General features: G+C 71.0%; 56 protein-coding genes (1 of these 56 cut by a window edge). 30 read left to right on the top strand and 26 right to left on the bottom strand.

Annotated features, from left to right (window positions below):
• The 3 genes from AB0O15_RS44425 to AB0O15_RS44415 all read right to left on the bottom strand — a co-directional run.
• Positions 1-104 carry the start of an LLM class flavin-dependent oxidoreductase gene (locus AB0O15_RS44425; protein ID WP_364332995.1) on the bottom strand. 676 nt of this gene lie to the left of the window's left edge, so only the first 104 of its 780 coding nucleotides appear in the window; it begins with the start codon at positions 102-104; the stop codon falls past the left edge of the window.
• Positions 105-113: 9 nt separating this feature from the next.
• The gene (locus AB0O15_RS44420; RefSeq protein WP_364332992.1) at positions 114-1,154 is read right to left on the bottom strand and encodes an amidohydrolase family protein; all 1,041 of its coding nucleotides are present in this window, start codon (positions 1,152-1,154) and stop codon (positions 114-116) included.
• Between the two features lie 84 nt (positions 1,155-1,238).
• Positions 1,239-2,198 carry a YafY family protein gene (locus AB0O15_RS44415; protein ID WP_364332989.1) on the bottom strand — a complete coding sequence of 320 codons (960 nt, stop codon included), beginning with the start codon at positions 2,196-2,198 and terminating at the stop codon, positions 1,239-1,241.
• Between the two features lie 611 nt (positions 2,199-2,809).
• Here AB0O15_RS44415 and AB0O15_RS44410 point away from each other — a divergent pair.
• From AB0O15_RS44410 to AB0O15_RS44390, 5 genes are all read left to right on the top strand, one after another.
• A complete protein-coding gene (locus tag AB0O15_RS44410; RefSeq protein WP_364332987.1) occupies positions 2,810-3,187 on the top strand; it encodes a DUF4162 domain-containing protein in 378 nt (125 codons plus the stop codon).
• A 3-nt stretch (positions 3,188-3,190) separates the two neighbouring features.
• The gene (locus tag AB0O15_RS44405) at positions 3,191-3,460 is read left to right on the top strand and encodes a hypothetical protein (protein ID WP_364332984.1); all 270 of its coding nucleotides are present in this window, start codon (positions 3,191-3,193) and stop codon (positions 3,458-3,460) included.
• Positions 3,379-3,909, top strand: a complete 531-nt coding sequence (locus tag AB0O15_RS44400; RefSeq protein WP_364332981.1) for an ABC transporter permease — start codon at positions 3,379-3,381, stop codon at positions 3,907-3,909. The genes AB0O15_RS44405 and AB0O15_RS44400 overlap by 82 nt, the downstream gene beginning before the upstream one ends.
• A gap of 26 nt (positions 3,910-3,935) precedes the next feature.
• Entirely contained in the window at positions 3,936-5,024 is a 1,089-nt protein-coding gene (locus tag AB0O15_RS44395; RefSeq protein ID WP_364333015.1) for a magnesium and cobalt transport protein CorA, read from the top strand.
• A gap of 241 nt (positions 5,025-5,265) precedes the next feature.
• A complete protein-coding gene (locus AB0O15_RS44390) occupies positions 5,266-7,863 on the top strand; it encodes a lipopolysaccharide biosynthesis protein (protein ID WP_364332978.1) in 2,598 nt (865 codons plus the stop codon).
• A gap of 67 nt (positions 7,864-7,930) precedes the next feature.
• Here AB0O15_RS44390 and AB0O15_RS44385 read toward each other — a convergent pair whose 3' ends face one another.
• The 3 genes from AB0O15_RS44385 to AB0O15_RS44375 form a co-directional block, all read right to left on the bottom strand.
• On the bottom strand, positions 7,931-8,398 hold the full coding sequence (locus tag AB0O15_RS44385; protein ID WP_364332975.1) for a hypothetical protein: 468 nt from the start codon (positions 8,396-8,398) through the stop codon (positions 7,931-7,933).
• Positions 8,399-8,494: 96 nt separating this feature from the next.
• The gene (locus tag AB0O15_RS44380; RefSeq protein ID WP_364332972.1) at positions 8,495-8,980 is read right to left on the bottom strand and encodes a GNAT family N-acetyltransferase; all 486 of its coding nucleotides are present in this window, start codon (positions 8,978-8,980) and stop codon (positions 8,495-8,497) included.
• A gap of 9 nt (positions 8,981-8,989) precedes the next feature.
• Positions 8,990-9,451, bottom strand: coding sequence for an Lrp/AsnC family transcriptional regulator (locus AB0O15_RS44375; RefSeq protein ID WP_364332969.1), 462 nt, complete (start codon positions 9,449-9,451; stop codon positions 8,990-8,992).
• 71 nt (positions 9,452-9,522) lie between these two features.
• Between AB0O15_RS44375 and AB0O15_RS44370 the strand changes: the two genes are divergently transcribed.
• The 11 genes from AB0O15_RS44370 to AB0O15_RS44320 all read left to right on the top strand — a co-directional run bounded on the left by AB0O15_RS44370 (position 9,523) and on the right by AB0O15_RS44320 (position 17,936).
• Positions 9,523-9,978, top strand: a complete 456-nt coding sequence (locus tag AB0O15_RS44370; RefSeq protein WP_364332966.1) for a DUF2000 domain-containing protein — start codon at positions 9,523-9,525, stop codon at positions 9,976-9,978.
• Between the two features lie 83 nt (positions 9,979-10,061).
• Positions 10,062-10,412, top strand: a complete 351-nt coding sequence (locus AB0O15_RS44365) for a DUF2750 domain-containing protein (RefSeq protein WP_364332963.1) — start codon at positions 10,062-10,064, stop codon at positions 10,410-10,412.
• Between the two features lie 102 nt (positions 10,413-10,514).
• Positions 10,515-10,724 carry a Flp family type IVb pilin gene (locus tag AB0O15_RS44360; RefSeq protein WP_364332960.1) on the top strand — a complete coding sequence of 70 codons (210 nt, stop codon included), beginning with the start codon at positions 10,515-10,517 and terminating at the stop codon, positions 10,722-10,724.
• Positions 10,721-11,110: a TadE/TadG family type IV pilus assembly protein gene (locus tag AB0O15_RS44355; RefSeq protein ID WP_364333013.1), complete on the top strand. Its 390-nt coding sequence runs from the start codon at positions 10,721-10,723 to the stop codon at positions 11,108-11,110. The genes AB0O15_RS44360 and AB0O15_RS44355 overlap by 4 nt, the downstream gene beginning before the upstream one ends.
• Positions 11,111-11,196: 86 nt before the next feature.
• Entirely contained in the window at positions 11,197-12,132 is a 936-nt protein-coding gene (locus AB0O15_RS44350) for a pilus assembly protein TadG-related protein (protein WP_364332957.1), read from the top strand.
• Positions 12,133-12,143: 11 nt separating this feature from the next.
• The gene (locus AB0O15_RS44345) at positions 12,144-12,914 is read left to right on the top strand and encodes an RcpC/CpaB family pilus assembly protein (protein ID WP_364332954.1); all 771 of its coding nucleotides are present in this window, start codon (positions 12,144-12,146) and stop codon (positions 12,912-12,914) included.
• A complete protein-coding gene (locus tag AB0O15_RS44340; protein ID WP_364332951.1) occupies positions 12,911-14,092 on the top strand; it encodes a P-loop NTPase in 1,182 nt (393 codons plus the stop codon). The genes AB0O15_RS44345 and AB0O15_RS44340 overlap by 4 nt, the downstream gene beginning before the upstream one ends.
• A complete protein-coding gene (locus AB0O15_RS44335; RefSeq protein WP_364332949.1) occupies positions 14,089-15,465 on the top strand; it encodes a CpaF family protein in 1,377 nt (458 codons plus the stop codon). Before AB0O15_RS44340 ends, AB0O15_RS44335 begins: the two co-directional genes overlap by 4 nt.
• Positions 15,462-16,409 (top strand): type II secretion system F family protein, encoded by a 948-nt coding sequence (locus AB0O15_RS44330; protein ID WP_364332941.1) that lies wholly within the window; start codon positions 15,462-15,464, stop codon positions 16,407-16,409. Before AB0O15_RS44335 ends, AB0O15_RS44330 begins: the two co-directional genes overlap by 4 nt.
• Position 16,410: 1 nt before the next feature.
• A complete protein-coding gene (locus AB0O15_RS44325; protein ID WP_364332938.1) occupies positions 16,411-17,334 on the top strand; it encodes a type II secretion system F family protein in 924 nt (307 codons plus the stop codon).
• Between the two features lie 170 nt (positions 17,335-17,504).
• Positions 17,505-17,936, top strand: coding sequence for a response regulator (locus tag AB0O15_RS44320; protein ID WP_364332935.1), 432 nt, complete (start codon positions 17,505-17,507; stop codon positions 17,934-17,936).
• A 1-nt stretch (position 17,937) separates the two neighbouring features.
• Here the strand turns inward: AB0O15_RS44320 and AB0O15_RS44315 are convergent, their stop codons facing one another.
• From AB0O15_RS44315 to AB0O15_RS44305, 3 genes are read right to left on the bottom strand one after another with little or no spacing between them, the layout of a single operon-like run.
• Positions 17,938-18,492 carry a hypothetical protein gene (locus AB0O15_RS44315; RefSeq protein WP_364332933.1) on the bottom strand — a complete coding sequence of 185 codons (555 nt, stop codon included), beginning with the start codon at positions 18,490-18,492 and terminating at the stop codon, positions 17,938-17,940.
• A gap of 26 nt (positions 18,493-18,518) precedes the next feature.
• Positions 18,519-19,061 (bottom strand): hypothetical protein, encoded by a 543-nt coding sequence (locus AB0O15_RS44310; protein ID WP_364332930.1) that lies wholly within the window; start codon positions 19,059-19,061, stop codon positions 18,519-18,521.
• Positions 19,061-20,101 (bottom strand): helix-turn-helix domain-containing protein, encoded by a 1,041-nt coding sequence (locus AB0O15_RS44305; protein ID WP_364332927.1) that lies wholly within the window; start codon positions 20,099-20,101, stop codon positions 19,061-19,063. Before AB0O15_RS44305 ends, AB0O15_RS44310 begins: the two co-directional genes overlap by 1 nt.
• Positions 20,102-20,241: 140 nt before the next feature.
• Here AB0O15_RS44305 and AB0O15_RS44300 point away from each other — a divergent pair, with 140 nt between their 5' ends.
• Positions 20,242-20,721 (top strand): hypothetical protein, encoded by a 480-nt coding sequence (locus AB0O15_RS44300; RefSeq protein ID WP_364332924.1) that lies wholly within the window; start codon positions 20,242-20,244, stop codon positions 20,719-20,721.
• Positions 20,722-20,787: 66 nt separating this feature from the next.
• Here the strand turns inward: AB0O15_RS44300 and AB0O15_RS44295 are convergent, their stop codons facing one another.
• Positions 20,788-21,780 (bottom strand): ketoacyl-ACP synthase III, encoded by a 993-nt coding sequence (locus tag AB0O15_RS44295; protein ID WP_364332921.1) that lies wholly within the window; start codon positions 21,778-21,780, stop codon positions 20,788-20,790.
• 215 nt (positions 21,781-21,995) lie between these two features.
• Positions 21,996-23,111 carry an MHYT domain-containing protein gene (locus tag AB0O15_RS44290; RefSeq protein ID WP_364332918.1) on the bottom strand — a complete coding sequence of 372 codons (1,116 nt, stop codon included), beginning with the start codon at positions 23,109-23,111 and terminating at the stop codon, positions 21,996-21,998.
• 205 nt (positions 23,112-23,316) lie between these two features.
• Here AB0O15_RS44290 and AB0O15_RS44285 point away from each other — a divergent pair, with 205 nt between their 5' ends.
• The 3 genes from AB0O15_RS44285 to AB0O15_RS44275 all read left to right on the top strand — a co-directional run bounded on the left by AB0O15_RS44285 (position 23,317) and on the right by AB0O15_RS44275 (position 24,890).
• The gene (locus AB0O15_RS44285; RefSeq protein ID WP_364332915.1) at positions 23,317-23,706 is read left to right on the top strand and encodes a metalloregulator ArsR/SmtB family transcription factor; all 390 of its coding nucleotides are present in this window, start codon (positions 23,317-23,319) and stop codon (positions 23,704-23,706) included.
• 62 nt (positions 23,707-23,768) lie between these two features.
• A complete protein-coding gene (locus tag AB0O15_RS44280; RefSeq protein ID WP_364332913.1) occupies positions 23,769-24,563 on the top strand; it encodes an alpha/beta hydrolase in 795 nt (264 codons plus the stop codon).
• A gap of 114 nt (positions 24,564-24,677) precedes the next feature.
• Entirely contained in the window at positions 24,678-24,890 is a 213-nt protein-coding gene (locus AB0O15_RS44275) for a hypothetical protein (RefSeq protein ID WP_364332910.1), read from the top strand.
• An 88-nt stretch (positions 24,891-24,978) separates the two neighbouring features.
• Here the strand turns inward: AB0O15_RS44275 and AB0O15_RS44270 are convergent, their stop codons facing one another.
• Positions 24,979-25,737 (bottom strand): hypothetical protein, encoded by a 759-nt coding sequence (locus AB0O15_RS44270; RefSeq protein WP_364332907.1) that lies wholly within the window; start codon positions 25,735-25,737, stop codon positions 24,979-24,981.
• 97 nt (positions 25,738-25,834) lie between these two features.
• Here AB0O15_RS44270 and AB0O15_RS44265 point away from each other — a divergent pair, with 97 nt between their 5' ends.
• The 3 genes from AB0O15_RS44265 (at position 25,835) to gcl (ending at position 29,288) form a co-directional block, all read left to right on the top strand.
• Positions 25,835-26,641, top strand: a complete 807-nt coding sequence (locus tag AB0O15_RS44265) for a TIM barrel protein (protein ID WP_364332904.1) — start codon at positions 25,835-25,837, stop codon at positions 26,639-26,641.
• The gene (locus tag AB0O15_RS44260; protein ID WP_364332901.1) at positions 26,638-27,513 is read left to right on the top strand and encodes a 2-hydroxy-3-oxopropionate reductase; all 876 of its coding nucleotides are present in this window, start codon (positions 26,638-26,640) and stop codon (positions 27,511-27,513) included. The genes AB0O15_RS44265 and AB0O15_RS44260 overlap by 4 nt, the downstream gene beginning before the upstream one ends.
• 86 nt (positions 27,514-27,599) lie before the next feature.
• A complete protein-coding gene (gene gcl, locus AB0O15_RS44255) occupies positions 27,600-29,288 on the top strand; it encodes a glyoxylate carboligase (RefSeq protein ID WP_364332898.1) in 1,689 nt (562 codons plus the stop codon).
• On the opposite strand, the gene AB0O15_RS44250 is transcribed toward gcl, so the two are convergent.
• Positions 29,272-29,874 (bottom strand): TetR/AcrR family transcriptional regulator, encoded by a 603-nt coding sequence (locus AB0O15_RS44250; RefSeq protein WP_364332895.1) that lies wholly within the window; start codon positions 29,872-29,874, stop codon positions 29,272-29,274. The genes gcl and AB0O15_RS44250 overlap by 17 nt on opposite strands.
• A gap of 60 nt (positions 29,875-29,934) precedes the next feature.
• On the opposite strand from AB0O15_RS44250, the gene AB0O15_RS44245 reads away from it, so the two are divergent.
• Positions 29,935-30,750, top strand: coding sequence for a siderophore-interacting protein (locus AB0O15_RS44245; protein ID WP_364332892.1), 816 nt, complete (start codon positions 29,935-29,937; stop codon positions 30,748-30,750).
• A gap of 53 nt (positions 30,751-30,803) precedes the next feature.
• On the opposite strand, the gene sucD is transcribed toward AB0O15_RS44245, so the two are convergent.
• Both sucD and sucC read right to left on the bottom strand, forming a co-directional pair.
• Positions 30,804-31,688, bottom strand: coding sequence for a succinate--CoA ligase subunit alpha (sucD, locus tag AB0O15_RS44240; RefSeq protein WP_364332889.1), 885 nt, complete (start codon positions 31,686-31,688; stop codon positions 30,804-30,806).
• A gap of 2 nt (positions 31,689-31,690) precedes the next feature.
• Positions 31,691-32,785, bottom strand: a complete 1,095-nt coding sequence (gene sucC, locus AB0O15_RS44235; protein ID WP_364332886.1) for an ADP-forming succinate--CoA ligase subunit beta — start codon at positions 32,783-32,785, stop codon at positions 31,691-31,693.
• 113 nt (positions 32,786-32,898) lie between these two features.
• Between sucC and AB0O15_RS44230 the strand changes: the two genes are divergently transcribed.
• Complete coding sequence (locus tag AB0O15_RS44230) at positions 32,899-34,608, top strand: thiamine pyrophosphate-binding protein (RefSeq protein ID WP_364332884.1); 1,710 nt, start codon at positions 32,899-32,901, stop codon at positions 34,606-34,608.
• Positions 34,609-34,630: 22 nt separating this feature from the next.
• Here the strand turns inward: AB0O15_RS44230 and AB0O15_RS44225 are convergent, their stop codons facing one another.
• From AB0O15_RS44225 to AB0O15_RS44175, 11 genes are all read right to left on the bottom strand, one after another.
• A complete protein-coding gene (locus AB0O15_RS44225; RefSeq protein WP_364332881.1) occupies positions 34,631-35,320 on the bottom strand; it encodes a GntR family transcriptional regulator in 690 nt (229 codons plus the stop codon).
• Positions 35,321-35,498: 178 nt separating this feature from the next.
• Positions 35,499-37,028, bottom strand: a complete 1,530-nt coding sequence (locus AB0O15_RS44220) for an aldehyde dehydrogenase family protein (RefSeq protein ID WP_364332878.1) — start codon at positions 37,026-37,028, stop codon at positions 35,499-35,501.
• Between the two features lie 86 nt (positions 37,029-37,114).
• Complete coding sequence (locus AB0O15_RS44215) at positions 37,115-37,324, bottom strand: formate dehydrogenase subunit delta (protein WP_364332875.1); 210 nt, start codon at positions 37,322-37,324, stop codon at positions 37,115-37,117.
• A gap of 1 nt (position 37,325) precedes the next feature.
• Positions 37,326-40,136 carry a formate dehydrogenase subunit alpha gene (gene fdhF / locus AB0O15_RS44210; RefSeq protein WP_364332872.1) on the bottom strand — a complete coding sequence of 937 codons (2,811 nt, stop codon included), beginning with the start codon at positions 40,134-40,136 and terminating at the stop codon, positions 37,326-37,328.
• Entirely contained in the window at positions 40,133-41,614 is a 1,482-nt protein-coding gene (locus tag AB0O15_RS44205; RefSeq protein WP_364332869.1) for an NADH-ubiquinone oxidoreductase-F iron-sulfur binding region domain-containing protein, read from the bottom strand. Before AB0O15_RS44205 ends, fdhF begins: the two co-directional genes overlap by 4 nt.
• Complete coding sequence (locus AB0O15_RS44200; RefSeq protein ID WP_364332866.1) at positions 41,611-42,105, bottom strand: NAD(P)H-dependent oxidoreductase subunit E; 495 nt, start codon at positions 42,103-42,105, stop codon at positions 41,611-41,613. The genes AB0O15_RS44205 and AB0O15_RS44200 overlap by 4 nt, the downstream gene beginning before the upstream one ends.
• The gene (locus tag AB0O15_RS44195) at positions 42,102-43,097 is read right to left on the bottom strand and encodes a 2-dehydropantoate 2-reductase (protein ID WP_364332863.1); all 996 of its coding nucleotides are present in this window, start codon (positions 43,095-43,097) and stop codon (positions 42,102-42,104) included. Before AB0O15_RS44195 ends, AB0O15_RS44200 begins: the two co-directional genes overlap by 4 nt.
• Positions 43,098-43,204: 107 nt before the next feature.
• Positions 43,205-44,572 (bottom strand): OFA family MFS transporter, encoded by a 1,368-nt coding sequence (locus AB0O15_RS44190; RefSeq protein ID WP_364332860.1) that lies wholly within the window; start codon positions 44,570-44,572, stop codon positions 43,205-43,207.
• Between the two features lie 242 nt (positions 44,573-44,814).
• Positions 44,815-46,947 carry an acetate--CoA ligase family protein gene (locus AB0O15_RS44185; RefSeq protein ID WP_364332857.1) on the bottom strand — a complete coding sequence of 711 codons (2,133 nt, stop codon included), beginning with the start codon at positions 46,945-46,947 and terminating at the stop codon, positions 44,815-44,817.
• Between the two features lie 10 nt (positions 46,948-46,957).
• Positions 46,958-48,184, bottom strand: coding sequence for a formyl-CoA transferase (frc, locus tag AB0O15_RS44180; protein WP_364332854.1), 1,227 nt, complete (start codon positions 48,182-48,184; stop codon positions 46,958-46,960).
• A gap of 211 nt (positions 48,185-48,395) precedes the next feature.
• Entirely contained in the window at positions 48,396-49,658 is a 1,263-nt protein-coding gene (locus AB0O15_RS44175; protein ID WP_364332851.1) for an MFS transporter, read from the bottom strand.
• Positions 49,659-49,690: 32 nt separating this feature from the next.
• Between AB0O15_RS44175 and AB0O15_RS44170 the strand changes: the two genes are divergently transcribed.
• From AB0O15_RS44170 to AB0O15_RS44150, 5 genes are all read left to right on the top strand, one after another.
• Positions 49,691-50,629, top strand: a complete 939-nt coding sequence (locus tag AB0O15_RS44170; RefSeq protein WP_364332848.1) for a LysR family transcriptional regulator — start codon at positions 49,691-49,693, stop codon at positions 50,627-50,629.
• A gap of 114 nt (positions 50,630-50,743) precedes the next feature.
• Positions 50,744-51,859, top strand: a complete 1,116-nt coding sequence (locus AB0O15_RS44165) for an exo-alpha-sialidase (protein WP_364332845.1) — start codon at positions 50,744-50,746, stop codon at positions 51,857-51,859.
• Positions 51,856-52,152, top strand: a complete 297-nt coding sequence (locus AB0O15_RS44160) for a MoaD/ThiS family protein (protein WP_364332843.1) — start codon at positions 51,856-51,858, stop codon at positions 52,150-52,152. Before AB0O15_RS44165 ends, AB0O15_RS44160 begins: the two co-directional genes overlap by 4 nt.
• A gap of 99 nt (positions 52,153-52,251) precedes the next feature.
• A complete protein-coding gene (locus AB0O15_RS44155) occupies positions 52,252-53,100 on the top strand; it encodes a serine protease (protein ID WP_364332840.1) in 849 nt (282 codons plus the stop codon).
• A gap of 177 nt (positions 53,101-53,277) precedes the next feature.
• Positions 53,278-55,273, top strand: a 1,996-nt coding sequence (locus AB0O15_RS44150) for an alpha-L-arabinofuranosidase C-terminal domain-containing protein (RefSeq protein ID WP_364332837.1), incomplete at its 3' end; no start/stop codon positions are given.

Genomic DNA, 55,273 nt, shown 5'->3' with positions numbered 1-55,273 from the left:
CAGAGCCACAGCTCGTCGAGCCCCAGCTGGTCGGCGAGTTGCACGGCCGCGCGCAGGTTCTCGGGCGGGTTCTGGGGCCGATAGGTGACACCGATAACCGTCATGAGCCAAACCTAGATGAGAACGCCGCGAAGGATCACGGCCTGTGGATGGTCCAGCTCCTCCAGATGGGTACGCGGATCCCGCGCGTACACCACGGCGTCGGCCGGCGCCCCGTCGACCAGGCCGGGAAGGCCGAGGAAGTCCCGGGCCACCCACGAGGCGGCGCCCAGCGCGGTGTGCGCCGGCACGCCCGCCGCGGCCAGGGCACGCACCTCGGTCGCGATCCCGCCGTGCGGCCGGCTGTCGGTGCCGGCGAGCACGGTCACGCCGGCCTCGGCGGCGGCCGCCACGAGAGCCGGATGCGCCGAGGCGCCCCCGACGTACCAGGTGCGGGTCGGGCTCTCCGGTCGCGCCAGGGCCCGGGCCAGGCCGGTCTGCAGGACGGAGAGCGTCGGGGTGAACGCGACCCGGTTCGCCACCATGCGGTCGAGGGCGGCCGGGTCGAGGCCCATGCCGTGCTCGACCGAATCGACGCCGGCGTCCACTGCGGCCGTACCCCCGGCCAGGTGCTGGGAATGCACCGCCAGGCGGCCGCCGACGGCATGGACCCGCTCGACGACCGCGCGCAGGGTGGCGAAGGACAGCGGTTCGGACTCCAGCGTCCAGTCGGCGATGATCTTCGCCCAGCCCGTGCGCCCGGCCTGGGCGGCGGCCAGCTCGGGCAGCTCGGCGGGCTCGGCGCGGCGGCCCCAGCCGTCGAAGAAGGCGCCGTGCCGGGCCAGCCACGGCCCGGCGTGCACGGCCCGCGGCACGTCGGGGTCGCGGCCGAACCACTCCGGCGGTTCCCCGGCCAGCCCCGGCGAGCGGATCAGCGTGACACCGGTGGCCACCTGGAGCCGCAGATCGTCACGCAGCACCTTCTCGTCGAGCGGGTCGCCGGGCTTGGCCGCGCCCGGATGAGTGTGCACGTCGACCAGGCCGGGCAGGATCCAGCCGTCCGCGACCAGCTCGGCGCCGGGGGCCGGCTCGGTCGTCCAGCGGTCGCCGTCGGCGTAGAGGTCGATCGTCTCGCCGTCGGGCAGCCCGACACCACGGATCCGAAGCACTGTCATGGGCGGCACTCAACCAGAAAATGTCGTACCCCGCCGGTACCTTCGCCGTGCGGACGGGCGCCACGGGGGCGCCCGTCCGTCCATTCACGACGTCGCCGCGCCCCGCAACAGCGCCTCGCCGGCCCGCCGGACGGCCTCGGTGAGCTGCGGCGGCGACTCCACGGTGAACGGCGCCGCGATCGTGCCGAGCACCATGACCGGCCAGTTCAGGTCGTCCACACTCATCCGCAGCCGGCACGACTCCGGTCCGGCCTCCTCGACCGTGCCCCAGTACCCGACGACCGAGGTCACCCGGGACGCCGGCGTGGAGATCAGCACCGACACCTCGTGCCGGGTCTGCACCGAGGCGAGCCGCGAGCGCAGCCACGCCACCGGGTCGCCGCCCGGGATGTCCCGGGGCCGGAACCGGGCGCCGGTCAGCGTCGGCCCGCTCATCCGGTCGACCCGGAAGCTGCGCCAGTCGCCGCGCTCCAGGTCCCAGGCCATCAGGTACCAGCGCCGGCCGAGCGAGACCAGCCGGTGCGGCTCGACGTGCCGCCGGGTCACCTCGCCCTCGCGCGCGGTGTAGTCGAAGCGCATCCGCTCCTCGCCGCGGCAGCCCATGGCGATCGTGGTCAGCGCCCCCGCGTCCAGGGTGGGGCCGCCGCCGAAGACGCCCGGGCTGGTCATCGCCTGCAACGCGTCGATGCGCCGGCGCAGGCGGGGCGGCAGCAGCTGGATCACCTTGGCCAGCGCGCGCACGGAGATGTCCTCGAACCCGGACACCGCGCCGGCCGCGGCCGTCCGCAGCCCGATCGCGATGGCGACCGCCTCGTCGTCGTCGAGCAGCAGCGGCGGCACCGCCGCGCCGGCCTGGAGCTGATAGCCGCCCGCGACCCCACGCGCCGCGTCCACCGGATAGCCCAGCTCACGCAGCCGGTCGACGTCCCGCCGCAGCGTCCGCGGGCTGACCTCCAGCCGGCCCGCCAGCTCGCCCCCGGGCCAGTAGCGGTGCGTCTGCAGCAGGGACAGCAGCCGGAGCATCCGAGCACTGGTGTTCGCCATGACTCCAGATTGTCCCCCATTGCGGACAGAAACTGACCGCAAGCCCTCAAAGCTTGGGGAACATGATTGAGACGCCTTCTTCTTGGCGCCCAACTTCAAGATCAAGGGCCTTATGTCGCACCTGAGTGGGTGGTGCTGACCGCAGCTCCCGCCGAGGCCGGTCACCCGGCTCCTGGCCGCTGGCGCGTCCAAACCAGAGCCGCGCGACCTTCATTCTGCGTAAGGGGTCACCCCCACGGCGCTCGCGCCCTTTGCTCTGAGCGCGTATAGGCAACACTTCGATGGTGGCGGTATCCGGATGTCGCCGGCATCCAGGTGGTGCCTATATGCGCTCAGAGCAAAGGGCCGCGGGGTGGGGTTGGGCGCGGAGCGCCCGGAGGGCGACCACGCACGCAGAATGAAGGGTGCGCGGCTCTGTTCTGGCCGGTCACGGCCTTGGAGCCGCGCGCCCGGCCTCGGCGGGAGCGACGGTCTGTACCTCCCGCCGAGCTACGACATCAGGCTCTTGATCTTGAAGTTGGGCGACAAGAAGAGAGCACATCGTCGCGCTGCGGGCGAAGCATGAAACGACGATCCTGCTGACCACGCACTATCTGGACGAGGCCGACTCGATGGCCGAGCGGGTGATCGTGGTCGACCACGGCCGGATCATCGCCGACGACAGCCCGGCCCGGCTCAAGGCCAAGCACGTGGGTGATCGGATCACGCTGGGGTTCGCCACCTCACCTGACGCCGCGGCCGCGGCCGATCGGATCCCCCACCAGGTGTCGCTGCTCGAGCAGCGCACGCTCCGGATCAGCGTCGACGGCGCGCCGGGGCTGCTCCCGGGCATCCTCGAAGACCTTCGCGCCGCGGGCCTCGGAGTCACCTCGATCGAGGTCACCCGGCCAACCCTGGACGACGTCTTTCTCCAACTGACCGGTCGCAGCCTCCGTGAGGGTGGCGCCGCGCCGGAGTCCGCCGTCGACCGCGAGCTCGTGGAGGTCTGAGCCATGACCAGTCTTGTCACCGACATCGGCACCGTCTTCGGCCGCGAGCTGCGGCCGACGCTGCGGCAGCCGTTCACGATCATCATCAGCATGGTGCAGCCGCTGGTCTTCCTGGGGCTGTTCGCGCCGCTGCTGCCGGACATCGAGGGCGGGGCGCTGCAGTGGTTCGTACCCGGCATCGTGGTGATGTCGTGTCTGTTCGCCACTTCGAGATCCAGACCGGCTCGCATGAGCGGATGCTGGTCACCCCGTTGCGGCGGCCGGCGTTGCTGATCGGGCGGGCGCTCAAGGAGATCGTGCCGATGTTCGCGCAGGCCGCCCTGATCGTGGCGGTGTGCCTGCCGTTCGGCTTCGAGCTTCACCTGGCCGGCGCGCTGATCGGGATCCTGATCCTGGCCGGCTTCTGCGTGGGCATGGGCGCCCTCTCGTACACGCTGGCCCTGGCCTCGAAGCATCAGGAGTGGCTGTTCTGGACCATTCAGCAGACGTTGTTGTTCCCGCTGCTGCTGCTGGCCGGCATGCTGCTGCCGATCGGCAACGGTCCCGGCTGGCTCCAGACCGCGGCCAAGTTCAACCCTTTGACGTACGTGGTGAACGCCGAGCGCGCGCTGTTCGACGGCGACATCTGGGCCACCACCACGCTCACCGGGGCCGCGGCGGCGGTGCTGGTGGCCGCGCTGGGCCTGGCCGTCGGTGTCCGGGCCATGCAGAAGGACGCCTGACCGCTACGTTCTCCGGTGTGCGGTGGATGCCAGGCCCGGAGCGGCCGTTCAGACGACTGTTGGAGAACCTGGTCGGACCGGGCGGGCAGACGATGCCCGCCCAGGTCCGTCGCCAGGGCAACCCGGACGCCGTCGTCGACTGCGGCGTCTACGCGCGCGGCGCCCGCCGGCCCGGGCGGGTGACCTTCACCCAGGCCGCCCGGGAGGTCCGCCGCCGCGGCGACAGCTACGTCTGGCTCGGGCTGTACGAACCCGACCTGGTCGTCATGCGGGCCGTCGGCGACGCGTTCGGGCTGCACGACCTGGTTGTGGAGCAGGCGATCGACGGCGGGCACCGGCCGGCCGCCGAGACCATCGGGAACGTGGCCCGGATCGTGCTGCGAACCGCCCGGTACGTGGAGCACGAGGAGCTCACCGAGACCTCCGAGGTGGTCGACACCGGCGACGTGACGCTGCTGATCGGTGAACGGTTCGTGATCACCGTGCGGCACGGCGCCCCGGGCGCGCTGCGGGATGTGCGGCGCGACCTGGAGCAGCGGCCGGCCATGCTCGGGCTCGGGCCGTGGGCGGTGGCCCACGCCGTGTGCGCGGCGATGGTGGACGGCTACCTGGAGGTCGCCGGCCACGTCGAGCGGGACATGGAGCGGCTGGAGGAGACCGCGTTCGCCACCGACCGCCGGCCCGCCATCTCGCACATGTACCAGCTCAAGCGCGAGATGGTCGAGTTCAAGCGGGCCGTGCTGCCGTTGCAGGAGCCGCTGCACCGGGTCCTCGACTCGGAGCTGCCGCCGCCGGGCCTCCGGCCGTACTTCGTCGACGTGCGCGGCCGGCTGGCCCGGACCGTCGACCGGGTGGCCGGCTTCGACGACCTGCTGAACTCGATCATGCAGGCGCGGCTGGCCCAGGTCTCCATCGACCAGAACAACGACATGCGCAAGATCGCCTCGTGGGCGGCCATCGCGGCGGTGCAGACCGCGATCGCCGGGGTCTACGGCATGAATTTCGAGCACATGCCGGAACTGCGCTGGAAGTACGGTTACGCCGGGGTGATCGCCCTGATGCTGGTCGCGGCGGTCGCGCTGTACCGCCGGTTGAAACGGGTCGGCTGGCTGTGACGGTCGGCAACACCCAGCGTGAGTCGGGCGATCCAGATCACTCACGAAACCGGCGTTAACGTTGTGACCTGGCAAAACGCATGGGACCTCAGGCCCAACAAAGCTCCGCCGAACGGGTCATCCATGATCGCTCGACCGGAGCGATCCGTCGGAGGACCGTGCCGCATCTCGGACCGCTTCGCCGTACCGCCCAATTACGTCCAGTAACTACCGTTTGCTGGTCGATCATTTGGGGGAACGAGTGACCGCAATCGAGGCCGTGCCACAGAGCGCGCCGAACCAACCCGCGCCGCGGCACGGGATTCTCGGCCGGCTGCGCGGGCACGTCGACCTGTTCCTGAACGCCGGTTCGCTGATGGCCACCACGGCGATCACGTCGCTGCTCGGCTTCGCGTACTGGTGGGTGGCCGCCCGCACGGCGCCGGCCGAGGCGGTCGGCCAGGCGTCGGCCGCGGTCGCCGCGATGACCCTGATCGGCACCATCGGCATGTTCGGCATGGGCACCATGCTGATCTCCGACCTCCCCCGGCTGACCGGCCGCAAGTGGGACCTGATCTCCACCTGCCTGCTGGTCGCGGGCAGCGCCGCGACCGTCGGCGGCCTGATCTACGTCGCGCTGGCCCACCTGGCCGTCCCCGGCCTGAAGGACGCGCTCGGCTCCCCCGCCGCGACCGTGCTGCTGGTCTTCGGCATCGCGCTCAACGCCATGACCCTGGTCCTGGACGAGGCGCTGGTCGGCCTGCTGGCCGGCCCGATGCAGCTGATGCGCAACGCCTGGTTCTCGGTGATCAAGCTGGTGCTGCTCGGCCTGCTGGTGAGCCTGCCCCTCAACCTGACCGGCGGCACGGTGCTGCTGACCTGGGTGGCGGGCATGGTGCTGTCGGTCGCCATCCTGAGCCGGGCGCTGCGCCGGCGCGGCATGGTCGACTCGGTCCGCCCGCGGCTGAACCTGATGCGCGGCCGTGGCCAGGCCACCTTCGACCACAACCTGCTGAACCTCGCCACCTACCTGCCGCGGGCGGCGCTGCCGCTGGTGGTCACCGCGGTGCTGTCGGCCGAGGCGAACGCGGCCTTCTACACCGCGTTCATGGTCACCTCGTTCCTGGCCATGGTCCCCGGCAACGTGGCGCTCACGCTCTTCGCCGTGGCCAGCGGCGACCGGGCCGCGCTGCGCTCCAAGGTTCGCGTCGGCCTGCTCATCTGCCTGGTCGTCGGCCTGCCGGTGTCGATCTTCGTCGCGGTCTTCTCCGACTGGGTGATGGGCCTCTTCGGCGCCCAGTACGCGGCCGCGGCCGGTCCCGCCCTGGCGATCCTGGCCCTGACCTACATCCCCTTCGTCTTCCACCACTTCTTCCTGGCCATCTCCCGGGTCCAGGGCAAGGTCCGCGGGGCCGGCGTCTTCTCGGTCTTCGCGGGCCTCGCCGAGCTGGCCGCCGCCTGGTACGGCGGCTCCCGCGGCAGCCTGACCGAGCTGGTCGCCTGGGTCGCCGGGGTGATGGCCCTGGAGATGATCATCGTCGCGCCCATCGTGCTGCGCGTCGTGCTCCCGTCCCGGCGGGCCGACGCGGTTGACCTCCCGGAAGGAACCATGTCCGCCACCCGCCTCACCCTGCACGAGCGTGCCTGGCTGCCGCTGGAGTACATCCGTACCGTCGGGCCCCTGACCGGGGTGACCGCCGAGCGGGTCCGGGCCGCCCTGATCGGGCTGCACGCGGCCGACCCGACCCACCGGGCGGTCTCCCGGCTCGACCGCACCGGCGGCCGCTGGCTGCACCTGGACGCGCCGACCTTCGCCGCGTACGTGACCGAGGCCGTCACCGACCTGGGCGACGGGCCGGCCGACTTCGACGCGATGACCCGCCGGCTCCAGTCCGAGCCTCGGGCCCACCACCCGGTGCGGTTCCTGGTCGGCGGCGGCTACGTGGCGATGAAGGTGGCCCACTCGTACGGCGACGCCGGCCCGGTGAACACGCTGCTGCGCGAGGTCGTGCGGGCGGCGGGCGAGGAACGGGCGGCCGCCATCCCGCCGATGCCGCGCCGGTTCGCGCTGCCGGGCGCGTGGTGGCAGACGTTCGGCAAGCACCCGGGCCGGTGGAGCGACGCGCTGAAGATGGCCCGTACGCCGCACTTCGAGACCGGCGACGAACGGCCGTGGACGGCGAACCTGACCGTGCAGACCGCGCGCTCGGCCGACGTGCTCGGCAGGATGCGGGTCTGGCGGGACGAGCACGCGCCCGGCGTCACCACCTCGGCGATCACCTTCGCGGCGTTCACCGCGGCGCTGCGCGAGCTGGGCTTCCACCCCGACCTGACGGGTGCGACGTTCCTCGCCGACGCCCGGCGCTACCTGCCGGAGGGTGTGACGGTGGAGAGCAACTTCTGCTTCGGGCCGTACCTGACCCCGGCATCGCTGCTCGACCCGATGGCCATCCACAAGACCCTGAAGGGCGAGCTGGCCACCGGCGGCATGCTGACCATGATGCTGCTGCGCGAGAGCAAGCTCGCGGTGACCGGGGCGCCCGGGTTCCCCGACCCGTACCCGTCGACCGCGCCGGCCGACCCGCTGGTCCGGCTCACCTTCAGCAACCAGGGGCGGCACGACGTGCTGGCTGACCTGCCGTGGGCGATCGACGCGGCGCACCGGGTGAACCAGAGCGTCCCGACGCTCAACGGCCCGGAGGGCATCACGCTGACCACGTCGGAGATGGGCGGGGTGCTGCATCTGGAGGCGACGTTCCACGCCTCGACGTACGACCCGGCGATGGTGGGCCGGGCCCTCGAGCTGGTCTGCGCCGACCCGGCCGCGCTCATCATGGCGGCGGCCGGCCGGAGGGTCTGACCCTCAGAGACGTGCGCGCGGCCGGCCGCCCCCGCCGGCCGCGCGCATCCCGTTTCCGGGGCCTGGGTCAGAAGCCCTTGACCCAGACCACGAACAGCGTGCTCTTGCTCTGGGTCTTGGCCTTCTTCTTGCAGTTGTCCCACCAGATCGTGGCCGGGAAGGTCTGCACCGTCCAGCCCGGCTTGTAGTCGCCGGTGTAGAACTTGACCGAGGCGAAGTCGATCTCGTTCTTGTTCAGCGTCGGGCCCTGCCACAGCGAGGTGTAGAAGCCCTGCGGGTGCACCACGGTGGCGTTCGGGGCGAAGTCCCAGACGCGCATCTTGAAGTTGCAGGCCTTGGTCTTGGACCGGAACTTGACCGACTGCCACTGACCCTGCGGCCCGTTGTTCTCGACCATCGGGGCCAGCAGGTTGCTCAGCGGCATGGGGCCTTTCTGCGGGGCAGCCTGGGCGGGCGCTGCGGCAACCGTCATCGCCATGCCGGTAGCCGCCACCGTCGCCGCGACCATTGCACCGATCCGCCGGATCTTGTTCATGCCGAAGCCTCCTGTAAAGATTCGGACGCCCCCGTGAGCGACCGACGCAATACAGGCTATTCGGACTTTAGGGATTTTCTGGGATTTAGGTGCTTACTAGAGTTTCTTGTACATAACGTGGAGGCCTACTGGCCCGTTCGTACGATGCCGGAACGACTCCGGAACCGTGCCGATGATGCGGAATCCGAGCGCCTGCCACAGATTGACGGCCGCCACGTTGGACTCGACCACCGCGTTGAACTGAATCCCGTGATAGCCGGCATCACTCAGCCACCGCACGACGTAATCGCCCAGGGCACGTCCCACGCCCCGCCCCCGCACGTCCGGATCGACCATGAAACTGGCCGTGCCGATGTGCGCGCCGCGGCCCGGGCGGTTGGGTCCCATCTTGGCGCTGCCGAGCACCCGCTCGCCCTCGACCGCCACGACGACATGGGCCGGCGCCGGCTCCATCCACAGCGCGGCCGCCTCGTGCTGGTCGAGGTTCTCCGGGTACGCGTAGGTCTCCCCCGCCTCGACGATGCGGGCCCAGAACGGATAGATGTGCGGCCAGTCGGCGGCCGTCGCTTCCCTGATCTCCACGAGCCAACCCTAAGCAGGGGCGATGCGGTCGTTACGGAGGTGCTCGTAGACGACCGAGGTGCGGACGTCGGCCACGTGGGCGTGTTCGGTCAGGCGGTCGATGACGAAGGCGTACAGGGCGTCGTTGTCGGGGACGGCCACGTGCAGCAGGAAGTCTTCGCTGCCCGAGGTGACGAACACGCCGAGCGTGTCGGGCAGGGCGCCGGCCCAGTTGCGGAAGGCCTCGATGTTGCGGCGCGACGGCGGGCGGATCCGGACCGCGATCAGGGCCTGCACCGGGCGGCCGATGGCGTGCAGGTCGATCGTCAGGCTGGCGCCCCGGATCACGCCCCGTTCGCGCAGGGACCGGGTGCGGTCCAGGGCCGTGGTGGGCGACACCCCGACGGCGGCCGCGATGTCGCGGTTCGTGCGCCGTGCGTCGACCTGCAACTCGCGCAGGATCGCCGTATCAAGTTCGTCCAGCTCGGCCATCCGGGCAGCCTAGCCGAATTAAGTACGGATTCCTTGAGTCGAGGCCGTCGCTATGAATAGCGTTCAGACACATGAGCGCACAGATTGGCTTTGAGCCCACCGAGATCCGTACGGACGAATCAACCCGCACCGCCCGCCTGAAGTGGGTCGTCCTGGTCGATCGCGACCTCGACAAGGGCCGAGCCGCCAACGCCGCCGTCTGCGTGGCCGCGGCGACCGCCACCGGCGTGACCGGGCTGCTCGGCCCGGACGGCAAGGACGCCGCCGGCAACGTGCACCCGGGCCTGCCGTGGGCCGGATGCACGGTTCTCGGCGCGACGCGGGAGGAGATCGCCGACATCCGCGCCCGGGCCACCGAGGGCGTCTTCGTCGCCGACATGCCGGTCGCGGCCCAGGCCACCCGGGTCTACGACGACTATCTGCGCCGGCTGGGCGAGGACGAGGCCCCGGACTACCTCGCGGTGAGCCTGGTCGGGCCGCGGAACCGGATCGACAAGCTGGTCAAGCGGCTGTCGCTCCTCGACTAAATTTCCATTCAAATCACCCCGAACCCTCCGAAGAGCGACGATAGACCGTGGATCGGCGTAGCAGAGGGTACGGAGGAAGTGGCATGTCGCTCAGCGGCGCACATCGGGCGGCGTTCCGGCGCGAAACGCCCCAGGAGGGCCGGGTCTTCTCGATCCGTGACGCCGGGGGCTATCCGGTGGCGAAGGACCCGGACGGGACGACGACGCTGCCGTTCTGGTCGAAGTCGTCCCGCGCGCAGAAGGTGGTCGGTCAGGTCGCGGCGTACCGGAAGTTCGATGTCGTGGAGATCGATCTGGCCGACTGGCTGGGCCGCTGGTTGCCGGGTCTGGAGCGGGAAGGCCACCTGGTCGGGGTCAACTGGGCCGGGCCACGGGCGACCGGCTACGACGTCTCCCCGGGCCAGGTCGCCAGGTGGTTCGCCGAGCCTTCATGACGAGCCCAAACCCTTTGATGGCCCTTTCTGGGACCGATACACATTGCGACAGGCTGACCGTGGCGGCGCAATCGGTCGCGGCACCCCAGAGGGAGAACTCCGATGCTCACCACCCTGCTCCACGAGATGGCGACGCGCTTCTCCTCCCGGCGTGCGGACCACGACAAGGGTGCCACGGCGGTCGAGTACGCCCTGCTCGTCGGCCTCATCGCGGTCATCATCATCTCGTCGGTGACGCTGCTGGGCGGCAACATCGACGCCATGTTCGACGACATCGCGAACCAGCTGAGCGGCGACTCCTCCACCACCTGACGCACGCGGAGGACGGGGCGGCCGCCGTCGAGACGGCGATCGTGCTGCCCCTGCTCCTGCTCATCCTGTTCGGCATCATCGATTTCGGGATGCTGCTCAACCGGCAGATCCTGCTCACCGAGGCGGCCCAGGCCGGCGCCCGGGCCGCCGCGTTCGGACAGTCCGACGTCGGCGGCCGGGCCGCGTCGGTCCTCGGCGACCAGCCGTCGTCGGTCAGCGTCACGTCCTGTCCGGCCGACGCGACCGCCGACCAGGACGCCCGCGTCACCCTGACCTACCGCTACCAGGCGAAGACCCCGCTGGGCAGCCTCATGCTGCTGTTCGGCCAGAGCGCGGCCGACACGTTCGAGCTGCGCGCCACGGGCGTGATGGCATGCGCCGGCTGAAACCCGGTGGTCGCGCAGCGCGGTATCCGCGGGCCAGATACCGTGCGGACCTACCACTGACCCACGACCGCGACGACGACGGCGCGGTGGCCGTTCTGGTCGCCATCCTGTTCGGCGGCGGGGTGCTGCTCGGGCTGGGCGCACTGGTCATCGACGTCGGGCTGATCGCGCACGAGCGCGAGCAACTGCAGGGCGGTGCGGATGCGGCGGCGTGGGCGGTCGCGGCTTCCTGCGTGCGTACGCCGGCCACGTGCGCCGCCCAGCAACCGCTGGCGCAGCGCCAGGCCGACGGCAACGCCCGCGACGGCCGGTCGGCCGCCTCGGTGACCGTCTGCGCCACCGGCTGTGGCGGCGAGCCCCGCGGGCGTACCGAACCCTGCCCGGCCCTGCCCACCGCCCTGACCGCGTCGTTCGCCGAGGTCCGCACCGAGACCCGCGACGGCGGCGGCGGCACCCTGCTGCCCCCCGTGCTCGCGCAGACCATGGCCGGTGGGTACGCCGGTACCACGGTGGCCGCCTGCGCCCAGGTCGCGTGGGGCGCCCCGGCCACCGGCACCGTCCTGGCCCTCGCCGTCTCGCACTGCGCCTGGGCCGACGCCACCCAGAACGGCGCCGTCTACCCGTCCGCCACCGGCGCCCTGGCCGCCGGCGGCACCAGCCCGGCGTCCTGCGGCCAGAACTTACCGACTAGTTGGTCGGCAACTACCGGCTACACGTCGTTCGCGGTCGACGGGAGCTGCGAGCGGACGTTCGACACGGCCGACACCGTGACCGCGCCGGCCGCCCCGGCCGACTGCACCGCCGCCCTCGACGCCGCCCGGAGCAGTGGGGAGCCGGTGCTTCTGCCGGTCACCGACGCGGTGCGCGGCAACGACTACCGGATCAGCGGCTTCGCGTCCTTCGTGGTCATCGACGACGACCCGCTGACCGGACGGTTCGAGCAGCGGATGACGCCGGTCAACGGACAGCTCCCGGGCGACGGGCGCGACTACGGCGCCACGTACCTCACGCGGATCGGATGAAGGAGGCTCACATGCGCCGACGGGTTCTCATCGTGCTGGTCGCCCTGGTTCTGGGCGGGCTGAGCGCGATGGCCGTGCTGGTCTACGCCCGCGGCGCGGACCGCCGGGCCGTGGCCGACCGCCAGGGCGTGTGGGTGATGCTCGCCCAGGACCGCATTCCCCGGGGTACGACCGGCGCCGAGATCCGGTCGGGCAAGCTCGCCGAGCGGGTGCTGATGCCGGCGTCCACGGTGCCGGAGGGCGCGCTGACCGACATCGACGGCAAGCTGGACGGCCGGCGGCTCTCGGCCGACCTGCTGCCGGACCAGATGCTGATGCGTGGCCTGTTCACCGGCCCCGGCGACGTTCCCGCGGCGCAGGTGGGGGTGCCGGACGGCAAGCTCGCGGTCAGCGTGGAGGTGACGATGGCGCCGGGCGTGGCTGAGAAGGTCACCGCCGGGGACACGGTCACCGTCTTCGTGACGTACCCGAAGGACTATCCGCCGAGCGGGCAGAAGACGCGGGTGCTGCTTCCCGAGGCGACCGTGATCAGCATCGCCAACGGGCCGCCGAGCGACGTCACGCCCGCCCCGACGGCGAGTTCCCGGCTGTCGGTGTTGAACCGCCGGCCGGCCGACTCGTACCCGGCGACCCTGGCGGTGGATCAGAGCCAGGCGACCCGGCTGGTCCACGGGGCGCAGACCGGCCTGATCTACCTGGGCCTGATCGGGGCGGGCACGTCGATCAACCCGTCGGCCGCGGTCGACTACGACAACATCTGGCCGAAGGGGGTGACCCCGTGACCTACTACGTGTACGTCGAGCCGGATCCCGAGCGACGGGCGGCGTCCGGCGAGGCCTACGCCGACCACGGCTTCGACGTCGTGCACGACCTGGCCGACCTGGCCGAACACCTGTCCCGGAACCCGGAGACGCTGCTGGTCGTCGTGGGCGCCACGGTGGACCTGGAGGCGGTGCTGACGTTCACGGCGTACCAGCGGGTGCAGCGGCCTCTGCTCGGCGTGGTCCTGCTGCGCCCGACCGTCGAGCCGGACGTGCTGTCCCGGGCGATGCGTTCGGGTGTCCGCGAAGTGGTTCAGGAGCTGGACTGCGAGGGCATCCGCCACGCCTCGGCCCGGTCGGTGGACCTGTCCAAGGCGCTGAGCACGACGATGCGCGGCCACGACGCCGCCCGCACCGCCAGGGTGATCACCGTGTTCGCCGGCAAGGGCGGCTGTGGCAAGAGCGTGGTGGCCACCAACCTGGCCGCGGCGCTGTCCGCCCAGGGCACCCGGCGGGTCCTGCTGGTCGACCTGGACCTGCAGTTCGGCGACGTGGCGATCATGCTCCAGCTGCCGCCGGCCCGGAGCATCACGGACGCGATCGGGATGGCGGGACGGCTCGACGAGACCGGACTGCGGTCGGTGCTCACCGCGTACCGGCCGAATTTTGATGTTCTGCTCGCGCCGGCCAGCCCGGCCGAGGGTGAGCACGTCGGCCGCGACCTGGTCACCGAGGTCATCGGGGTGGCCCGGGGCATGTACGACTTCGTGGTGGTGGACACCCCGCCGTTCGTCACCGACCAGGTGCTCGCGGCACTCGACCTGTCCGACTGGTTCGTGCCGATCGTGACGCCCGACCTGCCCACCCTGAAGAGCATCCGGCTCACCGTGGAGATGTTCGACCTGCTGGAGTACCCGCGCGAGCGCCGGCTGGTGGTCTTCAACCGGGCCGACTCGCAGGTGGGTCTGACCGTGGAGGACGTCGAGGAGGCGGTCGGCGCCCACCTGTCGGTGCACATGCCGTCGTCCCGGGACGTGCCGGTGTCGGTGAACAAGGGCATCCCGATCACCCTGGACAACCCGACCCATCCGGTGAGCAAGGCGATGCGCCGGCTGGCCGACCGCTGCGCCGGCGTCGCGGGCAGCCCCGAGGAACCGGTCGCGAGGCGGCGGCTGTTCGCGTTCGGGCGGAAGCGGTGAGCCTGGCCGCGCGGATCGCCGGGCGCGCCCGGACGCCGGAGGCCGCGCCGCCGCTCGACGGGACGCCGGGGCCGGTCTCGGCCACCACCGAGCGCTATCGCGCGGCCGGCCTGCAGGCCGGGGACAGCATCACCGAGGTGCGCCTGCGGATCCAGCGCCGGCTGGCCGACGAGCTCGGCCCGACCCTGTACTCGACCAACGCGCCGGCCGAGGACCTGGAGGAGCGGGTCCGCCAGGCGCTGACCGAGCTGATCACCCGGGAGGAGACCCCGCTCGCCGGCGCCGACAAGGCCCGCATCATCCGCGAGGTCACCGACGACGTGCTCGGCCACGGCCCGATCGAGTCGCTGCTGCGCGACCCGTCGGTGAGCGAGGTGATGGTCAACGGCCACGACCACGTCTGGGTGGAGCGTTACGGCCGGCTGGAACGGGCCGAGGTCGAGTTCGACGACGAGGCGCACCTGCGGCGCGTCATCGACCGGATCTGCTCCCGGGTGGGCCGCCGGGTCGACGAGGCCAGCCCGATGGTCGACGCCCGCCTGCCCGACGGCAGCCGGGTGAACGCGGTGGTGCCGCCGATCGCCCTGGACGGCTCCTCGCTGACCGTCCGCAAGTTCGCCACGTCCCCGCTGACCGTGGCCGACCTGATCCGGCACGGCACGCTGACCCGCAAGACCGCCGACTTCCTGGCGGCGTGCGTCCGCGGCCGGCGCAACGTCGTGGTCAGCGGCGGCACCGGCTCCGGCAAGACCACGATGCTGAACATCCTGTCCGGCTTCATCCCGGCCGACGAGCGCATCGTGACCATCGAGGACGCCGCCGAGCTCCAGCTGCGTCAGGAGCATGTGGTGCGGATGGAGGCGCGCCCGCTCAACTCCGAGGGCCGGGGCCTGATCGCGATCCGCGATCTGGTCCGCAACGCGCTGCGGATGCGCCCGGACCGGATCGTGGTCGGCGAGGTCCGTGACGCCGCCGCGCTGGACATGCTCCAGGCGATGAACACCGGCCACGACGGCTCGCTGACCACCCTGCACGCCAACGCCCCGCGCGACGCGGTGTCCCGGATGGAGACGATGGTGCTGATGGGCGGCCTGGAGCTGCCCGTCCGCGCGATCCGCGACCAGGTGGCCTCGGCCGTCGACCTGATCCTTCACGTGAGCCGGCTCAAGGACGGCAGCCGGCGGATCACCCACATCAGCGAGGTTGTCGGCATGGAGGCCGACGTGGTGGGCCTGCAGGACCTCTTCCGGTACGACTTCAGGTCGGCGAAGGGCGGGCTCAAGCCGACCGGCGTCCGGCCCCGGTTCACCGACGACCTCGCCATCTACGGCGTGACCCTGCCGCCGTCGCTGTTCACGGCCGGGTCGCGATGATCGCGGCGATCGTCCTGGCCGGCGCCGCGGTCACCCTTCTCACCTGGATGGTGCTCGACGCGGCGGTCGGCCGCACCGCGTTCCAGCGCCGGCTGACCATCCTCACCCGGTTCGCGGTACGCCGGCCGGAGCGCAAGGGCCGCCTGCTGGCCGCGATCCGCGCCGCCGCCTCGCGGGCCGGCGAGTGGCTGACCCGGCTCACCCGGCTGGACAACCACGACCTGCTGGACGCCGCGGCGGTGCCGATCCGGCCGGCCGAGTGGCTGGTGATCCGGGTCGGCGCCGCGCTCGGCCTGGCCCTGCTGCTGTCCGTCCCGCTGCCCTGGTGGCTGGGGCTGCCGACCGGCCTGCCGGCCGGGTTCCTGGTGCCGAACGCGCTGCTCACCGGTCGGATCGAACGCCGCAAGAGGATGTTCGCGCAGGAGCTGCCGGACACCCTGCAGCTGGTCGTCAGCTCGCTGCGGGCCGGGTTCACGCTCCAGCACGGCATCGAGGCCTCGGTGCGGGACAGCACCGGGCCGGTGGCCGCCGAACTGCGCCGGGCGCTGTCCGAGACGCGGCTCGGCGGAGAGCTGGAGGAGGCGCTGGTACGGGTGGGCACGCGCACCGGCAACGCCGACATGAAGTGGCTGACCATGGCGATCAAGCTCCAGCGCGAGGTCGGCGGCAACCTGTCCGAGGTGCTCCAGACGACCGCCGACACGATGCGCGAGCGGGAGCGGCTGCGGCGCAGCGTGCAGGCGCTGAGCGCGGAGGGCCGGCTGTCGGCGACCATCCTGGTGGCGATGCCGCTGCTGATCGGGGCGTGGATGTTCCTGTTCCGGCGCGACTACGTACGCCCGCTGGTCGCCGAGCCGCTCGGCCTGGCCATGCTGGCCGGCGCCGGCCTGCTGATGATCGTCGGCATCCTCTGGCTGCGCCGCGTGATCCGGGTCGAGGTCTGACATGGCCATGCTGATCGTGCTGGCCGTGGCCGTGCTGTCGGCCGCCGCCTCGGTGAGCCTGGTCGTGCTGGCCGTGGCGATGCCGCCGACGCGGGGCGAGCGGCTGCTGCGGACGCTGGCGGAGTTCGGGCGTACCCGGGGGAAGTTGATCGACGACCGTGGCCCGCGCTGGGACGAACGCCTGCGCCGCTCGGTCGTGGACGGGCTGGACCGGCTCGGTCGGACGGTCACCCCGCCGGGCGCGCGGGCGCGGCTGAGCCGGCTGCTGGACTATGCCGGCAACCCGGACGACCAGCCGCTCGAGGTGGTGATCCGGCGCCGTGGGCTGCTGCTGCTCGGGGTGGGCGCGGGCGGCGCGCTGTCCGGCGCGATCGTGGCCGGCCCGGTGGGCGCGCTGCTCGGCGCCCCGGCCGGCGCGGTGCTCGGCCTGTTCGTGACCGACCTGGCCCTGCACGACCTGGGCCGCAAGCGGCAGCGGGAGCTGGCCGCGTCGCTGCCGGACGTGCTGGACGCGATGGTGATCGGGGTGGAGGCCGGGCTCGGCCTGGACGCGGCCATGCAGCAGGTGGCCGAGAACCTGACCGGCCCGATGCCCGGCGAGGTCAACCGGGTGCTTCAGGAGATGAGGATCGGCATTTCGCGTACGGAGGCCCTGCACGCGCTCTCCGGCCGCACCACGGTCCGCTCGTTGCAGAGCTTCGTGACGTCCGCGGTGCAGGCCGGCGAGCTGGGCGTGCCGATCGCCAACGTGCTCCGGGAGCACGCTCGCGACCAGCGGATAAAGCGTCGTCAGGCGGCCGAGGAGCGGGCCCAGAAGGTGCCGATCAAGCTCCTGTTCCCGGTGCTGTTCTGCCTTTTTCCGGCGACTTTCGTGGTGATCCTGGGTCCAGGGGTGCTTCGCCTGCTGGAGGCGCTGGGTCGCTGACGCGCGCCGTCAGCTCGCCCTGCCGATTCCCGTTCGGCGTATCCGGGCCCTGTGACACTTGTCGCGATTCGCCGGGAATCCACCGACCGGTGATTTCCGGCCGGGAGGTCATGGAGCGCGTCCCGGGACGAGCCCTATGCTTGCGCCACTGCAAACAGAGGAGAAGTCGGGTGCGGAGCCTCCAGATCCTGGTCGTCGACGATGACGACGCCGACGCACTGATGATCGAGGAGGCGCTCGGCGCGACCGAGCGCAACACCACGGTCATCCGCGTGGCCGACGGCCGCGAGGCACTCGAATACCTGAACCGCGAGGGCCAGTACGCCGACGCCCACCGGCCCGACCTGATCCTGCTCGACCTGAACATGCCGCGGATGGACGGCCGCGAGACCCTGGCCGCGATCAAGTCCGACGACCGGCTCAAGGCCATCCCGGTGGTCATCCTGACCACGTCCGGGGCGGCGCCGGACATCGTGTCGAGCTACCAGCACCGCGCCAACGCCTACGTCACCAAGCCGTTCGGCCTCGACGAGTTCGAGGCCACCGTCCGCCAGATCGACAAGTTCTACCGCGAGGTGGCCATCCTGCCCCGGCAGGACTGACTCACACGCAGGCGCCACACTCCGGCTTGGTGTAGGCGCTCGGCGGCACGATCACGGCGAACCGGCTCACCACGGGATCGGTCACGGCCAACGGCTCCATGACGATCGTGCCCGCGTCACCGATGGCATCGAGCCGGACACAGGCCACCCGCACGGTGTGGCCGGTGATCAGGCAGGCCGCCTGGATCACGCCGGAATCGAGTCGCAGGCCGTCGTCCTCCCACCCGAACGTCTGTCCGACCCATGGGTCGCCGTGGGAACGCATACGGGCCCGGCCGTCGCCGGCCACCCGCGAACGGTGGGTCGAGTAGACCGCGATCGCCCAGCGCCCGGCGGCCACCGCGGCGGCGTCCTCGCCGGCGCAGGCCTGGACGCTGAAGGTGATCGGGGTGCGAGCGGGATCCGTGTCGGTCCGCTCCCCCGGGCCGACGCTCCCCTCGGCGCAGATCGGCCGGCCGGGCCAGGCCAGCGATGGCTCGGCGGCCGCCGGCGTCGGCGCCGCGACCACCGCCAGGGTCACGACGACGGCGGCGGCGAGCCACCCACGTGTGAACATCGGTCTTCTCCTCGGTGGGCGAGCCATCACACGCAGGCGCCGCACTCCGGCTCGGGCTGGTTGTTCGACCCGACGATCCTCGGGGTGGGTGCGACGAGCGGGTCGTCGACGGCAAGGGGCTGGGTCACGATGGTGCCCGCCGGGCCGACCGCGTCGATGCGGAGGCAAGCGAGCCGGTTGAACTGATTCGTCACCAGGCAGGTCGCCCGCAGGCGCAGAACGCCGTCACGGATCCCGTAAGGCGTCGTCCCTCGGTTGAACGTGGGCGCGATACCGAACCGGTAACCGTTCGCCCCGAGTTCAGCGCCGGTGTCGTAGAACCTGGCCAGCCCCCAGCGCCCCCGGTCGGCCACCGCCTGGGTGGTTCCCTCGCACGGGGTGATGGTCACCTGCAGGGGGGTCTCGACCGGGTCGCCGGTCCGCGGGCCAGCGGTCAGGGTGCCGGTGGCACAGATCGGGCCGCCGGGCCAGTACGCGTCCCCGGCCAGGCTGGGCCGGGCGCCGATCAGGGTGATCGCCGCGGCGAGCACGGGCACGATGATGATCGGCAACCATCGACGACGGGACATCAGCGGTTCTCCTCGCAGGTTGCGGGTGGCATCGGGGTCTGGCGGGCGGCGCCGAGGACCATGCCGAGCTGGAAGCGGTTCTCGACGCCGAGCCGGTCCATCAGGTTGCGCATGATCTTGGTGACGAGGCGGGTGCTGATCCGCATGCGGGCGGCCGCGCTCAGGTCGGTGTAGCCGAGGGCGAGCAGCGAGACCAGCTCCCGCTCGCGATCGTCCAGGGTGATGTGCGGCATCCCGTGCTCCCGCGGGTCGGTGGCCTGCGCCCAGTGCTGTTCGAAGAGCGTGACCAGCGCGCGGACCACACCCGGCTGGCTGATCTCCAGGTAGCCGCGTTCCAGGTCGGCCGGGTCGGCCGGGAACAGCACCTGCCGCCGGTCGATGACCAGCAGCTTCATCGGCATCTCGGGCGCCTCGCGGTAGCCGAGGAACGGGTGGTCCAACACCGTGGTGTCCACGTGCAGGTCGCGGTCGGCGGGCGGGAGGCCGAGCACACGCATGCGTACGCCACGCTCGATGATCTGCCGGCTCAGCGGCGCCGCCGCCCGGGCCGAGGCGGCGTCGAACGACTGTTCCGTGTTGATCGCCAGGTGTTCGACCCGCTCGGCGGCCATCAGCTCGGCCAGCCGGCGCCGGGTCAGCTCGCGGGTCGGCAGGTAGCGCACGCCGTCGCCCAGCTCGCCGCCGAGCGCCGCCACGCCGTGCCGTCCCGCCATCCGTCGGACGACCGCGTGATGTGTACGTACCTGAGCATCTCGATCGGCCGGGCGGAGCCGGCGGCGGCGCAGCGCCTCGACCACCTCGGCCGGCGGCCGCGGCGCCCAGACCGACCGATCGCCGGCGGCCGCACCCACCGCCCGCAGCTCGGCGAGCGCGTCCTCGACCCGCCGCGCCGGGAGGCCGAGCTCGACGGCGAGCCCGTGCGCGTTCCGGGCACCCATCGTCACGAGGGTGCGATAGATGAGGTCGGCGTCGCTCGACAAACCCCACCGTGCGAGATCCGGCACCGCCGCACCGATCGCCACCGACATCCGACGCGCCATCGACACCCCCCAATGACCTGGCCGGGGTCATGGAACCACAGGGGACGGCACGGGACTACCCCGGTCCGTTTTGTCGGCACGCCGTGCGGTTTTCCGCACGATCCGTTTCCGGTCGGCCGGAGCGTGGTGCACTGCCCCGCATGCAAAAGCGAATGGCGCATCGGGCCGGCCTGGTGATGGCCGCGGTGACGGCCCTTCTCGGGGCGGTCGCGACACCCGCCGCGGCGGCCGGGCGGATCAATCCCGGCGGGACCCGCTTCTACGACAACCAGCTGGTGATGTGCTACGTCGAACGATGGGGCGGCACGTTCTACTGCGACAGTCATACCCGCTGGATCACGCCGTACGACACGATCCAGGACTTCGTGATCGGCACCGACCGCAACGTGTGGACGAAGTGGAACACCGAGACAGCCACGTCCGAATGGGTCAACATGGGCGGCAACTGTGATCCGAACGGCCCCGGGGGCGGGCTCGAGAAGAGCGCGTACCACGACCGGTGGAACATGGTCATCAACTGCTGGGGCCTGAACGACCACCGGTGGTGGCACCGCACGCGCTACTCCAGCGGCAGCTGGGATCCGGCCTGGATCCAGGGCTGGAAAGAGATCAAGCCGTAGGGCGTCAGCCGGCGGAAGGGGCGGGCCAGGACCAGCCCAGTCGAGGTCCTGACCGCCCCTTCCTGGTCAGGCGTGCCAGCGGAGCACGGCCGCGCCCACGGCCATGCCGCCGCCGAAGCCGGCCAGCAGGACCAGGTCGCCGTCGCGCAGGGCGCCGGAGCGGGCGGCCGCGTCCAGGGTGACCGGCACCGAGGCGCTGCCCACGTTGCCGTAGCGCTCCAGGGTCAGGTGGGTGGTCGCGCCGTCCAGTGAGGCCAGGTCGACCAGCTCGCGCAGCATCACGCCGTTGGCCTGGTGGGGCACGAAGTGGTCGATGTCCTTGGCGTGCATGCCGGCCCGCTCCAGCATCCCGGCCAGCACCGGCGGCACGTGCTCGGCGACGAACTCGCGGACGCCGCGTCCGTCCATCCGGAAGAAGTGGTCGCCGTTGTCCACCGTCTCGTGCGAGGCCGGCTTGCGGCTGCCGCCCGCCTCGACCCGGATCAGCTGGTGCGCGGCGCCCCGGCTGACCAGCTCGGTCTCGAGGATGCCGTAGCCCTCGGGCACCGCGCCGACCACCACCGCGCCCGCGCCGTCGCCGAAGAGCACGGCCGTCCGCCGGTCGTTGAAGTCGAGGATGCGCGAGTAGACGTCCGAGGCGATCACCAGCACCTTGGCGTCCGGCTGGACGGCCACCAGGCTGCGCGCCATCGACAGGGCGAAGACGAAGCCGGCGCAGACCACGTTGATGTCGAAGCACGCGGCCCGGTCGGCGCCGATCAGCCCCTGCACCAGGGTGGCCGTCGGCGGTTGCGGAGAGTCACCGGTGGAGGTGGAGACGATCACGTAGTCGAGGTCGCCCGCGGCCAGGCCGGCCGCCTCCAGAGCGGGGATCGCGGCCTTCGCGGCGAGGTCCGAGGCGGCCTCGTCGGGCGCCGCGAACCGGCGCGCCCCGATCAGCGTCTTACGCGCCACCCAGTCCGGATCAGCCCCCGGGACCAGGGTTGCCAGTTCGACGTTGGTCACCTCCCGGTAAGGAAGGTACGAACCGGTGCCGAGGATTCCGACGTCCACGGACATGCCACCACCCAACGAGAAAAGGCGGCAGTCCACCGAATGCTGCCGTCCTTCGATCGTCGATCAGTAGTCACCCAGCGTCATCACCCGCAAGGTCAACACGGTCGTCCGGTCGGCCCCCGGTTCACGACGACCGTCGGCGACCAAAGGTCCCCCGGACAGCCGAAAGGCCCGGTGCGTACCCGCACCAGGCCCTTCTGGGGTGGCTGTCTGGTTGTCTAGCTGTCGGCGCGGTCGCGGAAGGTCCAGCTGCTGTCCGCGGTCGGCATCCGGCGCGGGCCCTGCGGGCCGATCCGCCGGGTGTCCTCGTCGCTGTCGGCCCGGGACTGCGCGGCCTTGTCGGCCTGCTCGCGTTGCAGCGATCCGAGCCGCTCGCCCAGCGACGGCGGGCCGCCGATCGGCTGCTGCGGCGGCACCGGCGGCGGCTGGTACTGCCGCTGCGGCTGGCGCTGCTGCACCGGACGCGGCACCGGCGCGGGCTGGGCCGCGGCCGGTCGCTGCTGGGGCGCGGGCGGCCGCTGCTGGGGCGCGGGCGCCGATCGCTGCTGCGGCACGCCGCCGAACACCGGGCGGGCCGGGGCCGGGGCGGGCGCCGAGCCGTCCTGCCGGGCCGCCAGGTACGCCAGCCCGGCCAGGTCCTCCTCGGTCGGCGCGGCCATCAGCGCGTACAGCAGGCCGAGCACCGCGAACACCACGGTCAGCCCGATCGGCAGGAGCAGTTGCGTGGCGGTGGCGCCGGAGAGCGGCGTGCCCGACGGCTCGAGGCGGACCGACATGGCGGACATGCCGGTGAAGTGCATGCCGTTCACGGCCACGCCCATGATCAGGGCGGCGGCCAGGATGGCCACGGGTTTGCGTACGGTCACGGCCAGCCACAGCGCGACGGCCGCGGCGACCACCGCGATGCCGATCGACATGCCGACCCGGGTGGCGCTGTAGTCGATCTCGCCGTCCAGGTGCATGGCCGCCATGCCGGTGTAGTGCATGCCCGCCACGCCCAGGCCGGCCAGCACGCCGCCGATGATGATCCGCAGCTGCTGGGCGCCGCTGCCGTACAGCGCGAGCGCCAGGCCGATGCCGACCGCCACGATGCCGAGCAGGGCGCTCGCCGCGGTCAGGCCGACGTCGTACCGGATCGGCGTGCCGACCACGTCGAACCCGAGCATCGCCACGAAGTGCATGGTCCAGATGCCTGTGCCACCGATCGCGACCGCCGCCAGGATCAGCCAGAAGTTACGGGCCCCGGAGCTGGCCGCGGTGCGGAACCGCACCGCGCAGGTGAGGCCCAGCAGGGACCCGAGCACCGAGAGCACGTAGCTGACTGAGGGCGTCACCCATCCATGAGCCAGGTGATGGATCTCCGCCATGATCCAGCTTCCCCTTCGTTTGTTAACCGCGATGCATGATGCCTGCACCGGCCCCCATCTGCATAACTGTGGGATGCGGACGGGTCAGAAGCAACCCTTCGGGCCAGGTGCGCGGCACCGTTCGCACGAGTCGAGGGGTCGTTATATAAGGCAATCCTGATATTGTCGGACCATGCACGCGTTCGACGTCCTGGGCGACCCGGTCCGGCGGCGCATCCTCGAGTTGCTGGCCGACGGCGAGCAGTCCTCGGGCGCCGTCACCGCGATCGTCCGGGAAGAGTTCGGCATCACCCAGCCGGCCGTCTCCCAGCACCTGAGGGTGTTGCGGGACAACGGTTTCGCCACCGTGCGCGCGGAGGGCACCCGCCGCCTCTACGCGGTCGACGACAGCGCCCTGCGCGAGGCGGACCAGTGGCTCGGCCGCTTCCGCCGGCTCTGGACGCCACACCTCGACGCGCTCGCCACCGAGATCGCCCGGGGCAAGCGGGAGCGGCGGCTGGCCGCCACCGCCGAGGCCGACGGAACGGACGATTCGCCCGGCCAGAAATTCATCTCCGATTAACCGATGAATTTCGGTAACCAGCACGGTCCTTCCTGCGTACCCGAGAACACCAGGAGGAACCGATGACCGAGACCGACCTGATCACCGTGCCCGGCGGCAAGCTCTTCATCCAGGTCCGCGGAAGCGGACCGGCGCTGGTGCTGACCGGTTCGCCGATGGGCGCGCGGTTCTTCGAGCCGCTGGCCGAGGCCATGGCCGGCGACCACACCGTGGTCACGCACGACCCGCGGGGCATCGGCGCCAGCACGCTCGACGACCCGGACCAGGACTCCACGCCCGACCTGCGGGCCGACGACCTGGCCGCGGTGCTCGACGCGGTCGGCGCCGGCACCGCCGACGTGTTCGGCTCCAGCGGCGGGGCGGTGACCGGGCTCGCGCTGGTCACCCGGCATCCGCGCCGCGTGCGTACGCTCGTCGCCCACGAACCGCCCGTGCTCGACCTGCTCCCCGACGCGGCCGCGCGGCACGCGACGACGGACGAGATCATCCGCACGTTCCACGCTCACGGCGCCGGGCCCGCGTTCGGCCTCTTCATGCGGACCGCCGGCTACGACCTGGCCGATATGCCGGACATGCCGCCGCCGTCCGAGCAGGACATCAAGGACAACGAGCGGTTCTTCGCGTACGAGTTGCGCGGCACCACCACCTACGTGCCGGACATCGCGGCCCTGACGGCCGGACCGGCCCGCATCGTCGTGGGCATCGGCGCCGGGTCGGGCGGGCTGCTGACCCACCGCACGTCGGCCGCGCTGGCCGAGCGGCTGGGCGTCCCGATGACCGAGTTCCCGGGCGACCACGGCGGCTTCATCCCGCTCGCCGCCGCCTTCGCCGAAAGGTTGCGCCAGGTCATCGACTGATCCCTGGCCTTCGCCGCTCTCCTCGACGACCCCTTGCGCCACCGCCTCGCCCCCGCCTGAGCGATAGGCCACAGTGACGCGCGGGGATATTCCGGGGGCCCAAACTAGACCCGGTTGGCCGACGCCGCTCGGGAAGACTTCGACGGCGCCAGCGCCGAAGAGACCGTTCGGGCGCTGCTCGACGAGCATGCCCAGCTTCGGTCGATTCGGGCGATGGACGCCTTCCGGGCCACCGACCCGGCGGGCTACGCCTCCTACCTCACCGAAGCCGAAGATCTGATCTCCGCCGACGGCCCGCTCGGTGGCGACGGAACGGCAGCCGCGTAACTAGCCCGCGGCGCGCCGTGGCCGATGCGCAATCTCCGGCACAGGACCGGTGAACACGCTCGATGCCACTCAGAGGTTCGTCCGTCGATCAGTCGGAGCGGCGGCCGAACTCGATGGTGTCGAGGTCGCCGTGGAACTGGTCGGTGTCGATGTCGGACTGGGTGGCGTTGATGCGCTTGCCGCCGATGACGACGGAGCCGGTGGGCATGATGCCGGCCATGCGGACGGTCTGGAAGCGCGGCACCAGCAGCGGGATGCCGGTGGCCGGGTCGTCCACCCGGATCGAGAAGAGCACCCGCGCCTTGCGGCTGCAGGTGACCCGGTACCAGCGGCCGACGGTCATCTGGAAGTTCTCCGGGCCGGCCGGCAACAGCACCACCTGCGTGCCGTCGGACCAGCGGCAGGACGGGCGGCCGTAGTCGACCTGGAGCTTCCACTGGCTGAGGCCGGCGCCGGCCGCCCCGAACTGGAAGACGTTCATGCCGGCGGCCGGTGACGGTGGCTCGGTGAGGCGGATGTCGGCGCCGTACACAAAGCGGCCCTCGCCCTCGCTGCCCGGGACCAGCGTGACCGTGCTGGTCGGGCGGATGACGCCCTGCGGGCAGGGTGCGACCGTGCAGCTGCCGCCGGGGAAGCGGAGGAAGGGGCCACGGCCGGGCTCGGACGGTGTCGTGACCGTGCCCGTGCCGCCGGTCGCGATGGCGCCGTGCACGGCGTTGCCACTGGAGTCGGCGACGAGGGCCGGCCCGGCCAGATCACCGGCGTAGCGGAGTTCGAGCTGATCACGTGGCCAGGCCAACGAGGTGGCGACGAGGACGGACGACAGCGCGGCAACCAGAGTCTTCATGGGAGAAGTGCAGCTCACGGCCGGGGCGGGACGATGGACAACGGGTCCGATGTCACCCGGCCTTGACAGTCTTACATACTGCATACAGGATACCGGAATGACGGACGCGCTGTGGTCGTACGACGTCAATCTGTCGATGCTCTTCACCGAGGTGCCGCTGCTGGACCGGCCGGCGGCGGCCCGTGCCGCCGGGTTCGAGGCGGTCGAGTTCTGGTGGCCGTTCGCCTCGGCCGACCCGCCGGCGGCCGAGGTCGACCGGTTCGTCGCGGCCATCGCCGACGCCGATGTGCGCCTCGTCGCGCTCAACTTCTTCGGCGGTGATCTGGCCGCCGGCGATCGCGGGCTGGTCTCCTGGCCCGGCCGTACCCGCGAATTCCTGGACAGCGTCAACGTGGCCGTGGACATCGGCGTACGCACCGGGTGCCGGACGTTCAACGCGCTCTACGGCAACCGGCTGCCCGGCGTCGACCCGGGGCGACAGGACGACATCGCGATCGAGGCGCTCGCACACGCCGCCCACTTCGCCGGGCGGATCGACGCGCAGCTGGTGATCGAGCCGCTGAGCGGGGTGCCGCGCTATCCGCTGCGCAAGGCGGCCGACGCGCTCGCCGTGATCGACCGGCTCCCCCGCCGTGACAACCTGCGCCTGCTCGCCGACCTCTACCACCTCGCGGTCAACGGCGACGACCTCAGCACCCTGCACAAGCTGACCCCACGGATCGGGCACGTGCAGATCGCCGACGCCCCGGGCCGGCACGAGCCGGGCACCGGGTCGGTCGACCTGATCGGTGTGGTCGACCGGCTGGTCTCCCACGGCTACCGCGGGCACGTCGGCCTGGAGTACGCCCCCAGCACGGACACCACGAGCAGCTTCGGCTGGCTGAACCGGGAGGTCGTGTCATGAACATCGGTTTCGTCGGGCTGGGAATCATGGGATCGCCGATGGCCAGCCACCTGATCGCGGCGGGACACCGGGTGGCCGGCTTCGACGTGCAGCCCGCCCCGGTGCGGCAGCTCGGCGCGATCGGCGGGCGGGCGGCGGCAAGTGTCGGCGACGCGGTGGCCGACGCCGAGGTGGTGATCACCATGCTGCCCGACCACACCCACGTCGAGCAGGTCGCGTTCGGCGAGGACGGAGTGCTGGCCCGGGCCAAGCCGGGCACGCTGCTGATCGACATGAGCACGATCCGCCCGGAGACGTCGGTCGCGGTGGCGCGGGCGGGCGCCGAGCGTGGCCTCCGGGTTCTCGACGCACCCGTCTCCGGCGGCGAGGTGGGTGCCAAGCAGGCGACTCTGTCCATCATGGTCGGGGGTACGCCGGACGACGTCGCCGCCGCGCGCCCGATCCTCGAGGTGCTCGGCCAGAACGTCGTGCACGTCGGCGACCACGGCGCCGGCCAGGTCGTGAAGGCGGCCAACCAGCTCGTCGTGGCCGGCGTCTACGGGCTGGTCGGCGAGGCCATCGTGCTGCTGGAGGCGTCCGGCGTCGACCCGGCCAAGGGCCTCGACGTGCTGGCCGGCGGGCTGGCCGCGAGCCGGATCCTCGACCTCAAACGCGCCTCGATGATCGCCCGCGAGTTCCAGCCGGGCTTCCGGATCGACCTGCACCACAAGGACATGGGCATCGTGCTGGACGCCGCCCGCCGCGCGAACGTGGCGCTCCCGCTCTCGGGGCTGGTCGCCCAGCTGGTGGCGGCCGCGCGAGCGATGGGCCACGGCGGCGACGACCACTCCGCGCTGCTGACCGTGACGACGGCACTCTCCGGCCGCGAGTGACCGTTGCCCATACGCGCTCAGAGCAGCTCTGAGCGCGTATAGGCAACACCGGCGCTTCCCTCCGTACCCCGCAGAAAGGTTTTGCCATGCCGAAGGTCCCCGCCATGCAGGCCGTCGTCGAGGTGCTCCGCTCGGAGGGCGTAACCACGGTCTTCGGCTGTCCCGGCGCCGCCATCCTGCCGCTCTACCACGCGATGGAGGCCGACGGCCGGATCGAGCACCTGATCGTGCGCCACGAGGAGGGCGCCACCCACATGGCCGACGGCTGGTCCCGTACGACCGGCAACGTGGGCGTCGCGATCGGCACGTCCGGCCCGGCCGGCACCAACATGATCACCGGGCTCTACACGGCCCAGGCCGACTCGGTGCCGATCATCTGCGTCACCGGTCAGGCGGTGTCGGCCAAGCTGCACCAGGAGGCGTTCCAGGCGGTCGACATCGTGGCCGTCGCCGAGCCGGTGACCAAGTGGGCGGTGCAGGTCAAGGAGGCGGCCCAGGCGCCGTGGATCTTCCGGAAGGCGTTCCAGGTGGCCCGGTCGGGGCGGCCCGGCCCGGTGCTCATCGACCTGCCGCTCGACGTACAGAAGGAACTGATCGAATGGGACGCGTCGGTGGACGCGCCGCTGCCGGTGACGCCGGTCCGCCCGCACCTGCCGCGCGTCGAGAAGGCGCTCGACCTGCTGCTCGCCGCCGAACGCCCGCTGATCCTGGCCGGAGGCGGGGTGATCCTGGCCGACGCGGCGGTCGAGTTGCGCGACGTGGCCGAGCAGTTGCGGGTGCCCGTACAGGTGACGCTGATGGGCAAGGGCGCGCTCGACGACGATCATCCGCTGCACGCCGGCATGACCGGGATCCAGACCTCGCAGCGGTACGGCAACGCGTCGTTCCTGGAGTCCGACCTGGTGCTGGCGGTCGGGGCGCGGTTCGGCGACCGGCACACCGGCGCGCTCGACGTCTACCGCGGCGACCGTAAGTTCATCCACGTCGACGTGGAGCCGACCCAGATCGGCCGGGTGTTCGGCCCCGACCTGGGCGTGGTCTCGGACGCCCGGATCTTCCTGCGTGAGCTGCTCGCCGCGGCCCGGCGCCGGTCAGCTACCTGCGAAACGACAAAGTGGCTCACGCGGATCGACGAACTGAAAAGGACCCTCACCCGCCGCGAGGACTACGACGACGTGCCGGTCAAGGCGCCGCGCGTCTACAAGGAGATCAACGAGATCTTCGGGCCGGACACCTACTTCGTCACCGCGATCGGGCTCTACCAGATCTGGGGCGGGCAACATCAGAAGGTGCACGAGCCGCGCCGCTACCAGGTGTGCGGGCAGGCCGGACCGCTCGGCTGGGAGATCCCGGCGGCGATCGGCGTGAAGAAGGCGGCGCCGTCGGCCGAGGTGGTCGGCGTGGTCGGCGACTACGGCTTCCAGTTCCTGGTCGAGGAGCTGGCCGTGGCCGCGCAGTACGACATCCCGTTCGTGCTGATCATGCTGAACAACGAGTACCTCGGGCTGATCCGGCAGGCCGAGCTCCCGTACGCGATCAACTACGAGGTCGACATCCACTACGACACGTACGGCACGGACAACGTCAAGATCATGGAGGCGTACGGGTGTTCCGGCCGCCGTGTCCTCGACCCGGGTGACATCCGGGACGCCATCGAGTGGGCGCGTAAGGAGGCGGCCCGCACCAGCCGCCCGGTCCTGGTCGAGATCATGATCGAGCGCGAGGCGAACACCCCGCACGGCGCCGCGATCGACGCGGTCAGGGAGTACTCGTGAGATAGGCGGTCAGCATCCGCACCATCTCGTCCTCGAGCCGCGACTCGTCGAGCGGATTGGTGCCGGCCGCCAGCTGATGGACGACCACCTCGACGGTGGCGACGATCATCTGGGCGGCGGTGCCGGTGTCGGCGACGCGCACCTCCGGATGGCTCTCCAGCAGCGCCCGCACCTCGGCGACCCGCTCGCGCTGATACCCCTCGAGCCGGCTGACCAGCCCCGGCGACCACGGCGCCTGCTCGATCAGCATCCGCAGCAGCCGCGGGTCGTCCCGGTGGTTGTCGATCGCGGTGCGCACGAACAGCCGCACGATGTCGGCCAGCCGTTCCGGTTGCTGGTTCGCGTGGTACGTCGCGACGCCGGCGTCGAGGTGCTGGGCCAGCAGGCCGGCCAGGATGGCGCCCTTGTTCGGGAAGTACTGGTACAGCGACCCGATCGACACCCGGGCCCGCTCGGCGATGCGGTTGGTGGTGCCGGCGGCGTACCCGTGCTCGACAAAAACGTGAGCAGCCGCGGCCAGGATCCGCTGCCGGGTGAGTTCCGCCCGCACCTGTCGCGGCTGCTTACGAGGCTCCACGTCGCGCATGCGCCCCTCCTCTGCGAAAGCGAGTTTCCAAGAAGGCGAGTAATTGCTCACAATAATGTCATGAGCTGGGACATCCTGCCGAAGGTGCAATGGCCGACGGCCCGAAGAATGATCACCTCGACGGTGCGCCGGGTCGAACAGACCAGCCCCGCCTTCCGCACCATCACCCTCGGCGGGCCTGAGCTGGAACACTTCCTGCCGCTGGGCTTCGACCAGACCGTGCGGCTGTTCTTCCCCCGGTCCGGTCAGCCCACGCTACGCATGCCGACCCTCAACAACGAGGCCTGGATGGCTCAAGTCCTGCTGCTGCCCAAAACCGTGCGCCCCTGGGTACGCAACTACACGATCCGCCGCGCCCGCCCCGCCTTGCGCGAGGTCGACATCGAGTTCGCCCTGCACGGCGATGCTCCCGCCGCCGCGTGGGCCACCCGGGCCCGCCCCGGCGACCCCGCCGGCCTCTTCGACATGGGCATCTCCTACCTGCCCCCGGCCGAGGCCGAGTGGCACCTGCTGGTCGGCGAGGAGACCGCCCTCCCGGCGATCCTGTCCATCCTGGAGCATGCCCCCGACTCCCTGGTGGCCGAGGTGTTCCTCGAGGTCCCGTCGGCGGCCGACATCCGCCCCTCGGTGACCGCCCCGCCCGGCGCCCGCATCCACTGGCTCCCCCGCCCCGACGGTCCCGCCCGGCCGGGCGCGCTGGCCTTGGCCACGGTCCAGGAGGCCGACCTGCCACCGGGCCGCTTCTACACCTGGGTGGCCGGCGAGTCCAAGCTCGCGACCGGCGTCCGCCGCCACCTGGTCAACGACCGCGGCGTCGCCAAGTCCGACATCGCCTTCTTCGGCTACTGGCGCCTCGGCCGCTCCAGCCCCGGCTGACCGGCAGGGCCGGATGCCCGCCGGGCCGTGGACCGGGTCGCCGGAGCCACGGCTCAGGGAGTTCGTGGCCGAACCGCACGCAGCAACGACGCCGTCTCGGTAGGGGTCCGGCCGACCTGGACGCCGGCCGCCTCCAGCGCCGCGGCCTTGGCGGTGGCCGTACCCGAGGAGCCGGAGATGATCGCGCCCGCGTGACCCATGGTCTTGCCGGGCGGGGCGGTGAAGCCGGCGATGTAGCCCACCACCGGCTTGGTGACGTGCGAGGCGATGTACGACGCGGCCCGTTCCTCGGCGTCGCCGCCGATCTCGCCGACCAGGATGATCGCGTCGGTGTCGGGGTCGTTCTCGAAGGCGGCCAGGCAGTCGATGTGGGTGGTGCCGATGATCGGGTCGCCGCCGATTCCGACGCAGGTGGAGAAGCCGATGTCGCGGAGTTCGTGCATCAGCTGGTAGGTCAGCGTGCCCGATTTGGACACCAGGCCGATGCGGCCGGGGCCGGTGATGTCGGCCGGGATGATGCCGGCGTTGGCGCGGCCGGGGCTGATCAGGCCGGGGCAGTTCGGGCCGATGATCCGGGTGCGGCTGTCACGTGCACGGGACCACGCGGCGGCGGTGTCGAGCACCGGCACGCCCTCGGTGACCACCACGGCGAGCGGGATCTCGGCCTCCACGGCCTCGACGAGAGCCGATTTCAGATGAGCCGGCGGTACGAAGATGACGGACACGTCCGCACCGGTTTCCTTCATTGCCTCACCCACCGAGGCGAAGACCGGCAAGGACGTGTCCTTGACCTGGAACGACGTACCGGCCTTGCGTGGGTTCACCCCGCCCACCACATCGGTGCCGGCGGCCAGCATCCGGCGGGTGTGTTTGGTGCCCTCGGCGCCGGTCATGCCCTGCACCACGACCCGGGATTTCTCGGTCAGCCAGATCGCCATGACTACGCCTTTCCCAGCTCAGCGGCCCGAGCGGCCGCGTCGTCCATGGTGTCGACCAGGGAGACCATGGGATGGGCCGCGGCGGCCAGGATCGCCCGCCCGGCGGCCGCGTTGTTGCCGTCCAGCCGCACCACGATCGGCCGGGTCACGGCGTCGCCCAGCCGGTCCAGCGCCTGGATGATGCCGTTGGCGACGGCGTCGCAGGCGGTGATGCCGCCGAAGACGTTCACCAGGAGCGATTTCACTGCCGGGTCGTCGAGTACGACGGAAAGCGCGTCGGCCATGACCTGCGCGCCGGCCCCGCCCCCGATGTCCAGGAAGTTGGCGGGCCGCGCGCCCGCCCCGGCCACCACGTCGAGCGTCGACATGACCAGGCCGGCCCCGTTGCCGATGATGCCGACCGTGCCGTCGAGCTTGACGTAGTTGAGGCCCAGCGAGGCGGCCCGCGCCTCCGACGGATCTTCCGGGGATGTCGAGATGTCCGAGAAGTCCTGGCGGAAGAAGGCGTTGTCGTCCAGCGTCACCTTGCCGTCGACGGCGAGCACCCGACCCGCGGCATCGACGATCAGCGGGTTGACCTCGACCAGCGTGGCATCCGACGCGATGAACACGTCCCACAACTTCGCGGCGACCGGAGCGACGTCCGCGGGAAAAGCGTCAGCCGGCGGCCCGAGCCCAGGATCGATGGGGGTACGGACGATCGACGACGCGGGCACCTGCTCGATGTCCATGCCACCGGATTCGGAGAACATCGCGATGATCTCCCGCGCCGACCGGTCGATCAGGAAGGCGAGGTAGTACTCGGTGACGATGTCGGAGGCCGAGGCGACCAGCACCTCGCGTACCCGATGGCCCTTGATCTCCATGCCGAGAATCTCGGCCGCGCAAGCGACGGCGGCCGACGGCGTGGCCGCGAGCCTGACCCCTCCGGCCTTGCCACGCCCACCCACCTTGACCTGGGCCTTGATGACGGTGGCGCCGCCGAGCCGGGCGGCGATGGCACCGGCCGCCGAGGGCGAGGCCGCGACCTCGCCGGCCGGGACCGGCACCTGATGAGCGGCGAACAGACGCATTGCCTGGTGCTCCAGCAGATCCATTCTCGGAGCATACTGTATGCAATATGTGGTCTACCATAGGCTGGACAAGCCAAAGTAGAGCGGCCAGGATGGTCGCATACGGTATGCAGTCTTCAATTCGGAGGGCAGGCACCATGACACAGACCGCCACCGAGTCGTCCACGGAGAAGATCCTGCGCCGCCCCAGCGAGGATCCCGACACCATCTCCGGCGGGCACCTGGTCGCCAAGGCGCTCAAGGCCGAGGGCGTGGATGTCATCTTCACGCTCTGCGGCGGGCACATCATCGACATCTACGACGGCTGCGTCGACGAGGGCATCGAGGTGGTCGACGTACGCCATGAGCAGGTCGCCGCCCACGCGGCCGACGGCTACGCGCGGATCACCGGCAAACCCGGCGTGGCCGTGGTGACCGCCGGGCCGGGCACCACCGACGCGGTCACCGGCGTGGCCAACGCCTTCCGCGCCGAGAGCCCGATGCTGCTGATCGGCGGCCAGGGCGCGCTGAGCCAGCACAAGATGGGGTCCCTCCAGGACCTGCCACACGTCGACATGATGCAGCCGATCACCAAGTTCGCCGCGACCGTCCCACACACCTCACGCAGCGCCGACATGGTCTCGATGGCGTTCCGCGAGTGCTACAACGGCGCGCCCGGACCGTCCTTCCTGGAGATTCCGCGCGACGTGCTGGACGCCGAGGTCAAGCTGGCCGACTGCACGATCCCCGAACCCGGCCGGTATCGCGCGAGCACCAAGAGCGCCGGCGACCCGGCCGCCGTCGAGGCGCTGGCGGGGTTGATCGCACGGTCGGAGAAGCCGGCCATCCTGCTCGGCACCCAGGTGTGGACCGGCCGCGGCACCGACGCCGCGATCGAGATGGTGCGCAAGCTCAACGTGCCGGCGTACATGAACGGCGCCGCCCGGGGCACGCTGCCGCCCGGCGACCCGCACCACTTCCACCTGTCGCGGCGTTACGCCTTCAACAACGCCGACCTGATCATCATCGTGGGGACCCCGTTCGACTTCCGGATGGGGTACGGCCGGCGGCTGCCGGCCACGGCCAAGGTCGTCCAGATCGACATGGACTACCGCACGGTCGGCAAGAACCGCGACATCGACCTGGGGATCGTCGGTGACCCGGGCGCCGTCCTGGCCGCGGTGACCCAGGCGTCCCACCGGCGCAACCGCCAGGCCTGGTTCGACGAGCTGCGCGCCGAGGAGACCGCGGCGTACCAGAAGCGCCTCCCCCGCCAGCTCTCCGACGCCGACCCGATCCACCCGCTGCGCCTCGCCCACGAGATCAACGAGTTCCTCACCGAGGACTCGATCTTCATCGGCGACGGTGGCGACATCGTCACGTTCTCCGGCGGCGTGGTGCAGCCCAAGGCGCCGGGCCACTGGATGGACCCGGGCCCGCTGGGGACGCTCGGCGTCGGCATCCCGTTCGCCATGGCGGCCAAGTACGCCCGCCCCGACAGTGAGGTGGTGTGCCTCTTCGGCGACGGCGCGTTCAGCCTCACCGGCTGGGACTTCGAGACGATGGTGCGCTTCGGCCTGCCGTTCGTCGGCGTGGTCGGCAACAACTCGTCGATGAACCAAATCCGGTACGGCCAGAGGCGCAAGTACGGCGAGGCCCGCGAGCGGGTCGGCAACACCCTGGGCGACGTGCACTACGACAAGTTCGCCGAGATGCTCGGGGGGTACGGCGAGGAGGTGCGCGACCCGGCCCAGATCGCGCCGGCGCTGCGACGGGCCCGCGAGTCGGGGCTGCCGTCGCTGATCAACGTCTGGGTCGATCCGGACGCCTACGCGCCGGGAACCATGAACCAGACCATGTACAAGTAGTCCGCGGTGGAGCGGGCGGGGACTACGAGGTGGTCTCCGCCCGCTGCTCGTAGATCTTGCGGGTCCGCTCGGTGTGCTTGCGCATCAGATCGCCGGCCTTGCGCCCGTTCCCGCTCGCGATCGTCTCGATCAGCTCACGGTGCTCGTCCCAGGCCTCCTTGCCACGGGCCCGCGCGATCGGCCGGTAGTACCACCGCACCCGACGGTCGACCATGCCGATCAGCTCGGCCATGATCTTGTTGCCGGACATCGTGAGGATGTGCTGGTGCAGCGCGGCGTTGGCGGCCACCATGCCGGCCTCGTCGTCCTGGGCCACCGCCTGCTCGCCGGTGGCCTGGAGCTTCCACAGCTGCTCGACCGTCTCGGGCGTCGCGTTCACCGCGGCCAGCCGGGCCGACTCGGCCTCCAGCAGCGAGCGCGCGCCGAGCAGCTCGTCCGCCTCCTTGGGCGTCGGGGTGTGCACGAACGCGCCCAGCGCCGGCCGCAGGTCGACCCAGCCCTCGGCGTGCAGCCGTTGCAACGCCTCACGGACGGGCTGGCGGCTCACCCCGAGCTGCGCGGCCAGCTCCTGCTCGACGAGGTGCTCGCCGGGCTGGAGCTCACCGTTGATGATCATGTCGGAGATGACGTCGGTGACCGCCTGGCGCAGCGGCACGGGCCGCTCCAGCGGCTGCCGCGCCGAGCGGGGTCGCCGCGTGGTGCTGTCGGGCATGGCGTCCTCCGGGACGTTCGCATGGACTTTGCCGCGGCGACGCTGCCCGGCGGCGGCCGCGGTCGGGCAGCCAATGGTTTTAGCATACAGTCGCCCAGATGCACTCCGGACAGGGCCACCGAGCCGGAGTGTTGCCTATACGCGCTCAGAGCTGCTCTGAGCGCGTATAGGCAACGGGTCACACCGACGGATAGCTCGAATAGGACGGGAAGTTGCCGTACCGGGGAGCGTCCCCGCAGGTCACCGAATGCACGAGCAGCGAACCGCCGACGAACGCCCCGCGCCACGACGCCCCGCGCCCGCCGAACACCTCGTCCCGGTCACCCCGCGACCGCGGCCGGTTGATGCCCACCTTGAACGCCTGCACGTCGGCCGCGAGCCGCCCCGCCAGCGCCTCGTCGTCGCAGGCGAGCGACGCCACCAGCGAGCCGTTCGAGGCGTTCATCGCGGCCAGCAGCTCGGCCTCGGTGTCGACCAGCACGATCGTGTCGACCGGGCCGAACGGCTCGGCGTGGTGCAGCGGCGACGACCGTGGCGGCGCCAGCATGGCCACCGGCGGCAGGTAGGCGTCGGTCGGCTGGCCGGGCAGGAACCGTCCGTCGGACAGCGAGCCACGGTGCAGCGGGACGCCGCCGCGGGCGATCGCCACCTCGACGATGTCGTTCAGCTCCTTGGCCTTGGCGTGGCTGATCAGGGGCCCGTACTCGAGGTCGGGAAGTGGGTCGCCGGCCGCGGCGACCGCCAGGGGGTGGCCGAAGCGGACCTCGCGCACGGCCGGCAGGTACGCCGCCAGGAACGCGTCGAAGAGGCGGCGCTGCACGACGTAGCGCGGGTAGGCGGTGCAGCGCTGTTTCCCGTACTCGAAGGATTTGCGCACCAACCCGGACAGCAGCTCCCACTGGCTGAACTCCCACACACCCCAGCAGTTGAGCCCCTCCTGCTCGAGCACGTGAGGCTTGTCAGTACTGAGGAGCCGCGCCGCGACCTGGCCGCCGACGTCGCGCCCGCCGACGAACGACACGCAGCCGACCTCGGGCGCGCCGACCAGCACCGACGACAGTTTCGCGCCGCTGCCGCTGATCAGCGTGAGCGGCAGTCCCTCGCGGGCGGCCAGCGCCACGGCCAGGGTCAGGCAGCTCACCCCACCGTCGGTGGGCGCCTTGCCGATCGCCGCGTTGCCGGCCAGCACCTGCACCAGCATCGCGTGCATCAGGACGCTCATCGGGTAGTTCCAGCTGGCGATGTTGCTCACCGGCCCGGGCAGCGGCGTGCGCCCGGCCAGCATGCCGTCGATCTCGTCGACGTACCAGCGCACGCCGTCGAGGCAGCGGTCGACGTCGGCCGTGGCCAGCCGCCACGGTTTGCCGATCTCCCAGACCAGCAGCAGGGACAGCAGGTCGCGATGCTCCCGCAGGGCGTCGAGAGCGGCGAGCACGCGCGTTTTTCGTTCGCTCAGTGGGGTGTCGGCCCAGGTTCGATGCTGGTCGTACGCCGACCGCACGGCGGCCGTGGCGGTCAGCTGGTCGACAGCGGGCGCCCCGGCGATCTCGGTGCCGTCCACCGGGGACACTCCCGGCGTGGTGGCGCCGCCGGCGCGCCACAGCCCGCCCCAGTAGTTGGCGAGCCCGTCGGGCAGGAAGGCTTGGGGCGCCACCTGGCGGCACCGCGCGTAGAGGGTGGGCCAGTCAGTTCCGGACTTGAGCAGCATGTCACTCCCGCGAGTGGGGTCGAGTGGTAGCCCAGCACGGCATCCGGGCGTCGGATGCCGCTCTGGGCTACCACCGGGCGCGAAGCTCAGCCGACGAGGCGAGCGGCCTCGACGGCGAGCGGGTCCAGGGGCGCCGCCTGATCGGCGAGCGCCCGCAATTGGGCCCGCATGCGCGGGTCCCAGAACCGGCGGACGTGCGAGGCGATGGCCTCGGCCGCCTCGCCGGGTGGCAGGTGGCGGAACTGCCGTGCGATGTCGTTGATCATCCGCTGTTCCGCCGGGACGGTGCCGGCCATCTCAGGCTTGGCCCGCTACGAGATAGGTCTCTTCGGTGGCATGGCGCACCAGGGGTTGGGCGAGGGCGACCTGGACGGCGGTCACCTTGTACTCGGGGCAGTTGGTGGCCCAGTCGGAGTTCTCGGTGGTGACCACGTTGGCGCCGGTGACCGGGTGGTGGAAGGTCGTGTAGACGACGCCGACCGGCATCCGGTCCGATACGCGGACGTGCAACGTGGTCTCGCCCACCCGGCTGGCCAGCGTGACCAGGTCGCCGTCGATGATGCCGCGGTCCTCGGCGTCGTGTGGGTGCACCTCGAGCACGTCCTCGGGGTGCCAGGCGACGTTGCCGGTGCGGCGGGTCTGCGCGCCGACGTTGTACTGACTCAGGATCCGGCCGGTGGTCAGGACCAGCGGGAAGCGGCGGGTGGTGCGTTCCTCGGTGGGCACGTACTCGGTCCGCACGAACTTGCCCTTGCCCCGGACGAACTCGCCGATGTGCATGACCGGGGTGCCGGCCGGCGCGTTCTCGTTGCACGGCCACTGGACGCTGCCCAGCTTGTCGAGCACCTCGAAGGAGACGCCGGTGAAGGTCGGGGTCACCGAGGCGATCTCGGCCATGATCTCGCTCGGGTGGGTGTAGCTCATCGGGTAGCCCATCGCGGTGGCGATGTCGCAGATGATCTCCCACTCGTGCTTGCCGGTGCGTGGCGGCATCACCGACCGGACCCGGTTGATCCGCCGCTCGGCGTTGGTGAACGTGCCGTCCTTCTCCAGGAAGGAGGCGCCGGGCAGGAAGACATGGGCGAACTTGGCCGTCTCGTTGAGGAACAGGTCCTGCACGACGACCAGCTCCATCGACCGGAGCGCGGCGGTGACGTGCGCGGTGTTGGGGTCGGACTGGGCGATGTCCTCGCCGTGCACGAACAGGCCGCGGAAGCTGCCGTCGACCGCGGCGTCGAACATGTTCGGGATGCGCAGGCCGGGCTCCTTCTCCAGGGAACGGCCCCAGAGGTTCTCGAAGACGCTGCGGACGGCCTGGTCGGAGACGTGCCGGTAGCCGGGCAGCTCGTGCGGGAACGAGCCCATGTCGCAGGAGCCCTGCACGTTGTTCTGCCCGCGCAACGGGTTCACGCCGACGCCGTCGCGGCCGATGTTGCCGGTGGCCATGGCCAGGTTGGCCATCCCCATGACCATCGTGGAGCCCTGGCTGTGCTCGGTGACGCCGAGCCCGTAGTAGATGGCGCCGTTGCCGGCCGACGCGTACAGCCGGGCGGCCGCGCGCAGGTCGGCCGCGGGCACGCCGGTGATCACCTCGACCGCTTCGGGGCTGTGCTCGGGCTGCGCGATGAAGGCGGCCCAGGAGTCGAAGTCCTCACAGCGCTCGGTGACGAATGCCCGGTCGACCAGGCCCTCGGTGACCGCGACATGGGACATCGCGTTGACCACAGCAACATTGGTGCCTGGACGGACCGGCAGGTGGTACGCCGCCTCGATATGGGGCGAGCGGACCAGGTCGATCCGGCGCGGGTCGACGACGATGAGCTGGGCGCCCTCCCGCAGACGGCGCTTCATCCGGGACGCGAAGACCGGGTGCCCGTCGGTCGGGTTGGCGCCGATCACCACGATCACGTCGGCCTCGGCGACCGACTTGAAGTCCTGCGTACCCGCCGATTCGCCGAACGTCTGCTTGAGGCCGTAGCCGGTCGGCGAGTGGCAGACCCGGGCGCAGGTGTCGATGTTGTTGTTGCCGAACGCCGTACGCACCATCTTCTGCACCACGAAGACCTCTTCGTTGGTGCACCGCGACGACGAGATCGCGCCGATCGACCCGGCGCCGTGCCGCTGCTGGATCTCCCGCAGGCGGCTCGCGACCGTGCCGATGGCCTCGTCCCATTCCACCTCGCGCCACTCGTCGTCGATGGTGTCCCGGACCATCGGCTTGAGCCTCCGGTCGGGGTGGCTGGCGTAGCCGAACGCGAAGCGGCCCTTGACGCAGCTGTGGCCCTCGTTCGCGCCGCCGTCCTTGTACGGCACCATCCGCACCAGTTCGTCGCCGCGCAGCTCGGCCTTGAAGGAACACCCCACACCGCAGTACGCGCAGGTGGTGATCACCGTACGGTTCGGCATGCCGAGCTGGACCACCGACTTCTCCTGCAGCGTGGCGGTCGGGCAAGCCTGCACGCACGAGCCGCAGGAGACACACTCGGACTCCATGAACGAGCCGCCGGCGCCGGGCGACACCTTGGACTCGAAGCCGCGGCCCTCGATGGTCAGCGCGAACGTGCCCTGCACCTCGTCACACGCGCGGACGCAGCGCGAGCAGGCGATGCACTTGGAGGCGTCGAAGTCGAAGTACGGGTTGCTGCTGTCGGTCGGCGCGTCGAGGTGGTTGGCCCCGTCGTACCCGTAACGGACCTGACGCAGGCCGACCGCGCCGGCCATGTCCTGCAGCTCGCAGTCGCCGTTGGCCGGGCAGGTCAGGCAGTCCAGCGGATGGTCGGAGATGTAGAGCTCCATGACGCCCCGGCGCAGCCGCTGGAGCCTGGGCGTCTCGGTGCTGACCCGCATGCCCTGGGTCACCGGCGTGGTGCACGAGGCCGGGGTGCCGCGGCGGCCGTCGATCTCGACCACGCACAATCGGCACGACCCGAAGGCCTCCAGGCTGTCGGTCGCGCAGAGCTTGGGGATGGGGATGCCGGCCTGCGACGCCGCGCGCATCACCGAGGTGCCCTCGGGCACGGTGACGGGCAGGCCGTCGACCTCCACGGTGATCGTCGCCGGCCCCGGGCGCCGGGGAGTTCCGTGGTCGGGTTCCTTGAGCAGGGTCATGGCCGCCTCGCCTCGAAGTCGTCCGGGAAGTGGGTCAACGCGCTGCGTACGGGCATCGGGGTGAGCCCGCCCATCGCGCACAGCGAGCCGTCGGTCATCAGCTCGCACAGGTCTTCGAGCACGGCCAGGTTCTCGTCGCGGTCGACGCCGGTGCGGATGCGGTCGATCACCTCGACGCCGCGGACCGCGCCGACCCGGCAGGGCGTGCATTTGCCGCACGACTCGGCGGCGCAGAACTCGAAGGCGAACCGGGCCTGGGCCGCCATGTCCACCGAGGCGTCGAAGACCACGATGCCGCCGTGCCCGACCATGGCGCCGGCCTTGGCGAACGCCTCGTAGTCCATCGGCAGGCCGAACCGCGAGGCCGGAAGGTACGCCCCGAGCGGCCCGCCGACCTGCACCGCGCGGACCGGGCGGCCGCTGCGCGTACCCCCGCCGTAGCCCTCGACCAGCTCGCCCAGCGTGATGCCGAACGCGGTCTCGACGATGCCGCCGCGGGCGATGTTCCCGCCGAGCTGGAACACCTGCGTGCCCCGCGACCTCTCGACGCCCAGCTCCTGATAGGCGGCGGCGCCGTTGGCCAGGATGGTCGGCACGGTGGCCAGGGTCAGCACGTTGTTGATCACGGTGGGCCGGCCGAAGAGCCCCTCGAACGCCGGGATCGGCGGCTTGGCCCGGACCATGCCCCGCTTGCCCTCCAGGCTCTCCAGCATCGAGGTCTCCTCACCGCAGATGTACGCGCCGCCGCCGACGCGAACCTCCAGCCGGAAGCCGTCGAGCCAGCCTTCTTCCGCGGCGATCCGGATCGCGGAGAGCATCGTCGCGATGCCGTCCGGATACTCCGAGCGGATGTAGATGTAGCCCTCGGCCGCGCCCACCGCGTACGCCGCGATCGCCATGCCTTCGATCAGCATGAACGGGTCACCTTCGAGGACCATCCGGTCGGCGTACGTGCCGCTGTCGCCCTCGTCGGCGTTGCAGCAGATGAACTTCAGGTCACCCGCGCACTCCAGCACGGTCTTCCACTTGATGCCGGCCGGGAACCCGGCGCCGCCCCGGCCGCGCAGCCCCGACTCGGTCACCTCGGCGACCACCTCGGCCGGCGTCATCGTGCGCGCCTTGCGCAGCCCGGCCATGCCGCCGTGGGCCAGATAGTCGTCCAGCGACAGCGGGTCGGTGCGGCCCATCCGGGCGAACGTCACCCGCTGTTGCGAGGCCAGCCAGGGGAACTCGTCGACCACGCCGATGGATTCCGCCTCCCCGGCCAGGATCGTCGGCACGTCGGCCGGGGCAACCGAGCCGTAACCCACCCGCCCGGCCGGGGTGCCGACCTCGACCAGGGGTTCGAGCCAGAGCATGCCGCGCGATCCGTTACGCACCACGGTCACGGATGGGCCGGCCGCCTCGAAGGCGGCGGCCACCTGGTCGGCGCCGACCGAGCGGGCGGCCGAGTCGCGCGGGACGTAGACCGTGGTCATGAGAGCATCCCCCGCAGCCGGGCCGCGTCCATCCGGCCGTACAGCCGGCCGTCGACCTGAGCCGACGGGCCGAGCGCGCAGTTGCCCAGACAGAACACCTGCTCGGCACCGGGCACCGAGGCGAACAGCGCCTCGGCGCCGACCGCCTGGCAGGCCTCGCCGCGGCACACCCGCACCTGGTGGCCGACCGCCGGCATCGAGCGGAAGTCGTGGTAGAAGGTGATCACGCCGTGCACCTCGGCCCGGGAGAGGTTGAGCTCCTCGGCCAGCACCGGCACCGCGTCGTCGGGCACGTGCCCGAGGGTTCGCTGGATCTCGTGCAGGATCGGGATCAGGTTGCCCCGCTGCTCGCGGCAGGCGGCCACGGCGGCTCGCACGGGCGCCGCGATCGCCGGGTCGACCAACGAGGCCGGGCTCGGCGCGGCGGCCTCGCGACGTTTGCGGCGGGGACGGTCCGGCTCGGGCATGGGCACCTCCGACAGCAGGTTCATCGCGCACCCACCGGGGACGGGCCGGTGACCGTGCGAGCGAGCAGATCCACCGCGGCGTAGACGTTGCGCAGCGTGGGCGCCGGGACGCCGGTCATGTCGGCCAGCTCGACCACCGCGCCGATGATGGCCTCGAGTTCCAGCTCCTTGCCGGCCTCGAGGTCCTGCAACGTCGATGTCTTGTGGTGGCCCACCTTGGCCGCGCCGTCGATGCGCCGTTCGATCGAGATCGACGGCGCGCAGCCGGCCGCGGTGGCCACCGCGACGGTCTCCCGCATCATCCCGGCGACCAGGTCGCGAGCCCCCGGATGGCCGCACATGTCGGCCAGGGTGGCCCGGGTCAGCGCGCTGAGCGGGTTGAACGCGACGTTGCCCATCAGCTTGATCCAGATGTCGTCGCGGATGTTCGTCTCGACCGGGCACTTCAGCCCGCCCGCGACCATCGCCTCGGCGAAGCTCAGGCACCGGTCGGAGCGGGTACGGTCGGGCTCGCCGATCGAGAAGCGGGTGCCCTCCAGGTGACGGATCACGCCGGGGCTCTCGATCTCGGTCGAGCAGTAGACGACGCAGCCGATCGCCCGGTCCACCGGCAGGACGGCGGTGGTGGCGCCGCCCGGGTCGACCGACTCGATGCGGCGGTCCTCGAGCGGGTGGCCGGTGAGCCCGTGGAAGTACCACCACGGGATGCCGTTCTGCGCCGCCACGATCGCCGTGCGCGGGCCGAGCAGCGGCGCGACCAGGGCGCCGGCCGACGCGTAGGCGTGCGCCTTGAGCCCGAGGAAGACGAAGTCGACCGGGCCCACCTCGTGGGGGTCGTCGGTGGCCCGGGCACGGGCGGTGAAGTCGCCCCTCGGGCTGCGCACCTGGACGCCGTCGCGCCGGATGGCCGCGAGGTGCGGGCCGCGGGCGATCAGGTGGACCTCCACGCCGGCCCGGTGCAGCGCGGCGCCGACATACGCGCCGATGGCACCGGCGCCGAGAATCGCGATCCGCACGCCGTCTCCTCTCGTTGTGTCTTCTGTATACAGTATGGTGTCGGGATGGAACAAGCGGCCGGACCACCAGGGCCCCGGCAGTCCGGCCGCTCGGGATCGAGGTCGGGCTAACCCACGGTGGCGCGGGTCATCGGGACCGCGTCGGCCTCGGGCCCCAGCCCGCCGGGCCGGCCGGGCTGCTTGAGCGAGAACGACAGCACGCCGGTGACCAGGCCGATGCAGCCGGCCAGCAGGAACGCGCCGCCGTAGCCCCAGGCCGCCACGACCACCGCGCCCAGACCCGAGCCGACCAGACCGGAGACCAGCTTGGAGCTGTAGACCATGCCGTAGTTGGAGGCGTTGTTGTTCTCCCCGAAGAAGTCCGCGGTCATCGCCGCGAACAGCGGGAAGATCGCGCCGCCACCGAAGCCGGAGATCATCGACGCCAGCAGGAACAGCGGCATGTTGCCGATCGAGCCGGAGAGGAAGACGGCGAACTGGGCCAGGCCCAGCACCCAGCAGACGATGGTCAGCGTCTGGCGGCGGCCGTACCGGTCGGAGATCCAGCCGATCACGCCGCGGCCGGTGCCGTTGACCACGGCCTTGAGGCTCATCGCCAGCGCCACGATGCCGCCGGCGAAGCCCATCTCCTTGCCGAACGGCACCTGGAACGCGATGCCGAAGATGTTCACGCCGGCCGTCATCAGCAGGCAGAACCACATCAGATAGAGCACGGGGGTACGCGCGGCTTCGCGCGGAAGGTATTGCTTGACCGCCGGCGGGTTCTTCGACAGCGAACGCCGCACCCGCGGGTCGTCGGCCACCCGGAGCGGGTCGACGTGCTCGGGCCACCAGTTCTTCGGCGGGTCCCGGAAGAAGAAGCCGGAGATCGCCACGGCCAGGGCCAGGAAGATGCCGACCGCCACCAGCAACGGGCCGTAGTTCCCGACGTCCATGTAGTTGGTGAAGATGAAGATGAACGGCACCGACCCGTACGCGAAGCCGCCGTTGACGAAACCGGTCTTGCCACCCCGCCGTTCCGGGTACCACTTTCCGACCATGTTGACGCAGGTGGCATAGACCATGCCGGCGCCGAGACCGCCGAAGACCGAGAAGCCGAGATAGGCCACGAGCACATTCGGCGCGTACGCCAGGGCGAGGTAGCCGAGAATCGTGCCGGCCGCACCGCACATCATCGCGGCCCGGGCCGAGAGGCGGCCGCTCTCGCGCAGTTTCCCGGTCGGGAAAGCGATCGCCGCCTGGAAGAACACCCACACGCCGAGGAGCCAGAAGATGTGGGCGCCGTGCCAGCCGTGCGCCTCGGAGAGGGTGTCCTCGGCCGAGGTGAACGCGTACTCGGACGAGCTGATCGCCATCATCGCGGCCCACGGCAGGAAGACCATCCAGCGGCGGGACCGGCCCATCAACTCACGATCGGACTCACCGAGACGATACAGCCGGCCGTTGCCGTCGATGATCTCCCGGTAACCGTTCACTGTGGTGTTTGTCGCGTTGCCGGATCCGGTATTCGAGTTAGACTTTTCGGCAGGTGGACGGTCTGGTGTCGAGACCATGACTGGACCTCCTTGAAGGACAGAGACAGGTGGTCTGCGACGATGTAGGTCCAGACCTGACTGTGCTTCCTTGAGCTGCCGTTCGACGTTGGCGCGTGGGGCGGCAGCTCGCTTTCTTTCCGGTCTGGCGGCCCGCCTTTGTGCGGGCCGCCAGACGTGTGTGGTTATGCGGGTGTGATCAATCCCGCGGCGCGGGCCCAGCGATATTTCGCGCCGAGGACCGCGACCGGCTTCTCCGTGTCGTACGGATAAGCGACAATCCCGTGGCGATAGAGGTGTTCGCTCGCCTCCTCCACCTCGACGTCACCGGAAAGGCTGGCGACGACGGGCTTGTGAATTCCCTTGGCGCGGAACTCCTCGACCACGTCGACGACCAATTCGGCAAAGGTCATCGGCGGGGTCACGATCGTGTGCCAGTAACCGAGGATCAGGGCGTGCACCCGCTCGTCGGAAAGTCCCAGCGCGATCGTGTTGCGGTAGGTGGACGGTGGTTCGCCGCCGGTGATGTCGACCGGGTTGCCGGCCGCGCCGAACGGCGGGATGTAGGCCCGGAAGGCGGTGTCGAGGTCCGGCGGGATCGCCATCAGGTTCAGGCCGTTGTCGACACAGGCGTCCGACAGCAGCACGCCCGACCCGCCGGCGCCGGTGATGATGACGACGTTCTCGCCGGCCGGCGTGGGCAGCAACGGCACGCCCCGGGCGTACTCGAGCAGGTCGTTGAGACCCGGCGCCCGGATCACGCCGCTCTCGCGCAGGATGTCGTCGTAGACCTTGTCGTTGCCGGCCAGCGCGCCGGTGTGTGAGCCCGCCGCCTTGGCGCCCTGGTCGGTGCGGCCGGCCTTGAGCACCACGACCGGCTTCGTGGCCGAGACCCGCTTGGCCACCTCGGCGAACGCCCGGCCGTCCTTGAGGTCCTCGAGGTGCATCGCGATCAGGTTGGTGTTGTCGTCCTGCTCGAAGAAGGTGAGCAGGTCGTCCTCGTCGATGTCGGCCTTGTTGCCGACGCCCACGATGGCCGACACACCCATGCCGGCCGAGCGGCTGAAGCCGAGGATCGCCATGCCGATGCCGCCGGACTGCGACGACAGGGCCACTCCCCCGCGTACGTCGTACGGGGTGCAGAACGTCGCCGACAGATTCTCCGGCGTGTAGTAGTAGCCGTAGATGTTCGGCCCGAGGATCCGTACGCCGTGCCGCCGGGCGATGGCCAGCACCTCGTCCTGCAACTCCTGGTTGCCGGTCTCGGCGAAGCCGGACGGGATCAGGATCGCGCCGGCCACCCCCTTGGCGCCGGCCTCGTCCAGCGCCTGCGGGACGAACTTGGCCGGGATCGCGAACACCGCCACGTCCACGTCGCCCGGCACGTCGGTGATCGACTTGACCGCCTTGAGGCCGAGGATCTCGTCGGCCTTCGGGTTGATCGGGAAGATCTGGCCGGCGTACCCGCCGTTGACCAGGTTCTTCATCACCGAGTTGCCGATCTTGCCGGCCTCCGCGGAGGCGCCGATCACGGCGACCGCGGCCGGCTTCATGATGCGGTTCATCGCGGCGAGGATCTGCTCGGTGGTGAAGGTCTCCGGCCGTTCGGCCGCGGCCTCGTCGACCAGGATGCGTACGTCCACCGCGATCGCCGAGTCACCGGTGGCGAGCACCGGGTTCAGATCGACCTCGGCCAGCTGCGGGAAGTCGGTCACCAGTTGCGACACCCGCACGATCAGGTCGATGAGCAGCTCGCGGTTCGCCGGTTCGGATCCGCGTACGCCCTTGAGGATCTCGGCCGCGGCGATGCCGTCGAGCATCGACGCCGCGGTCTCCGGCGTCACCGGCGCCAGCCGGAACGTGACGTCCTTGAGCACCTCGACCAGCACGCCGCCCAGCCCGAAGGCGACGATCTTGCCGAAGCTGGGGTCGGTGACCGCGCCGATGATGACCTCGTGGCCCCCGCCGAGCTGCTTCTGGATCTGCACGCCACGCACGTCGGCGCCGGGCACGTGCGCGCGGACCGACGTCAGGATCTTCTCGAACGCCCAGCCCACCTCGGGCAGGCTGCCGACCCCGACGATCACGCCGCCGGCCTCGGTCTTGTGCAGCACGTCGGGCGACACGATCTTCATGACGACCGGGAAGCCGATCGCCTGGGCCAGCTTCTCGGCCTCGTCCGGGCTGGTGGCCAGGCCTTCGGCGGGAGTGCTGATCCCGTACGCCTCGGCCACCGCTCGTCCCTCCGGCGCGGTCAGCGCCGAACGGCCGTCCGCCGCGACCTGGTCGAGGATCTCCTGCACCTTGCTCTTGTTCATCGGGCCTCCCCTAGATGGCGCCGGCGGCGCGCAGTTCGGCGGCCCGGCCTTCGAAGCCGATCTCCGCGAGGATCTCGTCGGTGTGCTCGCCCAGCAGCGGCGATCGTTCGATGTCCACGGGCGAGTCGGAGAGCTTGATCGGGCAGCCCACCGTCTTGAACGTGCCGCGTTCCGGGTGCTCGACCGAGACCACCGAGCCGAGCGTCCGCAGGGTGTCGTCCTCGATCAGCTCGCGGGTCGACAGCACCGGGCCGCAGGGGATGTTGTGCGCGTTCAACTCCTCCATCACCGCCCACTTGGTGTGCTTGGAGGTCCACTCCTCGATCAGCTGGAACGCCTTGTCCAGCTTGTCCAGCCGCGCCTTCGGGGTGTTCCACTCGGGATCGCCGGCCAGCTCGGGGCGGCCGATCAGCTCGGCGATCGGCGCCCAGCCGGTGGGCTGGATGATCACGTAGATGTAGTCGTTGGGACCGCCCGGCGCGCACCGGACCGCCCAGCCCGGCTGCCCGCCGCCGGACGCGTTGCCCGAGCGCGGCACCTCGTCGCCGAAGTTCTCGTTCGGGTACTCGCCCAGCGGGCCGTGCTCCAGCCGCTGCTGGTCGCGCAGCTTGACCCGGCACAGGTTGAGCACCGCGTCCTGCATCGCCACCTGCACCCGCTGCCCCCGGCCCGAGCGGGTGCGGTGCAGCAGCGCGGCCAGGATGCCGGCGACCAGGTGGATGCCGGTGCCCGAGTCGCCGATCTGGGCGCCGGTCGCGGTCGGTGGCCCGTCCTCGAACCCGGTGGTGCTCATCGCGCCGCCCATGGCCTGGGCGACCACCTCGTACGCCTTGAAGCCCGCGTACCGGCCGGGGCCGAAACCCTTTATCGACGCGTACACCAGCCCGGGGTTGATCTCCTGCAGCCGTTCCCAGGGGAAGCCGAAGCGGTCGACCACGCCGGGGCCGAAGTTCTCCACGAGCACGTCCACCTCGGACAACAGCTTCGTGAAGACCTCTTTGCCCTGGTCATTCTTCATGTTCAGCGTGATACTGCGCTTGTTGCAGTTGAGCATCGTGAAATAGAGGCTGTCCACGTCCGGCCGGTCGCGGAGCTGGCTCCGGGTGATGTCGCCGTGGCCGGGGGCTTCCAGCTTGATCACGTCCGCGCCGAGCCAGGCGAGCAGTTGCGTCGCCGACGGTCCGGACTGGACGTGTGTCATGTCGAGAACTCGGACGCCCTCGAGTGCCTTTGTCATCGTGATCCTCCTGTACGACGCTGAACGGGTCGCGGAGACGAATGCGGTGCTCCAACGACGGATCTCTGTAGTGGTTGGATTGCATACCGTATTTCGTAGTCAGTATGTTGTCGCATGCAACAGTGGTGTGTCCAGAGCGTGCTGGAAAGACATCGATAGAAGAGCTGAATGGCCGCGTTGTCGCAGGCCAGCGGCTATCTGCTGGCCCGGTTCAGCGGGGCAGGGTGAGCATCGGGCGGCCGGGCTGGCGCAGACGATAGGCCAACAGGGCACCAACCAGGCCGAGGCAGCCGGCCGCTCCCCAGGCCCACTGACCGGTCGCGAGCATGATGCCGAGCACGCCGCCCACCGCCTTGCCGGTGTAGACGACGCCGTAGTTGGACAGGGTGGCCTCGTCCCCGAACCAGTCCCGGACCAGGCCGATGAGCAGCGAATAGCCCGCGCCGGTGCCGGCCCCCGCGATCGCGCCGCTGATCGCGACGGCCACCGGGGCCTGGCTCTGCACCGCCGCGAGCAGGGCGAACTGGGCCAGGGCGCCGATCCACAGGGCCAGCGCCAGGGTCTGCCGGCGGCCCAGCCGGTCGGACAGCCGGCTGCTCGCCCACCGGCCCAGCCCGGTCGCGACCGCGAGGACGGCGATCGAGACCGCAGGCCAGTCATGGGTGGCCAGCACGGCGATGTCGAAGAAGGCCATGACCGAGGTGAGCACCACGACCACGAACAGGATCGGAAGGACCCCGCAGCGGATCGCGGCCCGGAAGGAGAAGTGACGGAGGGCCGGACGGTTGTTGGGGATGCTGGCGTTGAGGGTGCGGTCCACCGCCCAGCGATGGGGATCGAGATGGGACGGCCACCAGTGGGCCGGCGGGCGGCGGATCAGCAGGGCGGCCGTCACGAGCACGCCGGCCACCACGACGGCGGCGACGTCGAGCAGGATCGTGCCGTGGTCGAGGAACAGGCTCGCGAGCAGCACGAACGGCAGGGCGCCGTAGCCGAAGGCGCCGCTGACCGCGCCCGCGGCGCTCGCGGCCCGTTCCGGGAACCACTCGGTCACCACGCCGAGGCTGACCACGTAGGCCAGTCCGGTGCCGAGGCCGCCGTAGACGGCGTACCCGAAACCGCTGTTCTGGTGGGCCAGGGAGACGAGTCCGGCGGCACAGAGCGCCGCCGCGACGAGGAGCAGGAGTTCCGGGTTGCGGCCGGACCGGCGATAGAGCCAGGCCGCCGGGGCGGCCGAACCGGCCTGACAGAACACCCAGACCGCGAGGACCAGCAGCGCGTGCCGGACGGTCCAGCCGTTCCGCTCGACGACCATCGGCAGCACCGCGGCGTACCCGTACTGGAACAGACTCACGGCGGCCATCACCGCCCAGGCCGACCGTTTCATCCAGACGCGTGGGCGGCCCAGCAGCTCGACGTCCGACTCGCCCACCCGATAACGACGTCCGTAGACGTCGGTCGATATCTGTGACACGAGACACCTCCTGGTGGTCTACTGTATGCAGTATGTCACAGACGGTGCTGTTGAGAGAGCTCGAATATCTCGTCGCGCTGGCCCGTGAACGCCACTTCGCCCGCGCGGCCGCCGCCTGCCACGTCTCCCAGCCCTCACTCTCCACCGCCATCCGGAAACTGGAGCGGGAGCTCGACGTGCAGATCGTGCTGCGCGGTCACCGCTTCGCCGGGCTGACCCCGGAGGGCGAGCGGGTGCTGCTGTGGGCGCGACGCATCCTGGCCGGGGCCACCGCCCTGCACCAGGACCTGGCCTCGATGCGCGGCGAGCTCACCGGCACCCTGCGGCTGGGCGCCATCCCCACCGCCCTGACCGCGGCGTCCCTGCTGATCACACCCCTGTGCACCCGGCATCCCGAGGTTCGCGTCACGCTGACCTCGCTGGCCTCCCGCGAGGTGGCGGCCCAGCTCGCCGGCTTCGAACTGGACGTCGCCCTCACCTATCTGGACGACGAGACCCTGTCCGGCATGCGGACCGTGCCCCTCTACGAGGAGCGCTACCTGCTGCTGACCCCCGCCCTCGGCCCGCTGGCCGACCGCCCGTCGGTGTCGTGGGCCGAGGTCGCCAAGCTTCCCCTGGTGCTCCTCACCCCCCGCATGCGGAACCGTCGCATCATCGACGGCCTGTTCGCGGCGCACGGCCCGGCGCCCACCCCCGCCGTCGAGACCGACACCGTCGACGCGCTGTACGCCCACATCGCGACCCGGCGCTGGTCGAGCGTCATCGCGCACGCGTGGCTGCACACCTTCGGCGTCCCCGACGGCATGCGGGTGGTCCCGTTGACCGGCCGCTCCGGCGGCTCCCGCATCGGCCTGGCGGTGGCCGACCGGGAGCCCGAGCCCTACATCGTCCGGGCCCTCCTCGACGTCGTCCCCACCGCCGACGTACGCGGCGTCCTGCAACGCCTGCTCCGCACCCACCTCGCCGGTTAGCGCCCGAGCTGGTCGCGCGGCTCACGGTGCTGCTACCTCTACGCCGCCCCGCTCGACGCCACCCGGATGGATGAACTGCTGCGCTCACCGCACATGACGGGCAGACTCTCGTAGATGAATCGCGTCCGACTGCTCGTCGGCACCCGGAAAGGTGCCTTCACCCTCACTGCTGACGGCGCCCGCAAGGACTGGACGGTCGAAGGACCGTTCTTCGGCGGGTGGGAGATCTACCACGTGGCCGGGTCGCCGGCCGACCCCGACCGGCTCTGGGCGTCCGCCTCCGGCGGATGGTTCGGCCAGGTCATCCACCGATCCGACGACGGCGGCCGATCGTGGGAGGCGGTGGGCAACGACTTCGGCTACCACGGCGAGGTGGGCGAACACCTCTGGTACGACGGGACGCCCCGCAAGTGGGAGTTCAAGCGCATCTGGCACCTCGAGCCGTCCCGCACCGACCCCGACACCGTGTACGCCGGCGGCGAGGACGCCGCGCTCTACCGCTCCACCGACGGCGGGCGCGAATGGACCGAGCTGACCGCGCTGCGCAACCACCCGACCGGCCCGCAGTGGCAGCCCGGCGCCGGCGGCCTCTGCCTGCACACGATCATCCTCGACCCGGCCGACCCGCAGCGCATGTTCGTGGCCATCTCGGCGGCCGGCGCCTTCCGCACCGACGACGGCGGCCAGTCGTGGCTGCCGATCAACCGGGGCCTGCGCAGCGCCGGCATCCCCGACGAGGACGCCGAGGTCGGCCACTGCGTGCACCGCCTGGCGCAACACCCGACCCGGCCGCAGACCCTGTTCATGCAGAAGCACTGGGACGTCCTGCGCACCGACGACGCCGGCGGGCAGTGGCGCGAGGTCAGCGGCAACCTGCCGACCGACTTCGGCTTCCCGATCGCGGTGCACGCCCACGAGCCCGAGACGATCTACGTCGTCCCGATCACCAGCGACTCCGAGCACTACGTCCCCGACGGCAAGCTGCGCGTCTACCGCAGCCGCACCGGCGGCGACACCTGGGAGCCGCTGACCGCGGGGCTGCCCCAGCAGCACTGCTACGTCAACGTGCTCCGCGACGCGATGGCCGTGGACACCCTGGACGACTGCGGCATCTACTTCGGCACGTCGGGCGGCCAGGTCTACGGCTCCTCCGACAGCGGCGACACGTGGGCCCCGATCGTCCGCGACCTGCCCCCGGTGCTGTCGGTCGAGGCCCAGGTCCTGCCATGATCCGGGTCGTGCTCCCCACCCACCTGCGCACGCTCGCCGGCGTCCGTGGCGAGGTGTCGGTGGAGGTCGACGGCCCGGTCACCCAAGGTTCGGTCCTCGACGCGGTCGAGGCGCGCTTCCCCATGCTGGTCGGGACGATGCGCGACCGGCGCACCGGCAAGCGGCGGCCGCTGGTGCGCTTCTTCGCCTGCGAGGAGGATCTGTCCCATGAGGACCCGGACGCCGAACTGCCCCAGGCGGTCGCGACCGGGGAGGAGCCGTACCTGATCGTCGGCGCCATGGCCGGCGGCTGAGGTCCATTCGGGCAAGACTTAACCGTCCCTTCACATCGATACGCGTAAGCAGTCGATACCAGTCAATGGCACCGGTACATGGGTGAAGGGAACGATTGGATGCGCAACGTACGAGCAATGGTGGCGGTCGTCGCCATGGCGGTGGCCGTCACGGCCGCCTGGCCGGGCGGTGCGGCTCAGGCGGCCGACCCGCCGAAGCCTCCGACCACGCAGATCATCGGCGGCGACGACGTGCCCGACGGTAAGTACCCGTTCATGGCTTCGCTGCAGTTCAAATGGGCCGGCGAAGAGACCTGGCAGCACGGATGTGGTGGAACGCTGATCGACGCCCGCGGCGCGGTGCTCACTGCGGCCCACTGCGTGGACTGGCTGTCCGAGGAGGGCGCGCCGGAGCTGCGCATCGTCGTCGGTCGCACCTCCCAGTCCGCGGACGACGGCCAGGTGTTCGGCGTCGGCGGCATCTCGGTCTACGACAAGGCCGACGCGGCCCTGGTGTTCCTGGACGGCTCCGTCACGGGCATCACGCCGATCCAGCTCGTCACCCCCGGCACGGACGCGGTCGAGCGCCCGGGCAGCAACGTCATCACGGCCGGGTGGGGCAGCACCATCCTCGACCCGGACGGCCCCGGCGGTGGGGGTCCCGGCGAGTACGCGCCGGACCGCCTGCAGGAGGTGACCGTGCCGATCGTCTCCGATGACGAGTGCAAGGTCTCCTATCCGAACCTCAAGCGGGCGACCGAGATCTGCGCCGGCCGCGCCGGCAAGGACTCGTGCCAGGGCGACAGCGGCGGCCCGCTGTTCGTCAAGGTGCCCGGCACGCAGCCGAAGTACATCCAGCTCGGCATTGTCAGCTGGGGTTACGGGTGCGCCGCGACCGGGCGGCCCGGCGTCTACACCCAGCTGAGCAACAAGAAGCTCGGCAAGTGGGTGGCCGGCTTCGGCTCCTAGCCGGGTACTGCTTCGGTTACTAGCCGGGTACGGCGAGCGCCAGGGGCGCGTGGCGACACGTTCCCCTGGCGCGTTCGGAACCCTTTCCCTGGCGCGTTCGGAAATCGAGAGCGCGCGTTCCCGACCTCACATTGACGTACATCCATGATCTCGGCGTTTCGGCGTTAGGGTCCGGCCATGTCTGTCCTCTCCCGAACAGTTGCCGGACTGCTGGCGGCGTCCAGTTTTCTGGTCGTGCCGGCTGCCGCCGCGGCCGACTACACGATCACCGTCGAGGACGGCGCGGGCGGGCCGGAGATCGCCGATTCGATGTACGGCGTGTTCTTCGAGGACATCAACTCGGCGGCGGACGGCGGGCTCTACGCCGAGCTGGTGCGGAACCGGTCGTTCGAGTTCCGGCCGGTGGACAACGCGTCGTACACCGCCACGACCGGGTGGACGACGGCCGGCCCGGTCGCCGCGGTCGACGACGACCAGCGGTTGAACGAGCGGAACCGCACGTACCTCAGGGTGGAAGGGCCGGCCGCGGTCACCAACGGCGGGTTCGCCGGCGGGATGGCCGTGCACGCGGGTGAGCGGTACGACTTCTCGGTGTGGGCGCGCAGCGACGCCGCCGGCGGGACGCCGCTGACCGTGACACTGCACGACGCCGCCGGGCGCGCGCTGGCCAAGCCCCTGACCCCGACAGTCACGGGCGACGCCTGGACCCGGTACGCGGGCGTCCTCCGGGCCACACGCGACACCGACGCGGGACGGCTGACCGTCGCCGCCGGCGGCGCCGGGACGCTGCGGCTCGACATGATCTCGCTGTTCCCGCGGGACACCTTCCACGGCCGGCCCAACGGGCTGCGCGCCGACCTCGCGCAGAAGGTCGCCGACCTGCGGCCGTCGTTCGTGCGGTTCCCGGGCGGCTGCCTGGTCAACACCGGCACCATGGACGCGTACGACGCGGCGAACGGCTTCCCGCGGGCCCGCTCCTACCAGTGGAAGGACACCGTCGGGCCGGTCGAGACGCGGGCCACCAACGCCAACTTCTGGGGCTACAACCAGAGCTACGGGCTCGGCTACTACGAGTACTTCCAGTTCAGCGAGGACATCGGGGCGATGCCGCTGCCGGTCGTGCCGGCCCTGGTCACCGGCTGCGGGCAGAACCGGGCCACCGACGACGAGGCGCTGCTGCGGCGGCACATCCAGGACACGCTCGACCTGATCGAGTTCGCCAACGGGCCCAAGACGTCGACGTGGGGTTCGCTGCGTGCGCGGATGGGTCACCCACGGCCGTTCGGGCTGACGCATCTGGCCGTGGGCAACGAGGAGAACCTGCCGGAGGAGTACTTCGCGAACTTCCAGCGGTTCCGCGCGGCCATCGAGGCGGCGTACCCGTCGATCACCGTCATCGGCAACAGCGGGCCGGACGACCAGGGTGTCACCTTCGACCGGCTGTGGGCACTGAACCGGGCGGCCGACGTTCCTCTCGTGGATGAGCACTACTACAACAGTCCCGCCTGGTTCCTGCAGAACAACAGGCGCTATGACTCGTACGACCGGAATGGCCCGAAGGTCTTCCTCGGTGAGTACGCGTCACAGAACAACCGCTGGTTCAACGCGCTCAGCGAGGCGGCGTACATGACCGGCCTGGAACGCAACGCCGACGTGGTCCGGCTGGCGTCATACGCGCCGCTGCTGGCCAGTGTGGACAACACGCAGTGGACGCCGGACATGATCTGGTTCGACAACGACGACTCGTGGGGCTCGACCAGCTACGAGGTGCAGAAGCTGTTCATGAACAACGTCGGGCAGCGGGTGGTGCCGAGCCGAGCCACCGGCAAGGTCATCGAACCGCAGCCGATCACCGGCAGCATCGGCCTGTCCACGTGGGCGACCGCGGCCCGCTACGACGACGTGCGGGTCACCGCCCCCGACGGCACGGTGCTGTTCGCCGACGACTTCTCGGCCGGGGCCGGCGACTGGACCCCGCTGACCGGGCGCGGCACCTGGTCGGTCATCGACGGCGCGTACGCACAGACCGACCCCGCCGCCGAGAACACGCTGGTCAAGGGTGGTCCGACGCTGCCCTCGAACTACGACCTGACGCTGACCGCGACCAAGACCGCCGGCAACGAGGGCTTCCTGGTCGCGTTCGGGCTCAAGGACGTCGACAACTGGTACTGGT

The organism is Actinoplanes sp. NPDC089786, from assembly GCF_040684855.1.
Classification (GTDB): domain Bacteria; phylum Actinomycetota; class Actinomycetes; order Mycobacteriales; family Micromonosporaceae; genus Actinoplanes.
Note: the sequence above shows the minus strand (reverse complement) of the source record. Positions and strands in the feature narration are given on the sequence as shown.

What these genes read in the sequence shown, in the direction of transcription:
- AB0O15_RS44370 (WP_364332966.1), top strand. Translation starts at nt 9,523, where the DNA reads ATGAGCGCACAGATTGGCTTTGAGCCCACCGAGATCCGTACGGACGAA.
- AB0O15_RS44165 (WP_364332845.1), top strand. Translation starts at nt 50,744, where the DNA reads ATGAATCGCGTCCGACTGCTCGTCGGCACCCGGAAAGGTGCCTTCACC.
- AB0O15_RS44220 (WP_364332878.1), bottom strand. Translation starts at nt 37,028, where the DNA reads ATGCTGCTCAAGTCCGGAACTGACTGGCCCACCCTCTACGCGCGGTGC.
- AB0O15_RS44360 (WP_364332960.1), top strand. Translation starts at nt 10,515, where the DNA reads ATGCTCACCACCCTGCTCCACGAGATGGCGACGCGCTTCTCCTCCCGG.
- AB0O15_RS44315 (WP_364332933.1), bottom strand. Translation starts at nt 18,492, where the DNA reads ATGTTCACACGTGGGTGGCTCGCCGCCGCCGTCGTCGTGACCCTGGCG.
- AB0O15_RS44330 (WP_364332941.1), top strand. Translation starts at nt 15,462, where the DNA reads ATGATCGCGGCGATCGTCCTGGCCGGCGCCGCGGTCACCCTTCTCACC.
- AB0O15_RS44415 (WP_364332989.1), bottom strand. Translation starts at nt 2,198, where the DNA reads ATGGCGAACACCAGTGCTCGGATGCTCCGGCTGCTGTCCCTGCTGCAG.
- AB0O15_RS44185 (WP_364332857.1), bottom strand. Translation starts at nt 46,947, where the DNA reads ATGAACAAGAGCAAGGTGCAGGAGATCCTCGACCAGGTCGCGGCGGAC.
- AB0O15_RS44385 (WP_364332975.1), bottom strand. Translation starts at nt 8,398, where the DNA reads ATGAACAAGATCCGGCGGATCGGTGCAATGGTCGCGGCGACGGTGGCG.
- AB0O15_RS44395 (WP_364333015.1), top strand. Translation starts at nt 3,936, where the DNA reads ATGCCAGGCCCGGAGCGGCCGTTCAGACGACTGTTGGAGAACCTGGTC.
- AB0O15_RS44250 (WP_364332895.1), bottom strand. Translation starts at nt 29,874, where the DNA reads ATGCGCGACGTGGAGCCTCGTAAGCAGCCGCGACAGGTGCGGGCGGAA.
- AB0O15_RS44160 (WP_364332843.1), top strand. Translation starts at nt 51,856, where the DNA reads ATGATCCGGGTCGTGCTCCCCACCCACCTGCGCACGCTCGCCGGCGTC.
- AB0O15_RS44245 (WP_364332892.1), top strand. Translation starts at nt 29,935, where the DNA reads ATGAGCTGGGACATCCTGCCGAAGGTGCAATGGCCGACGGCCCGAAGA.
- AB0O15_RS44405 (WP_364332984.1), top strand. Translation starts at nt 3,191, where the DNA reads ATGACCAGTCTTGTCACCGACATCGGCACCGTCTTCGGCCGCGAGCTG.
- AB0O15_RS44345 (WP_364332954.1), top strand. Translation starts at nt 12,144, where the DNA reads ATGCGCCGACGGGTTCTCATCGTGCTGGTCGCCCTGGTTCTGGGCGGG.
- frc (WP_364332854.1), bottom strand. Translation starts at nt 48,184, where the DNA reads ATGACAAAGGCACTCGAGGGCGTCCGAGTTCTCGACATGACACACGTC.
- AB0O15_RS44375 (WP_364332969.1), bottom strand. Translation starts at nt 9,451, where the DNA reads ATGGCCGAGCTGGACGAACTTGATACGGCGATCCTGCGCGAGTTGCAG.
- AB0O15_RS44230 (WP_364332884.1), top strand. Translation starts at nt 32,899, where the DNA reads ATGACACAGACCGCCACCGAGTCGTCCACGGAGAAGATCCTGCGCCGC.
- AB0O15_RS44280 (WP_364332913.1), top strand. Translation starts at nt 23,769, where the DNA reads ATGACCGAGACCGACCTGATCACCGTGCCCGGCGGCAAGCTCTTCATC.
- AB0O15_RS44295 (WP_364332921.1), bottom strand. Translation starts at nt 21,780, where the DNA reads ATGTCCGTGGACGTCGGAATCCTCGGCACCGGTTCGTACCTTCCTTAC.
- fdhF (WP_364332872.1), bottom strand. Translation starts at nt 40,136, where the DNA reads ATGACCCTGCTCAAGGAACCCGACCACGGAACTCCCCGGCGCCCGGGG.
- AB0O15_RS44265 (WP_364332904.1), top strand. Translation starts at nt 25,835, where the DNA reads ATGACGGACGCGCTGTGGTCGTACGACGTCAATCTGTCGATGCTCTTC.
- AB0O15_RS44325 (WP_364332938.1), top strand. Translation starts at nt 16,411, where the DNA reads ATGGCCATGCTGATCGTGCTGGCCGTGGCCGTGCTGTCGGCCGCCGCC.
- AB0O15_RS44205 (WP_364332869.1), bottom strand. Translation starts at nt 41,614, where the DNA reads ATGACCACGGTCTACGTCCCGCGCGACTCGGCCGCCCGCTCGGTCGGC.
- AB0O15_RS44200 (WP_364332866.1), bottom strand. Translation starts at nt 42,105, where the DNA reads ATGAACCTGCTGTCGGAGGTGCCCATGCCCGAGCCGGACCGTCCCCGC.
- AB0O15_RS44410 (WP_364332987.1), top strand. Translation starts at nt 2,810, where the DNA reads ATGGCCGAGCGGGTGATCGTGGTCGACCACGGCCGGATCATCGCCGAC.
- AB0O15_RS44270 (WP_364332907.1), bottom strand. Translation starts at nt 25,737, where the DNA reads ATGAAGACTCTGGTTGCCGCGCTGTCGTCCGTCCTCGTCGCCACCTCG.
- AB0O15_RS44300 (WP_364332924.1), top strand. Translation starts at nt 20,242, where the DNA reads ATGCAAAAGCGAATGGCGCATCGGGCCGGCCTGGTGATGGCCGCGGTG.
- AB0O15_RS44155 (WP_364332840.1), top strand. Translation starts at nt 52,252, where the DNA reads ATGCGCAACGTACGAGCAATGGTGGCGGTCGTCGCCATGGCGGTGGCC.
- AB0O15_RS44215 (WP_364332875.1), bottom strand. Translation starts at nt 37,324, where the DNA reads ATGGCCGGCACCGTCCCGGCGGAACAGCGGATGATCAACGACATCGCA.
- AB0O15_RS44305 (WP_364332927.1), bottom strand. Translation starts at nt 20,101, where the DNA reads ATGGCGCGTCGGATGTCGGTGGCGATCGGTGCGGCGGTGCCGGATCTC.
- gcl (WP_364332898.1), top strand. Translation starts at nt 27,600, where the DNA reads ATGCCGAAGGTCCCCGCCATGCAGGCCGTCGTCGAGGTGCTCCGCTCG.
- AB0O15_RS44310 (WP_364332930.1), bottom strand. Translation starts at nt 19,061, where the DNA reads ATGTCCCGTCGTCGATGGTTGCCGATCATCATCGTGCCCGTGCTCGCC.
- AB0O15_RS44420 (WP_364332992.1), bottom strand. Translation starts at nt 1,154, where the DNA reads ATGACAGTGCTTCGGATCCGTGGTGTCGGGCTGCCCGACGGCGAGACG.
- sucD (WP_364332889.1), bottom strand. Translation starts at nt 31,688, where the DNA reads ATGGCGATCTGGCTGACCGAGAAATCCCGGGTCGTGGTGCAGGGCATG.
- AB0O15_RS44170 (WP_364332848.1), top strand. Translation starts at nt 49,691, where the DNA reads ATGTCACAGACGGTGCTGTTGAGAGAGCTCGAATATCTCGTCGCGCTG.
- AB0O15_RS44225 (WP_364332881.1), bottom strand. Translation starts at nt 35,320, where the DNA reads ATGCCCGACAGCACCACGCGGCGACCCCGCTCGGCGCGGCAGCCGCTG.
- AB0O15_RS44285 (WP_364332915.1), top strand. Translation starts at nt 23,317, where the DNA reads ATGCACGCGTTCGACGTCCTGGGCGACCCGGTCCGGCGGCGCATCCTC.
- sucC (WP_364332886.1), bottom strand. Translation starts at nt 32,785, where the DNA reads ATGGATCTGCTGGAGCACCAGGCAATGCGTCTGTTCGCCGCTCATCAG.
- AB0O15_RS44260 (WP_364332901.1), top strand. Translation starts at nt 26,638, where the DNA reads ATGAACATCGGTTTCGTCGGGCTGGGAATCATGGGATCGCCGATGGCC.
- AB0O15_RS44365 (WP_364332963.1), top strand. Translation starts at nt 10,062, where the DNA reads ATGTCGCTCAGCGGCGCACATCGGGCGGCGTTCCGGCGCGAAACGCCC.